The following is a 55,366-nucleotide window of genomic DNA, read 5'->3' as shown; positions in this document are numbered from 1 at the left end:
TCGTGAAGGTCGAGGACACCGGCAGCGTCGAGTTCTCGCTCGACCTGGCCAAGGGCTGATCGGGGACTCTGGTTTCCTTGGTGCGTGCGGGAGGTGACATGGGTGCGGAGGACGAGCTGCTCGTAGCGGTGCACGACGCCCACTCCGAGGCGCTCTACCGCTATGTCGTACGCCGCACCGGCGACGCCGAGGAGGCGCGCGACGTGGTGCAGGAGACGCTGCTGCGCGCGTGGCGCAACCCGGACGTGCTGCAGCGGCCCGACGAGGGCGTCCGCGCCTGGCTGTTCACCACCGCCCGCAACCTCGTCATCGACGACCTGCGCAGCGCGCGCCGGAAACGGGAGTACGCCGCCGAGTCGCCGCCCGAGCAGAGCCGGGCCGACCAGACCCAGGCGGTGCTCGACTCCTGGGTCGTCGCCGATGCGCTGCTCGCCCTCTCCCCCGATCACCGGGCGGTGGTGGTCGGGGCCTACTACGGCGGCCGCTCGGTCGCCGAGCTCGCCCACGAGCTCGACATCCCGCCCGGCACGGTCAAGTCTCGGCTGCACTACGGTCTGCGAGCGCTGCGTCTCGCCCTGCAAGAGAAGGGGGTCACCTCATGAACGACAACCTGGACGCCGCGGGGCACGAGACCTTCGCCGACTGGGACGCCTCCTACGTGCTCGGGGCGCTGAGCCCGAGCGACCGGAGGGCCTACGAGCGGCACCTGAGCGGCTGCAGCCTGTGCCGCGAGGCCGTCGCCGAGCTCGCCGGGATGCCCGGGCTCCTCGGTGCGCTCTCGCGCGGGGAGGCCGAGGAGCTGCTCGAGGAGCCTGCCGCCGAGGTCGCGACGCCGCCACTGGCCGAGCTGGCCGGGGTCGTACGCAGGTCGCGTCTGCGTCGCCGGGCGTTCGCGGTCGCGGCCGCCGTGGCCCTCCTCGCCGGCGGCACGGCCATCGACGGACTGCTGATCGGCCGCGACGGGAGTCAGGGTCCCGTCGCGGCACCCTCGGCCTCGGTGACGCCGTCGGGCTCCGCGGGCGCGAACGTCCGCACCCTCGACCTGCGGCCCGTGGGCAGCGTCGACATGTGGGCCCAGCTCGTCGTCACCCCGACCTCGTGGGGCACCAAGCTCAACTGGAGCTGTCACTACCCGCCCGAGCCCGGGAAGAGCCCGCCCGCGCCGTCCGACTATCGAGGAGAGCCGGTGACGTACGACCTGGTGCTGGTGCGCCGCGACGGCGCGCGCACCGTCGCCGGGTCCTGGACCTGGTCGGGCGGGGAGACGCTCGGCCTGGACGCCTCCTCCGCGGTGCCGATCGCCGACGTCGAGCGGATCGAGATCACCCTCGACGGCGACGACACGGCGGTCGCGGCGGCCTCGCTGACCTGACCCCTACAGCCCGAGCTCGGAGACCGTCTTCTCACGCATCTCCACCTTGCGGACCTTGCCGGTCACGGTCATCGGGAACTCCTCGACCACCAGGACGTAGCGCGGGATCTTGTAGTGGGCCAGCTTGCCGGTGGCGTACGCCTTCAGGGTCTCGGCCGTCATCCGCTCGGCGCCGGGGCGCAGCCGGACCCAGGCGCAGAGCTCCTCGCCGTACTTCTCGTCGGGGACTCCGATCACCTGGACGTCCTCGATGTCGGGGTGGGTGTAGAGGAACTCCTCGATCTCGCGGGGGTAGATGTTCTCGCCGCCGCGGATGACCATGTCCTTGATCCGGCCGACGATGCTGCAGTAGCCGTCGGGGTTCATCACGGCGAGGTCGCCGGTGTGCATCCAGCCGTCCTCGTCGATCGCCGCCCGCGTCTTCTCCTCGTCGGCCCAGTAGCCGAGCATCACCGAGTAGCCGCGGGTCTGGAACTCGCCGGCCTCGCCTCGGGGCAGCACCGCTTCCGAGACCGGGTCGACGACGCGCACCTCGACGTGCGGGTGCACCCGGCCGACGGTGGCCGTGCGGTGCTCGAGGTCGTCGTCCCGCCTGGTCTGGGTCGAGACCGGTGAGGTCTCGGTCATCCCGTAGGCGATCGAGACCTCGCTCATGTGCATCTCGTTGACGCACCGCTTCATCACTTCGACCGGGCACGGGCTGCCCGCCATGATCCCGGTGCGCAGCGTGCTCAGGTCGAACGTGGCGAAGTCGGGGTGGCTCTGCATCGCGATGAACATGGTCGGTACGCCGTAGACGGCCGTGCAGCGCTCCTCCTGGACGGCCTTCAGGGTGGCCGCCGGGTCGAAGGCCGGGCCCGGGATGACCATGGTGGCCCCATGGGTGATGCAGCCGAGGTTGCCCATCACCATCCCGAAGCAGTGGTAGAACGGCACCGGGATCGCCAGCCGGTCGTGCTCGCTGAAGCCGATCGTCTCGGTCGTGAAGTAGCCGTTGTTGAGGATGTTGCGGTGGCTCAGCGTCGCGCCCTTGGGATAGCCGGTGGTGCCCGAGGTGTACTGGATGTTGATCGGGTCCTCGGGGCTCAGCTCGTAGGTGACGTGGTCGGCCAGCCGCTCCCCGGCGCCCGACTCGAGCAGTGCGGTCCACTCCGGGTCGCCGATGAAGACGGTCTGCTCGAGGTCGGGACAGTCGCCGCGGACCGCGGCCACCATGCTCCGGTAGTCCGACGTCTTGAACGCAGGGGCGGCCACGAGCAGGCGCACGCCCGACTGGGTCAGGGCGTACGCCAGCTCGTGGGTGCGGTAGGCAGGGTTGATGTTGACCAGGATCGCGCCGATCTTCGCGGTCGTCACCTGGGTCAGCGTCCACTCCGCGCAGTTGGGCGCCCAGATCCCGACCCGGTCGCCCTTCCCGATCCCGGCCTTGCGCAGCCCGACCGCCAGCGTGTCGACGTCACGGCTCATCTCGGCGTACGTCCAGCTCCGTCTGCCGGACCCGAGGTCGACCAGCGCCTCCCGGTCGCCGAACGAGGCGACGGTGCGGTCGAAGCTGGCCCCGATCGTCTCCTCCAGCAGCGGGGTGGCGGTCTCTCCGGCAGCGTAGGAATCCGTCATGAGACCAGTGTGACCTGAGTCACGGGTGGGTTCAACGGGCCTGCTGAGGTGTCAGGCGCCGGTGATCAGCTCCGCGGCCCGCTCACCGATCATGATCGCCGGGGCGTTGGTGTGGCCGCGCACGATCCGGGGCATGACCGAGGCATCGGCGACACGGAGGCCCTCGACGCCGCGTACGCGCAGCCGCGGGTCGACGACGCTGGCCTCGTCGGTGCCCATCCGGCAGGTGCCGGTCGGGTGGTAGAGGGTGTGCGCGTGACGCGCCAGGAGCGCGTCGGCGACCTCGTCCACGGACGAACCCACCGGGACGTCGGGGCGCAGGAATCTGCCGAGGAACGGCTTCAGCGCGGGCTGCGAGGCGATCTCCAGCGCGACCCGGACACCCTCGACCATCGCGGCGCGGTCCCGGCCCTCGGGGTCGGAGAGGTAGCGGGGGTCGATGACGGCCTTGGCCGCCGGGTCCTGGGAGGCGAGCGTGACGCTGCCGCGGCTGGCCGGGTCGACGAGGATCGGACCGGCGACGACCGCCTCCCCCGCGAACGGCACCAGACCCTCGTCGAAGAACCCGACCGGGGCGAAGATCATCTCGATGTCGGGCGCCTCCAGGTCGGGGCGCGAGCGGATGAAGCCGTACGCCTCGCCGACGTTGGAGGTGAGCATCCCGCGCTTGCGCAGCAGGTAGTTGCCCAGGTTGCGGAGCGACTCCGCGGTCGCGAGCGAGCCCTGCTCGACCTCCCAGCCGATGCCGGCCACGAGGTGGTCGGTGAGGTTCTCCCCCACCTCCTGGGCATCACGGACGACGTCGATGCCGAGATCCTTGAGCTGTGCCGCCGGCCCGATCCCGGAGAGCATGAGCAGCTGCGGCGTGTTGATCGCGCCGCCGGAGAGGATCACCTCGCGCCGGGCGGTGATCCTCGTCTGGCTGCCGTCGACGACGGCTTCGACCCCGGTCGCGCGAGTGCCGTCGAAGGTCACGCGTGAGGCCAGGGCGCCGGTCACCACGTTCAGGTTGGCGCGCCTGGCGGCGGGCTTGAGGTAGGCCGCGGCGGTGCTCCACCGCATCCCCCGGCGCTGGGTGACCATCGTCTCGACGTACGCCTCGGGGTTGGGGCCGTTGGCCCGTCCGCGCCGGTAGCCGGCCTGCTCGGCGGCCTGGAGGAACGACTCGGTGTAGGGGCGGGGGCTGCGCTGCCGCTCGACACGGATCGGACCACCGGTGCCGTCGAGCGCGGTGGCGTCCTCGACGTCCTCGAGCTTCGCGTACGCCTTCTTCACCGCGTCCCAGCCCCACTCGGGTCCGGCGGCCGCGCCCCACTCCTCGTAGTCGGCCTGGAGGCCCTTGACCCACATCATCGCGTTCATCGAGGACGAGCCGCCGAGCATCCGGCCCCGCGGCCAGTAGATCCGCCGGCCGCCGAGCGCCGGCTGTGGCTCGGTGGAGTAGTCCCAGTCGTGCTCGGTCCGGAAGAGCTTCGAGAACGCCGCCGGGATGTGGATGTTCATGCTCTTGTCGCGCGGCCCGGCCTCGAGCAGCGTCACCTGGACGCTCGGGTCCTCGCTCAGTCGCGCCGCGATCACCGCCCCCGACGATCCGGCCCCCACCACCACGTAGTCGCTGGTCAGTTCCTGGCTCATACCGGATCTCCTTCGTCAGCGTTGACGGGCGTTCGAAGGCTACCGCTGCGAAGGCGGGGTTGGGGAGGGGTTGGGCGAGCGATCTCGTGCCGACGATCAGGCTGGTGTCAGTCGGCGAGGAAGGCACCCAGGGCGTAGGCCGGGTGGCGGTCGAGGTTGTGCCGGCCGCGGTCGTAGCGGCGGGTGGTGCGGGGGTCGGCATGGCCGGCGGCGTCCTGGACGTCCTCGAGAGGTACGCCGGCCTCGCGGGCCAGGGTGACGAAGGTGTGGCGCAGGCTGTGCGGGGAGAGCTTGTCGCCGTGCTCGATGCCGGCTGAGGCACCCAGCCTGCGGATCAGCCGGAAGGCCTCGGAGCGGTGCCACCGGTTGCCGGTGGCGGTGATGAAGACCGGGCCGTCGGCTCGGGCGTCGAGGTAGGCGTCGAGCGCCTGGGAGGTCGCCGGGTTGAGGACGACGTCGCGCCGGGCACCGCCCTTGCGGGTGATCGTCAGGATGCGGTGGCCGCGGGAGTGGCTGAGGTCGGTCACGTCGGCACCCAGGGCCTCCGAGATGCGCAGGCCGTCGTGGAGCAGCAGCGTCACCAGCGCGGCCGCGCGGGCGGAGTGCTCGCGCGCGGCGGCGAGGAAGGCGCGCGCCTCTCCCCTGTCCATGCCGAGGGTCTGGGAGTCGTTGCTCGTCCTGGGCCGCTTGATGTGCTCGGCCGGGGAGGCGGCCAGGACGTCCTCTGCGACGCCGTAGCGGTAGAACCCGGCGATCGCGGAGAGTCGACGGGCGATCGTCGCCGGGCTGCGCCGGGACTCCAGATGACGGGCGTAGCCGTCGACCATCGCCCGGTTGGCGGCGAGCGGGTCGATCTCCAGCGCGGCGCACCAGCCGAACCAGTCGGCGAGGTCTCGACCGTACGCCGCGCGGGTGTGCCCTGCGTACGAGAGGAGGAACCTTCTGGCGAGAGCCTGGGCACGTTTTTCGTGGGGTAGCTCCCGGAGATCCTCCAGGAACAGCTCTCTGACGGATTCCGTCACGGCCAGGTCTGTGGAGGGGGTCTGCGGACGGTTCTCGAGCGTGCTCACGGCACACATCATAATGCCGGTTATGTTGTGCGGCCCAACGGGATCTCATTCGGACAACGTTTAGTATTCGTTACGTCTTTCGTCACGATATGCTGACGTAATGACGGAAATGATGGTCGACGAGAAGCACTGCCGGTTCCCCGGCTGTCCCCTGCCCGCAGCGACGTCGGAGAGCGGCAGCGGACGGCCGCCGGAGTACTGCGACGACCCGACCCACAACCGGGCCGCGGCCTGGCGCGAGCGGAAGCGCCTGCAGCGACTCGTGGAGACGCGGGACCCCGAGGAGACCGCGCGACCGGTGCAGGCCGCCCAGCAGCGGGCCGCGGAGATCACCACCCAGCTGACCCAGCTCGCCGACCGGTTCCTCGACCAGCTCCCGAAGGCCCTCGACGAGCTACGTACGCTCGGCGACCTCACCGCCGCCGAGGCGCAGATCGCCACGGTGCAGAGCGAGGCGCAGGAGCAGATCGCCGCCGCGAGCGCTCGTGCCGTGCGCGCCGAGCAGGCGCAGCGTACGGCGGAGGCGGAGCGCGACGAGGCTGACGCCGCGGCGGCGGAGGCGCTGGAGGAGTCGGAGCGCTCGGCCGAGATCCTGCGGGAGGCGCTGGCGGCCACGACCGCGGCCGAGGAATCCCGTCAGGCCGCCCAGGCGGCGCGGGAGCGAGCCGAGTCCGACGCGGCGGCCGCGGCGAAGACCGCCTCCTCGACGATCGCCGCGCTGGAGAGGCGCGTGGAGGAGACCACCTCGGCGCGCGATGCCTTCGCGGAGAAGCTCGAGAGGCTGCAGGCCGAGCACGCCTCGGCCGTGCAGCGGAGGCGGAGCGAGACCGCACGTGCCGACCATGCCGAGAAGGCGATGGCCCGCTTGCAGGAGCAGCTGATCGCAGCCGAGAAAGCTGCCGAGAAGGCGGCGACGAGCGCGGAGGCGACGATCTCCGGCCTGCGTACGCAGCGCGACGCCGCTCGCGAGCAGATCGACGCCCTCCGGGACCAGGTGGCCGATCTGCGCGGGAGCGAGGCGGCAGCGAAGGCCGACCGCGACGCCACCCGCGCCGAGCTCGACCGCGAGCGCGCCCACGCGAGCGAGCGGCTCGAGGATCTGCGGGCCGCACACCAGGCCCAGGTGGCACAGCTCCTGGAGCAGATCGAGCGGCGTACGTCCTCACCCGATGTCCCCGACGAAGGTGCGTGACACGCGGGACCCCAGTTGGAGCTGAACCGAGGACATCCGCTACTGTTCTTCTCGCAAGCGGACGTAGCTCAGTTGGTAGAGCGCAACCTTGCCAAGGTTGAGGTCGCGAGTTCGAGCCTCGTCGTCCGCTCCACATCGAGGGCCGCCCGGTCGGGCGGCCCTCGGTCAATTTCCCGTGGCGAAACCAGCATCTCGCCGCGACTGCTCTAGGATTTCACTGTTCTGGGATTCTTGGGCACCGGGTGTGAGTCGACCCGGAGGCGAAGCCGACAACCGAAGGACTGTGCGTGGGGGGCGTTGAGTGAGCGGGAAGTTCATCGACGCCTATGCCGTGCTCGAGATCGGTCCGGACGCGGACGACGCGGCCGTCCGAGCTCGCCATCGTGAGCTCGCCAAGCAGTTCCATCCCGACCGTGGGGGTCGCGCCGCCGACGGCGAGCTGATGATGCGCATCAACCGAGCGCGCGACGTGCTGCTCGACCCGGTCGCCAGAGCCACCCTCGACGAGGAGCTCGCCCGGCGCCGCCGTAAGGCCGCCGCCTCGGCGGCCGCGGGGAAGGCGCCCTCGTCCACTTCTCCCACTCCGCCGCTCAGCCGCGACCGGCGATGGCGAGCCGAGTGGGGTGCCGCGACTCCGCGGCCCGCCCCGGCGCCCGGAGGCAGCTCGCCGGCCCCCGTTCCTCCACCCGCCCGGGTGCGCCCGTCGGCCAACCGGCTGCGGCAGGCCACGCGGCAGGCCCGAGCGGCCAACGCCGCGCTGTCCTCGCGCCAGCGGACCCCGGCGCCGAAGCCTCCTCGCACCATGACGGAGCCGCCTTCGTCACAGCCCGCCGAGCCGCAGTCCCCGAACCCTCAGCCGGTGGCTCCGCAGCCGGCTGCCCCGCAGCAGCAGACCGCGCCGTCCGCGGACAAGCCGGCCAACGCCTGGTCGCTCTACTCCGTGCCGCTCGACGCGGTCTCGGTCGCCTCGCTGCTCTCCAGCGTGCTGCTGTGCAGCCCGCTCGGCTTCATCCTGGGCATCATCGGCCTGGCCCGCACCGCCGACGACAAGCGTCGCGGCCGCTGGGCCGCGGTCGCCGGCATCGCCATCAGCAGCCTGACGATGCTGGTCGCCATCGGCTACGTGATGCAGGCGCTCTCCGCAGCTTCGCCCTGACCCGGTGGCCCGCCCAGCGGCCACTCGGCGATGGTCCGGCAGCCGTGGTTCGCGTACCACTGCAGGCTGACCCGGTCGGCGTGGCACCGCGCGGGGAGATACGGCGTTAGGGACGTACGTGTCGAGTCGAGGTCCACTCCCCCGGCGAGGTGGTCGACGGTCAGGTGCGGCACCGGGTCGAAGAGGCCGGCATAGGGCGGACACTGCGGGAACGCTGCGCTCAGCTCCGCGGTCAGCGCCGCGAAGGGCTCCGCGGGCTCGGGAGGCAGGTAGATGGTGCCACCGGCGAAGACATCTACCTCGTCCAGCCGGAAGTCGAACGTGGCCGACGCGGTCGCGATCTTCCCGACCCGCTCCAGATCCTCGGTCGTGAGCGTGCTCAGGAACGGTGCGAGCAGCGTGATGTGCGCGTGCACGAAAGCGGGGTCCGCCGAGAGGAACGAGTCGTCGTAGTGGCGCGTCCGCTCCAGGACGTACGCCTCCAGCTCGGGCACCGGGACGACGAGCACCGAGTGTCCGGCGGAGGATCTGCTCATGGCGGGATTCTCCCCGTGCCCCAGGTTCATGGCCACTCGACGCGGGCCGCCCGTCACTCGGCTAAGGTGCCCGAGTGTCTACGCCTGAGATCCCCGCCGATCTGCTCAAGCACGCCCTCGACGCCACGGGGTTCATGCCTCCCGAGGAGGGCATCGCGCTGTTCGAGTACGCCGTGGAGCGACTGCCGCACGGGCCGGCCGTCGAGATCGGAACCTACTGCGGGAAGTCGTCGGTCTATCTCGGCGCCGCGGCGAAGCTGACCGGGGGCACGGTGTTCACCGTCGACCACCACCACGGCAGCGAGGAGAACCAGGCCGGGTGGGAGCACCACGACACGACCCTGGTCGACGAGCGCACCGGGCGGCTGGACACGCTGCCGACCTTCCGGCGCACCATCGAGCGGGCCGGCCTCGAGGACGAGGTGGTCGCGGTGATCGGCGCCTCGACGACCGTGAGCCGGTGGTGGACGACTCCGGTCTCGCTGCTGTTCATCGACGGTGGCCACGGCGTCGAGCCCGCGCAGCTCGACTACCGCGGCTGGGCACCGAAGGTGATGCCCGGCGGGCTGCTCCTGGTCCACGACGTGTTCCCGGACCCGGCCGAGGGCGGCCGGCCGCCGTACGAGGAGATCTACCTCCCCGCGCTCGCCTCGAAGCAGTTCGAGGAGATCGGCGCCGTCGGATCGCTACGCGCGCTGCGACGCCTCTGACGTCTCGCACCCGCACTCCAGCGCCAGCTCCTCGAACGGAGCGGCGAGGGAGGTGCCGCGCATGATCCCGGAGCCGGCGGTGGAGCCGCCGTAGCGCTCCCCCAGCGCGTCCGCGGCCAGGATGACGGCGGCGGCGGTGAAGGTGGAGTGCTCCTCGGGCCAGAACGCGTTGGGGTTCGGGTTGGGGTAGTCGGGCGACTCGTAGACCCAGCCGGTCCAGTAGCCGCCGTCCTCGGCGCGCATGTGCTGCATGTCGGTCAGCAGCCGGAGCGCACGCCGGTGGTCGCCGATGTTGTCGAGCGCCATCACCAGCTCGCAGGTCTCCGCGCCGGTCACCCAGGGGTTGGTATCGACGCAGAGGGCGCCGAGGCCGGGACGTACGAAGTGGTCCCAGCGCGACTCGATCAGGTCGTGCCCGGCGGGACCGACGACGGCGCCGCCGAGGACCGGGTAGTACCAGTCCATCGAGTGGTGCGACTTGTCTTCGAACGAGTCACGGTGGTGGCGCAGCGCGTGCCCGAGCCGGCCGCCGACGATCTCCCACTCCGGCTGCGGGTCGTCCATCAGGTCGGCCAGGGCGACGCCGGCGCGCAGCGACTGGTAGATCGAGGACGAGCCGGTGAGCAGGGCGAACGGGTCGCGCGGGGTCCAGGCGATCCCGCCGAAGGGCAGCTGCAGCCCGACCACGAAGTCGAGTCCGGCGCGCACCGAGGGCCACAGCCGCTCCACGAACGTACGGTCGCGCCGGATCAGCCAGTGGTGCCAGAGACCGACCGCGAAGTAGGCCGACATGTTGGACTCGCCGATCGTCTCCACCGGCGAGCCGTCGACGATCTTCATCGGCCACGAGCCGTCGGCGTTCTGCAGCGTCGGGATCCACGAGTACGCAGCCTCGGCCTCCTCCACCAGGCCACCGACGAGCAGGCCCATGGCCGCCTCGACGTGGTTCCAGATGTCGGTGTGCTGACCCGGCACCCACGGGATCGCGCCCGACGCCTCCTGGGCGCGGGCGATCGACCCGGCCGTGGCGACGATCTGGGCAGGGGTCAGCACCCCGTCGACGTACGGGATCTCGACTCTCATCCGCGAGTCAGGCAGCCGCGGTGGGGTCGGTGGCGACGGGGCCCGGCTTGCGGAAGTAGAGCACCATGCTCTTGCCGATCACCGGGTCGAGGACCTTGCCGGCGAGCCGCAGCGCCCGCGGGTTCTTCATGATCTCCCAGACCAGGACCTGGTGGTAGGCCTTCACCAGCGGGTGCTTGTCGTTGTCGACGCCGACGGCCGACTTCAGCCACCAGTAGGGCGCGTGCAGGCCGTGGGCGTAGGACTTGCCCTCGAAGATCATCGCCTCACCAGGGGTGCCGTCGTTGGGCCGGCCGGCCTTGGTGACCTTGTCGATGAGCTCGTGGTCGGTGTAGATGCGGATGTGGCCGCCGGTGGTGTTGTGGTAGTCGGCCGAGAGCTTCCAGTTGACGACCTCGGGCAGCCATCGCGGCACCGAGATCGCGAGGGTGCCGCCGGGGCGGAGCACGCGGACGAGCTCCTTGATGGCGTCGACGTCGTGGTGGATGTGCTCGAGCACCTCGGCGGCCACGATCCGGTCGAACTCGCCGTCGGCGAACGGCAACGAGAGTGCGTCGCCCTCCTTGACCTCCGCGTTGGCGCCCGCGGGAACCTCCTCGCGCATCGCGAAGAACCACTCCGAGACCTTGGCGAGCTCCTCGGCGTCCTGGTCGAACGCGATCACGTCGGCGCCACGGCGGTACATCTCGAAGGCGTGCCGGCCACCGCCGGCACCCATGTCGAGCACGCGCTCTCCGGCCTGAAGGCCAAGGCGGTCGAAGTCAACGGTGAGCACGGCTCACTTCCTCTCGTCTGTGTGGAAATCGTCGATGGCCTGCTGGTAGCTCGCCGTCATCCGCTCGGCGACGGCGTGCCAGGAGAAGTGCTCCTCGACCCGGGCGCGCCCGGCGGCCGAGTAGCGGGCCCGGCGCTCGGGGTCGTCGAGCAGCGCCGCGATGGCCTGCTCGAGCTCCTCGGTCTCACCCGGGGTGACCTGCTTCGCGCAGAGGTCGTCGGGACCGACGACCTCGGGGATCGCGCCGGCGCGGGAGACGACGAGCGGGGTGCCGCACGCCATCAGCTCGGCGGTCGGCAGCGAGAACCCCTCGTAGAGCGAGGGCACGCACGCGATCTCGGCCGAGCCCATCAGCTCGACGAGCTCGGCGTCGGAGATGCCGTTGACGAAACGTACGTGGTCCTTGATCGCGAGCTTCTCGATGAGCTGCTCGGTCGGGCCGCCCTTCTTGGGCTTGGAGACCAGGACGAGCTCCAGGTCCCGCTCGGTGCGCAGCTTGGCGAAGGCCTCGAGCAGGAAGGCGATGCCCTTGAGCGGGGCGTCGGCGCTGGCCATGGCCAGGATCCGGCCGGGGACGCGAGGCCCGGCCGGTGGCACGAACTCCTCCGGTACGCCCAGATGCACGGTCTCCACCCGCTCGGAGGGGACCCCGAAGTCGGTGAGGATGTCGCGCTTGGAGTTGTCCGAGGGCGTGATCACGTGCCGCAGCTGGGCGGCGACCTTGGCCTGCATCTTCACGAACGAGTACCAGCGCCAGACGCCGAACTTCTTCTTCCAGCCCTGGGCGCTCTCCAGCTCGATGCGCCGGTCGAAGGAGATCGGGTGGTGGATCGTGGTCACCAGCGGCAGACCGACCTCCGGCTCGATGCGCAGCAGCGGCGTGGCCAGCGTCTGGTTGTCGTGGACGATGTCGAAGTCGTCCTTCCGCTCCTTCAGCACCTTGAGGACGCGCTTGGCGAAGGTCAGCGGCTCGGGGAAGGCGCCGGTGCGCATCCGGGCCCACTCCTCGACGTCGACCAGGTCGCGGAGCTCGGAGAGCTTCGGGTCGCCGAACGGGTTGGGCTCCTCGTAGAGGCCCAGGCTCGGCACCTTGGTGAGGGTGACGCCCTCTCCCAGGAGGTCGAGGTCGGGATAGGGCTGACCGGAGAAGACCTCGACCGTGTGCCCGAGCTTGGCGAGCTCCCGACTCAGATGGCGGATATAGACGCCTTGACCGCCGACGTGCGGCTTGCTGCGATACGACAGCAGAGCGATCCGCATCCGCCACCTCCCTCAAACCTAGGCAGAGCAAAACTAGAACGTGTTCTATACTAGCAGGTAGCCAGCGCGAGTCACTCTAATGCAGGCGCTTCAACAGACGGTGTCGGGCTTGGCGTCTAGGCTGGTGGTGTGGAGGGTTTCTGGACCCGGTTCCGTCTCGATCCGAGGCAGGCCGACAACGCACGCATGCGCGCCTCCGATGCTGATCGGGAGGTCGTGCGCACCGTTCTGTCCGACGCCTTCGCCGACGGCCGGCTGACCCGCGAGGAGCACGACGACAGGGTCGGCACCCTCCTGGAGGCGCGTACGCTCGGCGAGCTGCCCGGCCTCGTGGACGATCTCGTGGCCGTCGAGCCCGCTCCCGGTGAAGCCGGGGCGAACCTCCCCGAGGCGCTCAGCTTCCGCGAGCAGGGTGCGGCTGCGTACCGCAAGGAGCTCCAGGAGGCGCTGGCCACCTTCTTGATGGTCAGCCTCATCACCTGGGGCATCTGGCTGTTCACCGGCGGCCCCGGCGGGCATCCGTGGCCGATCTACCCGATGCTCTTCCTGGTCGTGAACCTGGTCGGCACCGGCGTACGCCGCGAGGCGATCGTCCAGCGCGAGGTGAACCGCCTGGAGAAGAAGGCCGCCAAGAAGGCGGCGAAGAAGGCGGCGAAGGCCGAGGTCGAGGCAGCACCCGAGACGACTGCCCCGATCCTCGACCCGCCGGCGGGCGAGACCGAGAAGGACCGGCCCGCCGATCCCTCCTAGGCGCCCAGCTGCGGGTCGCTCACGGAGGGACGTCCGTTCTCCAGGTGGCCGGCGAACCCGCGCACCCAGGTGGTGCCCGGGACGGTCAGCGTGAGGTCGTACCAGCCGCCGGTGGCTCGGGTGTCCACCTGGCTGGAGCGGACCCTGCCGGTGTACGCGCTGGTGATCTCGGCCTTCTTCGGCGCCGTCACGGTGAGCCGCTGCGTGCGGCCCTCGCGTCGCAGTCGCGCGGGGGCCGGGTCGGCGCCCGCGGTGCCGGCGTAGGAGCGGAAGAAGCCGTTGGGCCCGTGCAGGTGGATCTCGTAGTCGCCGCTGACCGGCCACCGCACGGTGACGGTGTCGCCGGCGCCGACGGTGTAGCTGTGCGGCGCGCCCTCGGGGGCGAGCAGCCGGGCCTGGAAGTGGGCGCCGACACTGCCGGTGTTGCGGATCTCGAGGGCGATCTCGCCGGCGGCGGCGGTCTCGACCACCTCGAGCTCGTAAGGTGCCGGGCGGGCCGGGCGGGTACCGCGCTCCTGGGTCGGCATCGTCCCGTTCGCCGGGGTCTCGGGTGAGTAGGACGGGTGCCGCTCCCGGTCGGCGGGCTCCCACGCGCTCGTGTCCGGCAGCGCCGGCGGCTCGGAGGTGCGGGAGAAGTCGAAGGCCGAGGTCAGGTCGCCGCAGACCGCACGACGCCAGGGGGTGATGTTGGGCTCGGCGACCCCGAACCGCTTCTCCATGAACCGCAGGATCGAGGTGTGGTCGAACGTCTCCGAGGCGACGTAGCCGCCGACGCTCCACGGCGAGACGACGAACATCGGCACCCGCGGGCCGAGGCCGTAGTGGCCGTCTCCGTGCGACCCGGTGTAGAGCTCGTGCTCGGTCGAGACGGTCGACTCCCCCGGCACCAGCGGGCTGTTGATGTGCGGCGGCACCAGGTGGTCGAAGAAGCCGTCGTTCTCGTCGTAGGTGATGAACAGCGCGGTCTTCGACCAGACCTCGGGGTTGGACGTGAGCGCGTCGAGGACCTGGGAGATGTACCAGGCGCCGTAGTTGGTGGGCCAGTTGGAGTGCTCGGAGAACGCCTCCGGCGCCGCGATCCAGCTGACGGCGGGCAGGTCGCCGGCCTCGACGTCGGCGCGCAGGAGCTCGAAGTAGTCCTGGCCGTCCTTGGCGCGGGTGCCGCGACGGGCCTTCTCGAAGAGCGGGTCACCGGGCTGCGCGTCCTGGAACCGGTTGAAGTAGAGCAGCGAGTTGTCGCCGTAGTTGCCGATGTAGGCGTCCTGGGTCCAGCCCCACCAGTTGCCGTTCTCGGCGTTGAGCCCGTCGCCCTCGTCCTGATAGACCTTCCAGCTCACCCCAGCGGCCTCGAGCCGCTCCGCGTAGGTCGTCCAGTCGTAGCCGGCCTCGTCGTTGTAGAGCACCGGCCCGCCGCCCTTGCCGTCGTTGCCGGTCCAGCCGCTGAGCATGTAGTAGCGGTTCGGGTCGGTGTTGCCGATGAAGGAGCAGTAGTAGGCGTCGCACACCGTGAACGCGTCGGCGAGCGCGAAGTGGAAGGCGGCGTCCTGCCGCTTCAGGTACGCCATCGTGGTCGTGCCCTTGGCGGGGACCCACTGGTCGTAGCGGCCGCGGTTGATCGCCTGCTGGCCGTCGGTCCAGCTGTGCGGGAGACCCTCGAGGAACGCGGCGCCCAGGTCGTCGACCTCGGGGTGGAACGGGAGCAGCTCGCCGTCCCCGTTCGGCTGGTGCCACACCGGCTTGCCCGAGGGCAGGATCGCCGGGTGCGGGTCCCCGAAGCCACGCACGCCGCGCAGCGTGCCGAGGTAGTGCTCGAAGCTGCGGTTCTCCTGCATCAGGACGACCACGTGCTCGATGTCGCGGATCGTGCCGGTCCTGCGGGCGGCGGGGATGGAGGCGGCTCGCGCGATGCTCTGGTCGAGCATGGTCAGGGCCGCGGCGCCGCCGGCGAGCCCGAGGAACCTACGACGGTCGATGTCAACCACAGGTGCTCCTTGAGGTGGGGGTGGGCGCCCACCATCGCGGCTCAGGTGTTCACCGCGGCAACAGCTGACTGGTCGCGAGGTGACCGGCGGGCGAAGACTTCGGCGCGGCGGGCACGGTCAGCCCGAACACGTCCGGTCGCAGGCGGCGGCGCAGCTGCGTGGTGACGTACGCGGCGACGAGGAACATCACCAGGTCGGCCGCGATCAGCGCGAACAGCCAGGAGGCGTCGGCCGGTCCGTCGATCCGCTGCTGGATGTGGAGGTGGGCGACCATCGCCGAGACGATGAACCCGACGCCGGCGTAGAGGCTGATCCGCAGGTCGGTCCTCTCCTCATCGGAGCCGGTCACCCAGCGGCGGCCGACACGCAGGATCGCGAGCGCGGTCAGTGCGGCGATCACCGGCAGGAACGGCATCGCGTAGCGGGCGTGGATCCAGCCGCCACCGGCGTGGAACGAGGCCAGGTTGACGATGATGATCACGCAGTAGATCCCCATCAGCGCCCGCACGGCCAGCTCCAGCCGGCGCTCCAGCGCGGTCGGCTCCGGACCGGGGATCACGACGCGGCGCATCATCCCGTCCGGCCGCGGCCGGGCCTTGGCGTTGACATCGAGCACCATCCCGGTGACCGTGACCGCGAGGGTCGCCACGGCCGCGACGATCCAGATCTTCGGGATGACGTCGTCGGCCCACAGCGAGCCGTAGAGGTGCAGGTAGAGCTCGGGGTTGACCAGCTGGAAGAGCGTGTCGCCGTGGGTCTGGCGGGAGAACTTCTCGAAGAGCGCCGCGGAGGCGGTCGCATCGCCGTAGAGCACGATGTTGCGGACGTAGAACCAGCCGATCACGACCACCGGCGCCAGACCGATCCGGATCGCCAGGACCACACCCCGGCGAAACGTACGCAGCGACGGGTCGCGCAGCCACAGCGCGGCCAGCACGCAGGCGCCCAGCGCGAGCACCGCCACCAGGCCGGTCGAGCGGAAGCTCGCCGCCGCGACGCCCGCGACCGTCGCCCAGATCAGCCGGTCCCGGGTGACGCCCTCGCGGACCATCCGGAAGCCGAGCAGCAGGGTCAAGGAGGCGGCCACCGTGCCCCAGCCGTCGTTGTAGATCGCGCCACCGTCGTAGGTCACCGCACCGCAGCTGAGCACCATCGCCGCGGCGAGCACCGGGACCACCCGGCGCCTGGGAACCAGCTCGCGTGCCAGCAGCCCGACCAGGATGATGCTCAGCGCGTAGCCGAGCGCGTTGAGCAGCCGCATCCCGAGCAGGGTGACCCCGACGTTGCCGACGGCGTCACCGAGCCAGACCAGCGGCAGGCTCATCACGTAGAACAGCGGCGGGTGGTTGGCGACCCAGATGTCGCGGCGCGGCTCGTCGAGCCCGAAGAGGGCCTCGGCGAACTGCGGGTAGCGGACCGGGTCGGCCGGGGTGTTCGTGTCGATCGTGGGCAGGACGCCCTGGGACAGGACGATGGCGTAGGCGGCGTGCTGCTTCTCGTCGGCCTTCAGCAACGGCGGCATCCCGATCGCGTACTGCGCGCTCATCGCGAAGCCGAGCACCCCCAGCAGGAGCAGGCAGACGGTCACCTGAGACAGCGAGCGCGGAGGCGTGGGCACCTCGACAAGCTAGTGCGCCGGGATGCCGCTCAGGTGACGTGCGGGCGATCAGTCGGTGACCATCGAGGAGCCGGAGGCGACCTGCTTCCGGGTCGTACGCCGCCGCACATCACGCCGGTGACGCCAGATCTGCACCACCCCGAGACCCCAGAACAGGTACTGCACCGACATCGCCCAGTGGAACGCCTCCGGCGTGTAGGACGTCGAGGCTCCCGGCGTACGCCAGTCGAGGATCCAGCCGACCAGCACGATCACGAGCAGCGCCGCGATGAAGCCGCCCTGGTTGATGATCCCGCTGGCGCTGGCCATCCGCGCGGGCGGGTTGCTGGTGCGGCCGACGTCGAAGCCGATCATCGAGGCCGGTCCGCCGAAGCCGACCACGGCCATCAGGAGCAGCAGCACCGGCAGCGGCGCCTCGCCCGGCCAGGCGAGCACGAGCGTCCACACCGAGGCCAGCGCGGCGATCATCGCCAGCGCCACCGTCGAGCGGTGCCACGGATGACGCCCGGCGAGGATGCCCATCACCGGACCCGCGGCCAGGGCGGCGATGACGGTGACCGAGAGGAGCGTCCCGGCGAGGGTGTCGGAGAGCCCTTCGGAGGTCACCAGGAACGGGAATCCCCACAGCAGCCCCATCAGGTGGGAGCTGAACGGGGTGGAGAAGTGGATCCAGAAGCCGAGGCGGGTGCCCGGCTGATACCAGGACGCCTTCAGGCTCCGGCCGAGCTCGCGCGGCTTGAGGGAGCTGCCCCGGCGGTGGCGGTCGTCGGGCCCGTCGTGGACGAAGAGGCGCAGGAGCACGAGCAGGACCGGGCCGATCAACGCGGCCGTGAGATAGGCGCGGGTCCAGCCGAGGTGACCGAGGGCCCAGGTCATCGGGACCGCGGCCGCGATCGCACCCAGCTGTCCGACGGTGCCGGTCAGCTGGCTGACCAGCGACACCCGTCGACCCGGGAACCACGACGGGACCAGCCGCAGCACGCAGATGAACGTCATCGCGTCGCCCATCCCGACGAACGTACGCGCCAGCAGGGCCAGCGAGTAGGAGTCCGCGAACGCGAACCCAGCCTGGGCGAGCGCGAGGATCAGCGCGCCCGCGGAGAGGACCGTACGCGAGCCGAACCGGTCGACCAGCAGTCCGACCGGCACCTGCATGAGGGCGTAGACGAGCAGCTGCAGCATGACGAAGGTCGCCAGCTGGCCGGCGCCGATCCCGAAGCGCTCGGTCGCCACCAGACCGGCGACCGCGAGGCTGCTGCGGTGGAAGACCGCCAGGCCATAGACCGCGAGGGCGATCCCCCAGACGGCCCATGCTCGTGCTGTCGGCTGGGGATCATGCTCACTCACATAGTGAGGCTACTTTGTCGGCAGCCCCGTCGAGGTGCCGGTCTCCTGCCGCGGACGCGCGATCTCGGTCACAGGGGCGGAGAGCGTCGGCACCGGATCGAACCTGTCCGGCCGCATCCGTCGGCGCAGCTCGGTGGCGACGTAGGCGGCCACCGCGAACATCACCAGGTCGGCAGCGACCAGGGCGACGAGGGCGAAGGTGCTGCTGACCGGCCCGTCGACGTACTGCTCGGTGTCGAGGTGGCACACCAGGCCGACGACCATGAAGGCCAGCGAGACACCCAGGCCGACCCGCAGGTCGCGCGCTTCGTCGAGCGCGGTGACGCCGGTTCGCGAGCCCGTCGGCACTCGCAGCGGCAGGAGCCGGCCCAGGCGCAGCGCGGCGATCCCGGCACCGGCGGCGAGGAACGGCAGGAACGGCACCGCGTAGCGTGCGTGGATCCAGCCGCCGCCGGCGATGAACCCAGCGACGTTGATCAGGATCAGCAGACAGTAGCCACCCAGGAGCGCCCAGATGGCCAGGTCCTGGCGGTGCTGCATCGTGCTCTGCGGGGCGAGCCGGATGCGCCGCAGGACTCCGGTGCGACGCGGGTTGGCCTTCGCGGCGGCATCGAGCACGAGGCCGACCACGGTCAGCGTGAGCACGATGACGGCCGCCTGGCTCCAGGTGTTGGCGATGTTGCCGTCGGTCCACAGGCTGCCGAGCAGATGGCCGTAGAACTCCGGGTTGACCAGCTGGAACAGGGTGGTGCCGTTGGGCTCGCGCCCGAACTTCTCGAAGAGCGAGCTCGACGCGGTCGGGTCACCGTAGATCCGGATGTTGCGCACGTAGAACCAGCCGAAGACGACCACGGGCGCCATCCCGATGGCCGCCGCGATCCCGACGGCACGCCAGAACGTGCCGCGCAGGAACGTACGCAGCGACGGCTCCCGCAGCCACATCGCCACCAGCACGCACGCGCCGAGGAAGAGGACCGCGACCAGGCCGGTCGACCGGAACCCGGCGGCCGCGACGCCGACCGCGGTCGCGGCGATCAGCCGCTCGCGCGTCACCCCCTGGCGGATCATCCGGAACCCGAGGTAGAGAGTCGTGAACGCCGCGGCCGAGGACCAGCCGTCGTTGTAGATCCCGCCGCCCACGAAGGTCATCGCGCCGCAGCCGATGCACATCGCCGAGGCGATCACCGGCACCACCGGCCGCCGTGGCACCAGCTCGCGCGCCAGCAGGCCGACCATGATCGTGGTCAGGGCGAAACCGAGCGCGTTGAGCAGGCGCATCCCGAGCAGCGTCAGACCCGGAGAGCCGACGGCGTCGCCGAGCCAGACCAGCGGCAGGCTCATCGCGTAGAAGAGCGGTGGGTGGTTGGCGACCCAGATGTCGCGATGGGCCTCATCGGCCCCGAAGAGGCTCTCGGCCAGCTGAGGGTAGCGGGCCGGGTCGTCGGGGATGTCGGTGTCGATCGTCGGCAGCGTGCCCTGCGACAGCGCCACCGCGTACGCCGCGTGGGCCCGCTCGTCGGCCTTGAACAGGGCCGGCATCGCGATCGCCACCTGGGCGCTCATGGCGAAGCCGAGCACACCCAGCAGCAGGACGCAGATCGTGGACTGGGACATGGAGACCCGAGGGACAGACACCCTGCGACGGTAACGGGTGAAACTGACGGAACACCCGGGCCACGGGTCACGGGCGATGAACAGAGCGGAACGCGCGGGTGACCGAACGTTGACGCACAACTCGGTCGCGTCAGGGCCCGGCCGGCCGATAGCGTCCAGCGGTGTCATGACTACTTCATCGCGCCACATCGCCATGGTCGCCTCGCCCGCGATCAGCCACGTCCTGCCGAGTCTCGAGCTGATCAAGGAGCTGGTCGCGCGCGGCCACCGGGTCACGTACGCCACCCACGAGTCGATGGCCGAGGCGATCAAGCCGACCGGCGCCGAGCTCGTGCCGATGCCGACGGTGCTGCCCGTCGAGGACCGGCTCTGGCCCGAGGACCCGGTCGCCGGGATGGGCATCTTCCTCGACGACGCCATCGGGGTGCTCCCGCATCTGGCCGAGTTCTACGGGGCCGAGCCGGCCGACCTCTACCTCTACGACATCGGCGGCTACGCCGCCCGGGCTCTCGCGGAGAAGCAGGAACGGCCGTTCGTGCAGCTCTCGCCGACGTTCGTCGCCTGGGACGGGTACGCCGACGAGGTCGGTGCCCAGGTGCGGCAGCTGCCGGGCTACGGCGACTACCTGGACCGGTTCGGGGCCTGGCTCACCGAGGCCGGGGCGAGCACGCGCGACCCGGAGACGTTCGCCGGGGCGCCGACGCGGGCGCTCGCGCTCATCCCGCGGGCGATGCAGCCCCACGCCGACAAGGTCGACGAGGAGGTCGTCACCTTCGTCGGACCGTGCTTCGCGCTCGACACCGACGAGACCTGGACCCGCCCTGCCGACGCCGATCACGTCCTGCTGGTCTCCCTGGGCTCGGCCTACACCGCGGACATCGAGTTCTTCCGGGCCTGCATCGAGGCATACGCCACGCTGCCCGGCTGGCACCTGGTGATGTCGCTCGGCACCCAGCTCGACCCGGCCGATCTCGGCGGCCTTCCCAGCAACGTCGAGGTCCGCTCCTGGCTGCCGCAGCGCGCCGTCCTCGCCGAGGCCGACGCGTTCGTCACCCATGCCGGGATGGGCGGCAGCAGCGAGGGTCTGATGGCCGGCGTCCCCATGGTCGCGGTCCCGCAGGCGGTCGACCAGTTCATGAACGCCGACCGTCTGGTCGACCTCGGCGTCGCCCGGCGGATCGACGCCGAGGACGTCACCGCTGCTGGGTTGCGTACGGCACTGCTCGAGCTGCTCGACGATCCTGACCGGGTCGCCCGCTCGGCTCAGCTGCGTGCCGATGCGCTCGCCGAGGGCGGCACTCGTCGGGCTGCTGATCTGATCGAGGACATGCTCGCGGGGTGACCCGCCACCGCTGGTCTAGCCGGTGGCTGATCCGCTGGTCGAGCCGGGTCTCGTCCGCTGGTCGAGCCGCGAGCGCCAGCGAGCGTGTCGAGACCAACACGGTCCCATCTGCGCTCGATGGGGCCGTGTTGGTCTCGACACGCCTCCGCCTAGCGGCTCCGGCGGCTCGACCAGCGTGCTACTACTTCGTCGCCAGCGCGCTCGCTTCGCTCGCGCGCAGCTCCTCGTTCGTCGGGGGGCGGCGTAAACCCAGGAGGCGCCTTCGGCGCAGAGGGGCTTACGCCGCCCCCCTCCTCACTTCGTCGCTTCCATCATCTGCCTGAGCTCCTTCTTGAGGTCGGAGATCTCGTCGCGGAGGCGGGCGGCGACCTCGAACTGGAGCTCGGCGGCGGCGCCCTTCATCTGGTCGGTGAGGTCGCCGATGAGCTGGGCGAGGTCGGAGGAGGGGAGGCCGACGAGGCCGCGTTCGCGGGCCTCGCGGGCGGCATCGCCGAGCATCGGGGTCGGGGACTTGGCGGTGGCCTTGCCGGCGCGGCCCTTGGCCTCGGTGCCGGCCCAGGTGTTGAGCAGCTCCTGGGTGCTCTCGTCCTCGCGGGCGAGCATGTCGGTGATGTCGGCGATCTTCTTGCGCAGCGGCTGCGGGTCGATGCCATTGGCCTCGTTGTAGGCCATCTGGATCGCGCGACGGCGGTTGGTCTCCTCGATCGCCGACTCCATCGACGGGGTGATCTTGTCGGCGTACATGTGCACCTGACCGGAGACGTTTCGGGCCGCGCGGCCGATGGTCTGGATCAGCGACTTGTCCGAGCGGAGGAAGCCTTCCTTGTCGGCGTCGAGGATCGAGACCAGCGACACCTCCGGGAGGTCGAGACCCTCACGGAGCAGGTTGATGCCGACCAGGACGTCGTACTCCCCCAGCCGCAGGTCGCGGAGGAGCTCGATCCGCTTGAGCGTGTCGACCTCGGAGTGGAGGTAACGCGTGCGGATCCCGGCATCGAGCAGGTAGTCGGTGAGGTCCTCGGACATCTTCTTGGTGAGCGTGGTGACCAGGACGCGCTCGTTCTTGGCGACGCGGTCGTTGATCTCGCCGATCAGGTCGTCGATCTGGCCCTTGGTCTGCTTGATGACCACCTCGGGGTCGATCAGGCCGGTCGGGCGGATGATCTGCTCGACCACGTCAGGGTCGCCGCCGTCGCGGGTGACCAGGTCCAGCTCGTAGTTGCCCGGTGTCGCGGAGAGGTAGATCGTCTGACCGATCCGCTCCAGGAACTCCTCCCACTTCAGCGGCCGGTTGTCCTGGGCGCTGGGCAGCCGGAAGCCGTGCTCGACCAGGTTGCGCTTGCGGGACATGTCGCCCTCGTACATCCCGCCGACCTGCGGGACCGCGACATGGGACTCGTCGACGACGAGGACGAAGTCCTCCGGGAAGTAGTCGAGCAGACAGTTGGGCGCCGAGCCCCGCTCACGGCCGTCGATGTGCATCGAGTAGTTCTCGATCCCGGAGCACGACCCGACCTGGCGCATCATCTCGATGTCGTAGGTGGTCCGCATCCGCAGCCGCTGCGCCTCGAGCATCTTGCCCTGCTTCTCGAAGGTGCTCAGCTGCTGGTCGAGCTCGGCCTCGATGCCGTTGATCGCGCGCTCCATGCGCTCGGGGCCGGCGACGTAGTGGGTCGCGGGGAAGACGTAGAGCTCCTGGTCCTCGGTGAGCACCTCGCCGGTGACGGCGTGCAGCGTCATCAGCCGCTCGATCTCGTCGCCGAAGAACTCGATCCGGACCGCGTGCTCCTCATAGACCGGGAAGATCTCCAGGGTGTCGCCGCGCACCCGGAAGGTGCCCCGGGTGAAGGAGAGGTCGTTGCGGGTGTACTGGATCTCCACCAGCCGGCGCAGGATCGAGTCGCGGTCGTGCTCCTCCCCCACCCGCAGCCGGATCATCCGGTCGACGTACTCCTGCGGGGTGCCGAGGCCGTAGATGCAGGAGACGGTCGAGACCACGATGACGTCGCGCCTGGTCAGCAGGGAGTTGGTGGCCGAGTGGCGAAGCCGCTCGACCTCCTCGTTGATCGAGGAGTCCTTCTCGATGTAGGTGTCGGTCTGGGGGACGTACGCCTCAGGCTGGTAGTAGTCGTAGTAGGAGACGAAGTATTCGACCGCGTTGTCCGGGAAGAGCTGGCGCAGCTCGTTGGCGAACTGGGCGGCGAGGGTCTTGTTGGGCTGCAGCACCAGCATCGGGCGCTGCAGCTGCTCGGCGGTCCACGCCACCGTCGCCGTCTTACCGGTGCCGGTCGCGCCGAGGAGGACGACGTCCTTGACGCCGTCCTGGATCCGCCGGGTGATCTCCGTGATCGCAGCGGGTTGGTCGCCCGCGGGCTGGTAGTCGGAGACCACCTTGAACGGGGCGACACGACGCTCGAGATCGGTGACAGGACGCATGACACCCAGGCTACGCGCGACCACCGACAGTTTCGGCTCCGATCGGTTCCGATCGTCCGGACGACGGGCGCCTGAGTGCCGGCGGACCCCAGACCAGCGGCAGCACCACCCCGGCGATCGCGCAGACGGCACCGACCCCCAGCACCACGTACGACAGCGGCCTGATCTCGGGGAGCAGGCGGTCGGCTCCCAGGTGGATCTGGGTGCGCACCGACACCGAGAAGGTCGCGGCCGCCATCCCCACCAGGAACGCCGAGACCAGCGCGGCCGCGATCTCCTCACGCCGGCGGATCTCACCCCACGGCAGCGCGTCGACGATGGCCAGGAGGCCGACCGAGAGGACGATCGCCACCAGCGGCATGATCGTCATCAGGTAGCGCTCGTGCGGGTTGCCGCCGCCGGAGCGGAACTGGGCGAGGTTGACGATGATCACGAACGCGTGCGCGATCAGCACGAGCAGGCCCACGGTCGCGACCGACGGCACCCGGGGCGCGCTGACGACCAGACCCCGCTCACGACCGTGGTCCCGCAGGCGCGCGACCACTCCGAGCACGAGCCCGAGCAGCGCGACGAGCGTGATGGTGTCGATCACCCAGTGCAGCCCGGTGCCGCGGAGCGGGAGCGGCACCCACAGGTGGTCGTACCAGCCGTGCCAGAAGCGCGGCGCGGTCATCACCTCGAACCAGGTGTCGACCTGCACCCGCTGGTAGCGCTCCAGGAGCGCCGAGCTCGCGGTCGCGTCGCCGTAGAGCACGATGTTGCGTACGTAGAACCAGCCGATCACCAGGCCCGGCGCCCCGGTGGCGATCGCGGTCAGCCAGGTCGCCCGGAGGAAGCCCTTCCGGCTGCGGTCGCGCAGCAGCAGCGTCACGCCGAGCGCGGCGCCGCACATGATCACCGTGATCACGCCGGGCGCCTTCGTCGCGGCGGCCAGGGTGCCGGCCACCGCCATCACGATCATCCGGTTCCGGGTCACCCCGAGCCGGAGGATGCGCAGCGTCGCGAGCACCGTCAGCGAGGAGGCGGCGACCGCGACGCTGTCGTTCATGATGAACCCGGCCGCGACCGCCAGCACTGCCGGCGAGGCGGTGATCGCCGTGGCGAGCATCGCGGCGGCCGGGCGCCGTGGGGTGACCTCGAAGGCGATCAGACCGACCAGGAACACCAGTGCCCCGTACGCCAGCGCACTCACCGCGCGCATCCCGGCGATCAGCACCTGCGGGTTCTCGAGCGCATCGGCGAGCGCGACCCACGGCACGCCGAGCAGGTAGTAGAGCGGCGGATGGTTGGCGGTCCAGATCAACCGGTGACGGTCGAGCTCCTCCCGGTTCGCGCCCCGGGTGATCTGCGGGAAGCGGTCCCGGTCCTGCGCCACCGGCGAGTCGATGGTGGGCAGGTCGCCGGCGTAAAGAGAGATGGCGTACGACGCGTTCGGCCCCTCGTCGCGCGCGTGGTAGGACAGCGCCTGGGTGGTGGCGAAGTAGAGGCTCATCGAAGCCGCGAAAGCGGCCAGCAGGGCGAGCACGGCGACCAGCCTGGCCGAGGGCCTGGCGGGCGCCTCCGTCGGCTCGGAGGCCAGGACCGCAGCGGCGCGACTCATCACAGACTCCCGTGGGTTGGGCATCATGAGCCACACCCTCGTGAGCTCGCGTCGGACCCTAGGGCACCTCGGTGGATCCGCGGCGCAGGTCGCGCCGGATCAGTAGGTGAACGCCTGGCGAACCTCGTCCTCCGTCAGCCCGTAGTCGGCCAGGCGGTAGTCGTGTTTCGGCCGGGCGCTCCCCGAACGCGACTCGGCGTCGATGCGGGCGACCTCGGCACGCGCCGCCTCGCTCCAGGGGATGTCGAAGTGGGCGTAGATGCCCTCGACGGTGCCGACCGGGTCCTTGACGAACGAGCGGTAGTCGACGTCGAGGAACTGCGCCTGGTCGTATCGCCCGCGCGCCTCGCCGAAGGAGCGCCACGAGCGGGAGAGCATCTCCAGCTGGGTCTCCCCGATGACCTCGCCGACGAACGTGGTCGACATCCCGGCCGTCGCCTCGGCGGAGAGCGAGCAGCCGGAGGCGACCGAGACGACCGGCTCCCGGTGGGTCACCACGACGAGCGCGTCCGGGTAGACCTCCATCAGCGCGTCGAGCGCGACCAGGTGGGAGGGGTTCTTCAGCACCCAGCGCTTGTCGGGATCGTTGAGCCCGATGAGCTGCAGCGAACGGCGATGGACCTCGTACGCATCGCGCCAGTCCTGCTTCGCCAGCCAGGCCGAGTAGCGCGGCACGTGGGCCAGCGACTCGAACGAGATCGACTTGCCGCTCTGCCGCAGCACCCGCCAGCACTCCTCGACGCTGGTCGCGTCCATGTAGTGGATCCCCATGAACTCCGGGTTGCTGACATGGTGCTGCCGGTAGGCGTTCTGCAGCGCGTTGAAGACCGGGTCGTCCTCCCAGGTCTCGCGCGGCGGGCGCGGCTGGGGGAACTCGGTCAGCCAGGTCTCCAGACCCTGGTGCGCCGGGTCGGCGGCCAGGAGCCGGTGCAGGGCGGTGGTGCCGGTGCGGACCAGGCCGGTGACGAAGATCGGCCGCTCGATGCGTACGTCCTGGTGCTGGGGGAACTCCGCGAGCCGGGCCTGCGTCATCAGCCGGCCGACGAGGGCCGACTTCACCTGGGCACGGTGGAAGTAGTTGCCGACCGGGGTCAGCCCGGCCTCGGGCGAGGACAGGTCCTCGACGAGGAGCCGCAGGCCCTCCTCGTGATCCGTCCCCCCGAAGTCGGTCAGCCCCGTGGTGCGGACGGCGGCGGCGCAGATGTCCTCGTACGTCCCGACGTCCGCGCGCTCGCGGGGCGCGGTCTCCGTCGGAGGCGTCTCAGTCATGGAACTCCCCGCAGTCCACGTTGAGCACGGTCCCGGTGACCGCGGAGGCCAGGTCGCTGGCCAGGAACAGCGCCGCCCGGGCGACCTCCTCGGGGGTCGCGAGCCGCTTCAGGTCGGTCGGGGCGGCCTTCTCGTCATAGACCTCCTGATGGGTCCGTCCCGACTCCGAGGCGATCCAGTCGAAGTAGGACTTGTTGACGTCCTCGTAGATGTAGGACGGCGCGACGGAGTTCACCCGGATGCCACGCGGGCCGAGCTCGGTGGCCAGCGAGGAGGACAGGTGCGCGAGGGCGCCCTTGGAGAGCTTGTAGCCGGCGAACTCCGGCTGGCTCTGGTAGAGCACGGCGGAGTTGATCATCACGATCGCGCCGCCGGGCTTGTCGGGGGTGGCCGCGAGTGCGTCGGCGAAGAGGGCCGAGAGCCGCAGCGGGGCGTACACGTTGGACTCCTGGGCCAGCCGGAGCGCGTCGAGCGGGATCTGGGTCAGCGGGTCCATCGGCGGGATGCCGAAGGCGTTGTTGAGGAGTACGTCGACGCGCCCGAACTCCTCGAGCGCTGCCTCGACGAGGTGCCGCCGGGCGTCCTCGTCGGTGATGTCGGTCGGCACCACGAGCGCACGTCGTCCGTGCTCCTCGATGACGCCGGCCATCTTCTGCAGCCGCTTCTCGGTGCGGCTGGCGAGCACCAGGTCGGCGCCCATCAGCGCGGCCTGCTCGCCCAGCGAGCGTCCGAGGCCGGGGCCGACCCCCGAGAGTACGACGACCTTGCCATCCAGGAGTCCAGTCATGGGGCCTAGACTAGAACGTGTTTCAGTTTTTTGTAAGGGGTCAGTCGGGAAGGGCGAATCTGGCGACCTCGTCGACCCACTCGGCGTACGCCCCGACCTCCTGAGGCACCTCCTGGCTCCGGACGAGGTCGGCGAAGGCACGGTTCACCCGGGACCAGTCCCCGCACGAGCCGCACGTGGCTCGCCCGCAGCCGGCGGTGTGCTCGCGCGCGACCTTCTCCAGGACCTTCCGGAACGTGGCGCCGTCATCCCCGGCCGCCAGCTCCTCGACCACGGCACCGAGCACCTGGGCCGCCTGCGCCGGCGCGCCGACCAGGATGGCGACCAGGATCCCGAGGGCCCGCAGCGCCGACGGCTCGGCGGTCGTGCTCGCGACCGGAGCCGTGCGCGCCAGCCGGTAGATCGTGAGCAGCTTCTTGGCGCCACCGGGCGTCGCGCAGAACCTCGCCAGCTCGCTGGTGAAGAGCGCCTCCCCCGGCGACAGCTCGAAGCTCTCCACCACGACCTGGCGCCCGGACTGGTCGCCGGTGCCCGCGGCCAGCGCCGAGGGCCATGACGGCACCGCCTGACGCATCAGGGACCGCATGAACCGCACCGCGGGGTCACCCGCGAACGCGCGCAGCGCGAAGGGCACGTCGAAGACCCGGGAGAGGTACGCCGCGGGCTCCGCCACCCGGCCCTCGAGCGATCGCCGCAGCGTCTGCGCGTCCACGGCCGCGACCACCGCGACGCCGTCGCGGCCGCCCAGCTCGTCGATCGCCTGCAGCACCCCGGCGGTGGTGGCCGGGTCGCACCTGTCCAGGTCGTCGACGTAGACGACCGTCCGGGTCGGCTGCGGACCAGGCGGGGGCCCCGGTGGCGCCGCCCGCAGCGCGGCCTCGTAGGCCGCCACCTCCCGGTCCATCGCGGCGAGCGCCATGGTGGCACCCATCGACGGGGCCCGGCGCTTGCCGCGCTGCCCGTCGTCCTCGGGCACCCCGGCCAGGGCCGCCTGCAGCTCGGCCTTCCGCCGTTGCGCGGCCTGGTGCTTGGCCACCAGCGGCGGCGGCTGGCTCCTCCCCGTGCCCCGGACGCTGTCGAGCACGGCGCCGGCGACGTCCCCGGAGGCGTACTGTCGCGCGTCGATGCGTACGTGCCTGGTGGGGGCGGCGTAGGCGGCGTCGTGCTCGGCGAGCCACTCGATGCGCTCCTGGACCTTGCCCATGAACGTCGACCGGCCACTGCCGGGCAACCCCTGGACGGCCACCGAGATCGGCAGCTGGGTGTGCGCCGAGGCGAGCAGCCGGGCCAGGCGGTCGACGTCGACCCGGTGGCCCAGGACGTCCTCGTGGTCGCCGGGCTCGGCCCACTCGGGTTCGGCCACAACGGGTTCGGCCACAACGGGTTCTGTCATGACGGGCTCCGTCACGACGGGGCCGCTGACGATCGGGCCGGTGACGATCGGCACCTCGGCGGTGTCTCCCGCATCCGACGACTCGTCCTGTGCCGGGACCGGGTCCGGAGCGACGGCGATCTCAGTGACCGCTGCGACCTCTGCGACCTTGGCGGCCTCGTCCTCCGGATCGGGCATGTCCGCGAGCGGCGTGACCGGCAGCCCGAGCTCCTCCTCGACCGCCTGGAGCGCCTTGCCGAAGTCGGCGGCGCTCCAGTGCCGGCCGGCGCGACGCTTGAACATCGCCTTGCGCAGCGCCTCCTCGAAGGAGGCCGGGATGTCGTCCCGGTCGATGGGCGCGGGGTCCTGCGTCCGGATCCGCTCCGGCAGCGCCTCCGGCGCCCCCTCGAACGGCGTACGCCCCGCCAGCAGCGTGTAGCAGGTCGCGGCCAGGCTCCAGATGTCCGCCCAGCCGCTCGGCTCGGGTGGGTCCGAGAGCATCTCCGGGGCCATCCACGGCAGCGAGGTCGAGTCGGCACCCCCGAGGCGCCCGGCCGAGGAGAGTGCCCCGAAACCGACCAGCTGCGGCTCGCCGGCCGCGGTCAGCAGGATGTTGGCGGGCTTCACGTCGCCGTGCAGGATCCCGTGCCGGGCCGCGATGTCGAGCGCGCCCGCGACCTTGATGGTGATGCTCAGCGCCTCGGCGACCGGGAGCCGCTCACGCTTCCAGCGGGTCTGCAGGTCGCCGCCGACACCATGGTCCATCACCACGAAGCTGCGGTCGTCGTCGGAGACGCCGACCGCGTGCAGGGGCAGGACATGAGGGTGCGCGGCGAGGTCGGCGATCTCCTTGGTCTCCTTGGCCAAGGCGTCCTGCGTCTCGCCGCCGAGGCGGTCGTTCCAAACCTTGACGACGACGTCGACCTTCTCCTGCGGCCACTCGTAGAGGAAGACCTCGGAGGATCCGCCGGCGCCGATCGGACGACGATGCCGGAAGCCCGGGATCGTCGGTGGCTCGTGGTGGGGACTGGCCATGGGCGGCAATCATAGGGGCCCTACGCCTTCGCGTCGCGCCCGCTCCTCAGCTGAGCATTCTCCGCGCAACCGCCCGCTGACGTGCGGCGATCCGTTCCGCATACCCCCCAGGGCTCAGCGTCTCGGCATGCGGAAGCAGCTGACCGACGTCCGCCGTGCGCACCTTGTGCACGACCGGTCCGTCGGCGGCGGTGAGGTCGCGCTCGAGCCGCTGCCAGCGCAGCATCAGCGAGCCGGTGCGGTGCCCGGTGGTCTCGAGCCAGTTGGCGATCGGCTCGCCGTCCAGTGGTGGGTGCTCGGAGATCACGAACCGCATCACGCCGTCGGGATCGGTGCGCGCCTGGGCCTTGGTGAGGCTGGTCTGGTGGGTCTCGTAGTCGGTCGAGGCGTACCAGTCCGAGCCGACCTGGATGCCCTGGTAGCTGCAGTCGTCGCAGCGCGGCACCTCCACCACGAGCGCCTCGTCCTCGGCCAGCTCGTAGTGGCCGATCGAGGAGAACTGCGACTCCAGCCCGCCCGGCGTCCGAGCCGGGACGGTGAGGGTGTTGACCGGCTCCTTGTACTGGAAGAACTGAGGGAAGGCGAACCAGGTCTGGATCGAGCCGGTCAGCGATCGGGCCGCGACCTCGTACTTCTTGCGAAGCAGCTCCTGGGTGAGCGGGCGGCGCGGCTTGCCGAGGGTGTCGGGGCGCTCGATGGTGATCGTGCCGCGCTCCTCGGTGCCCCAGTCGTTGAAGACCTCGCGCACGATCAGGGTCTTCGCGCCCGGCTCCGCCGTGTAGGTGAACTCGAAGGACCCGTCGAAGTCGAGCTGGAGCTTGCGGTCGTCGAAGGCCATCAGGCTGGTCGCGGCGGAGTCCGCGGTGTAGGCGCCGCCCATCACCTGGAAGGAGAGGTCGGCGCTGGTCCCGCGACGGCCGCGGACGACGTACTCGACGCCCTCTCGCAGGTAGGCGTTGAAGTAGATCGCGTCGGGGTTGTCCAGACCCTGCTTGGAGAACTGGTGGGTCGGGTTCACGAAGAGCGGCTGCTCGAGGTCATAGTCGAACGCGGTCTGCATCGCCATCCGGATCCGGCCGGAGAGGTACTCATAGCCCTCGAGCCGGTCGGCCTCGGTGCGGATGAAGGGCGCGTTCGCGATCAGCTCCTCCGCCTCCGCGATCGCCCGCTGGAGCGGCTCGGTGAGGCCGTACGCACCACTCATCCGTTGGCCTTGGCGATGATGTTCTCCGCGTACCACTCCAGGTGCTTGATCTTCTTCTCCAGCGGCTCGGTGTCCGCCCCCTTCACGTAGGGGTCGCGGAAGCCCACGATGCAGTCGGTGACGCCCTTGTCCTCGAGCCGCTTGACCCCGTCGAGGTCGTACGCGTCGTAGCTGATCACGTGCACCTCGAAGTCGTCCCTGGTGTCGCCCTCCTCGCGCCGGATCTCGGCCAGGCGGACCAGGAGGCGGTCGAGCTCCTCGCCGTCGCCGCCGGCGTGCATCCAGCCGTCGCCCTTGATGACCGCGCGGCGCAGCGCGGCGTCGGCGTGACCGCCGACGAGCAGCGGGATCTTCTCGGTCGGCGCCGGACGCTGCTGGAGCGGCGTGAACGTGTAGAACTCCCCGTCGTAGCCGAAGAAACTGTTCACATCATTGGCGCTCGGGTCGGTCAGGCCGCGCAGGATGTCCATGCACTCGTCCATCCGCTTGCCGCGGCGCTTCCAGTCGACGCCGAGGGCGGCGAAGTCCTCCGGCCACGGGGACAGGCCGACACCGAGCCCGAGCCGGTTGCCGGAGAGGAAGGCGAGGCTCGAGGCCTGCTTGGCGGCCAGCACCGGCGGGCGCACCGGCAGCTTCACCACGAACGGCGTCAGCCGCAGCGTCTCGGTCACCGCGAAGAGGTGGGCGCACAGGATGAACGCCTCGATGAACTCCTTGCCCTGCAGGAACTCCCGGTCTCCGGTGTCGGTGTAGGGATAGGTGGAGTCGGACTCCTCGGGATAGATCAGGCTGTCGGCGACGGTCATGCTGGTGTAGCCCGCCGCCTCCGCCGCCTGAGCCAGCGGTGCGTAGTAGTCGGCCTGCGTCATTGCCTCGGCATAGGTGAAGCGCATGGGCCAACACTAGAACGTGTTCTAAGTTTCTGCCAGAGTGTTCGTCATGTCGTCTTCTCTCGAACGTCCCTCAGGCCTCGACTCGCCGCTGACGGCGAGGGTCATCAAGTACGGCGCCCGCGCCAACACGGCGCTGTTCAAGCTGACCAACGGCCGCGTCGGCGGCCGATGGCGGGTGATGGCCGGCTGGCGCAAGCCGGCTCCCGTGCTCCTGCTCGAGCACATCGGCCGCAAGTCGGGCCGCACCTTCACCACGCCCCTGCTGTTCATGCGGTCCGGCTCCGACCTGGTCGTGGTCGGCTCGCAGGGCGGGCTGCCGAAGGACCCGCAATGGGTCGCCAACCTGCGCGCCCACCCCGACGTGGCGGTCCGCGTCCCCCGGCAGGGACGCCGGCTCGTCCGGGCACGCATCGCCGACTCCGAGGAGCGGGCCGAGCTGTGGCCACGGCTGCTGGAGACGTACGCCGACTTCGAGACCTACCAGACCTGGACCGACCGGGAGATCCCGGTCATCGTCCTCTCGCCCCGCTGAAGGAGACCTTCCATGACTGCGCACATCACCGGCGTCCAAGAGCTCATCGACCGCGCCGAGATCACCGACGCGCTGACCCGGTACACCCTGGCCGTCGACGACGGCGACTGGGACGCGCTCGACACCGTCTTCGCCCCCGACGCCACGATCGACTACTCCGAGTCGGGCGGCACCGTCGGCGAGGTCACCGACGTCAAGAAGTGGCTCGCTGAGATGCTGCCCGCGTTCTCCCAGAAGCGCCTGCACACCATCGGCCAGGTCGCGATCACCTTCACCGACGAGGGCGCGGACGTGGTGGCGTACTTCGACAACCCGATGCTCATCGCCGACGGATCCGGCGGCGAGCGGGTCGTCGAGGTGGGCGGCCGCTACCGCCACTCATTCGTGCGTACGCCGGAGGGCTGGCGCTCCCGCCACCTCCACGAGGAGGTCTTCTGGACCCGCGGCTTCTGAGGCGTCAGGCCGCCCGGCCGCGGACCACCCAGTCCGCGAGCCCGGCGAGCGGCACCAGCAGCTCCCGGCCACGCTCGCTCAGTCCGTACTCCACGCCCGGCGGCACCGTCGGGAAGACCGTACGCGTCACGATCCCCTCCTCCTCGAGCGTGCGCAGCGTCCGCGTCAGCATGCGCTGGCTGACTCCCTCGACCCGGCGCCGCAGCTCGTTGTAGCGGTGCGGACGCTCGGCCAGCATCATCACGACCAGCAGCGTCCACTTGTCACCCAGCATCTGCACGGCCTGCGTCACCGGACACGTCTCGTACTCCCCCGCCGGAACCTTCTCCGGAAGCCCCTGCCCGAGCGCCTCGCTGACGATGTGCCGGGGCACATCGGTGTTCCCATCTGACATTGAAGTGCCTTCTTCCGCGATCGCCGCCGGGCGGCGAGGGTTGCTGACATCAGCAACCTATCCATGAGGGAGAAGCAGATGAGCACGATCGCGGTCCTGGGCGTCGGCCCCGGCCTGGGGATGTCGGTGGCGCGGCGGTTCGCCGAGGAGGGGTACGCCGTCGGCCTGGTCTCGCGCAGCGCCGACCGCCACCCCGGTTACCTGGAGACGCTGGCGGCCGGCGGCGCGCGGGCTGTCGCGGTCGCAGCGGACCTGCGGGAGCCCGGCGGCGTCGCCCGTGTCCTCGACGAGATCACCGCGGAGCTCGGCCCGGTCGACGTCGTCTACCACGGCCCCGGCGCCCACGACCTGAGCGCACCTTCCGTGGGGATCCTCGAGACGGGCCCCGACGACATCCGCCGCGCGATGGCCGAGATCGTCGAGCCGGCCGCCGAGGTCGCCTCCCTGGTCCTGCCCGCGATGCGCTCGCGCGGCAGCGGCTCCCTGATCTACGTCTCCGGCCTCAGCGCCCTCGTCCCGCTCCCCTTCCTCGGCCCCTACGCCCCCGCCTCCGGCGCCCTGCGCACCTACGCCCGCACCCTCGCCGCTGCGGTCACCGAGGACGGCGTCCATGTCGGCTCCCTCGTCGTCGGCGGCCTGATCGAGCGCGGCGACATCCACCAGCTGCTCACCGCTCCTGACACCGCGGCCCCTTTCGCCACCCTCGACCCCGATGAGGTCGCGGACGCGGTCTGGCGTCTGGCTTCCGGGATCGAGATCGAGGTCGTCTTCGACGTACTCACCCCGGACCCCTCGTAACCTCTCTGCCGTGGGCACGTGAGGACCACCGGGAACCTGGGTGGCGGCCGGGATCGGTCGGCCGGGCGGTGAAAGAAATCTTTCTTTCAGCGCCCGGGAGCGTGCCCGCGTGGGAAAGAGCGCGAACGACCTTTCAACCGTGTGCACGAGCGAGGAAGACATGCTCCTTGCCCGGGCGGTCGGGAGCATCGCGTACGGCGGTCACGGTGAAGCCGTGGAGGAGGAGGTCGCGCTCGATCTCGGCACGACTGCGGAAGCGGAGGGTGGAGGACGAGGTCAGGATCTCGTCGCCGAGCGTGGTCGACCCCTCGAAGGTGACGAGCGGGAGGTCGACGCCGGTGACCGTACGGGAGACGACGGCGGTGCGACCGTCCGGGAGGTCGACGGCCGTTGGCGCGATGTCCCAACCCTTCCAGGCCCGGGCCTCCGGACGCCGGGTCTCGAAGACGAACCACCCCGCGGGGCGCAGCGCGGTGTGCACCGCGGTCAGGGTGTCGGACCAGTCCTCGTCGGAGACGAAGACCTGGGCGACGTTGCCGGTCATGACGACCATGTCGGCGTCACCGGAGAAGCCGGCGAGGCCGACGAGTGCGGTCGCGTCGCCGTCGATCCAGGTGACCCGGTCGGCGTACGGCTTGGTGCGAGCGACGTCGAGAGAAGCCGCGGCCGGGTCGACGCCGATGACGGAGACCCCTTCGCCGGCCAGCCGAACGGCGAGCGAGCCTGTGCCACAGCCGAGATCGATGACGTGACGGGCCCCGACCTCACGGGCGATCGCGACGTAGGCGTCCAGGTCGGAGCGGTCGTCGTCGAAGACGTCGTAAAGAACTGCCTGACGAGGGTCCGCGAACGCGGCATCTGGTTCTCGCATCGGCGCCGAACCTAGCCAGGCCGCACCTCCACGCGCACCTGGGTTTCGGTCACCTCTCCAGCAGGTGGTCGATGATCGCCGGCGTGATGGTCCCGGGCTGCTGTGCGTTGGCCAGGTGGGCGGAGTCACGGACGACCAGCACACCGCCGTCCACGACCGCGTCGGCGATCTGCTCCAGATGGGGCGGCGGGGTCGCCGGGTCGTTCGCGCCGGCGATGGCCAGGGTCGGCGCGGTGATCGCCGGGAGGTCGTCGCGCAGGTCCATGGCCGCGATGACCTCGCAGCACCCGGCATAGCCCTCGGCCGGGGTGCCGGCGACCATGGCCTCGCAGGTTGCCTTGACGTCAGGGTTGGCCTCGAGGAACCCGGGCGTGAACCAGCGGGCGACGACCGCCTCGGCGACGGCCTGGGTCCCGTGCGCCCGCACGGTGGCCGCCCGGTCGCTCCACGCGGTGGACGGCGTCAGGTGCGCGCCGGTGCACAGCACGACCAGACGGTCGACCCGCTCCGGGTTGCGTGCGGCGAGCCGCATCCCGGTCATGCCGCCGAGCGAGAGGCCCACGACGTGGGCCCGCTCGACACTGAGACGGTCCAGGAGGGCGACGACGTCGTCGGCGAGGTCGTCGATCGAGTACGGGCCGGGAGGCACCGGCGAGCGACCGTGCCCCCGGGTGTCGTAGCGCACGACGCGGAAGTGTCGCTCGAGCTCGGCCAGGTTCTCGTCCCACATCGCATGGGTGGCACCGAGCGAGTTGGACAGGACGACGACCGGGCCGTCGGTCCGGCCCGAGACGACGTGGTGCACGTCGACCGCGTTCACGACGTCACCCGCTCGGGGCGGACCAGGGCTCGGCTGACTGCGCGGTTGACGTCCATGCCGGAAAATCTAGGATCGCCGGAGCGATCTTGTGAAGTATCGATCAAGCGTCGATTGATACGTCCGGCATATCAAGCGTCAGCCGAGGCCGGGACGCGCGTGCAGCCCGCCACCGGACTCGTAGAGGAGACCCTTCTCCTTGATGAGCTGACCCGCGGCCGCCAGGATCGGGCTGTCGCCGACGGCGGAGCCGGCCATCGACGCGATCGCCTCGAACATCTTGATCGCGGCGTCGTCCACCGCCGGCCAGTTCCACTCCGAGGGAGCGGGACCGATCGGCTCCACGGCGTGCCAGCGCGCGGCACGGGCCTCCGCCATGGTGGTCAGGGTGCTCCAGCCGAGGCCGCCGAGGCCGACGACGCCACCGAAGTTGAGCCCGATGAGCCCCCAGCCGTTGCACTGGTACTCGAAGGCCGACGGACCGAACTCCGACTCGTCCAGCTCGACCCGGGTGATCACCGGCTCGGGGCCGGTGTTGGGGGCGTAGAGCTTGAACGCGGGCCGCGCGGCGAGCAGCGAGGCCGACGCCGTGGTGGTGACCTCGCTCAACGGCTGGCCAGGTGCCGAGTAGGCGTCGAAGACTCTGAAGCCGAGGTCGAGCGCATAGCCGACGACGAAGCGCCGATCGTCCTGGGCGGCGTAGAAGTTGCGATTGAACACGTTGGGGGAAACCTCGCTTGAGCCCTACCGGTCAGCCGACGACGTTCTTCGGGTGACTCGGCGGGATGTGATTCGGGCAGCGCGACACTATCGCGCCAGGCACGTCGACCTGGCAACCGGTTGGTGATCTGTGTCTCTCGCGAGTCCCTCAGGAGTAGGTGCCGCGGACGGTGTCGGTGGTCGGCAGCGACTGGCAGCCCAGCCGGATCCCGTCGTCGAGGTCCTCCTGCTCGAGCACGTCGTTGCGGACCATCTTCACCTCACCCTCGAGCAGCCGGAACGCGCACGCCGAGCACTCGCCCTCGCGGCAGGAGTAGGGCGCCTTGACGCCCTTCGCCTCGAGGAAGTCGAGCATCGGGGTGCCCGCGTCCCAGTCGTCGTACGTCGTGGTGACACCGTCGAGCTCGATCTCGAGCTTGACGGGCTGCTTGGGGCCGTCGTCGACGACCTCGACCTCCGTCTCCTCGACCGGGGCGACCTCGCCGAACGGGTTGCCGCCCAGGGACGCGAACTTCTCCTGGTGCCGCCGCGCCCGCGGGAACTCCAGCTCCTTGAGCGCCGCGACCGTCGCCTTCATGAACGGAGCCGGCCCACAGACGAAGGCGTCGTACGTCAGACGGTCGGCCGCGAACGCCTTGAGCTGCTCACCGGTCGGCAGGCCCTGGACCGACTCGAGCCAGTGGACCACCTGGAGCCGGTCCGGGTGCTCGGCGGCCAGCCGCGCCCACTCCTCGGCGAAGATCACCGAGCGCTCGTCGCGGTTGGCGTAGAAGACCACGATCCGCCCTGTGCCCTCCCTCAGGGCGGATCGGGCGATCGAGATGATCGGGGTGACGCCCGATCCGCCGGCGAAGAGCAGGAAGTCGGCGTCGATGTCGGCAGGGGTGAAGATCCCGCTCGGCGGCAGCACGCGGAGCGTGTCCCCGGGGCGCACGTTATCGCAGATCCAGTTGGACGCGTAGCCGTCCACGGTGCGCTTGACGGTCACGGTGAGCGGGTCACCCGGTGCGCTGGAGAGCGAGTAGCAGCGCGCCGCCAGGCCGTCGCGGTCGCTCGGCACGGCCACGGTGAGGAACTGCCCCGGCTTCGGCTGGAAGGCGTGCCTCACGTCCTCGGGGAGCTCGAAGACGATCGAGTGCGCGTCGGCGGTCTCCTTGACGATGTCGCTGACGGGCAGCAGGAAAGAGTCAGTAGCCATCCTCGGCTCCGATCTGGATCCGGCCGTCGGCGACGGCTGCTTCGATGGACGCCGCCAGACGGGGGCAGCGGGCGTGGACGAGCCGCTCGCCGTCGGCGGCGGCCTTGCGGCGTACGAGATCCGGACACTGGGCCTGCGCCTCGGCCGTCCACTGGACGGAGGTCTGGTGCTCGCTGTTCTTCTTCACCCCGACGCGGGCGAGGCAGTCGAGGCACTCCACCTCGACCAGGCGGGCCTGGGTGTAGAGCCGCTGGTCCTCGACGGTCTCCTGCGACGTGGGGACGAACGAGGCCATCAACTCACCCCAGCGTCACTCGACTCAGGGTTCTCCGCCTTCTCGGCCTCGATCCGGCGCAGGTTCTCGGCGACCTCCTCGTGCCAGAACTCGTTGGCCTTGGTGGTGTCGACCTCGAACTCGAACCGGGCACGCATCTCGGGCTCGATGTCGGCCACGTCGACGTAGAACTGCTCGTACCAGCGGCGCAGCTGGTAGACCGGGCCGTCCTCCTCGCACAGCAGCGGGTTCTGCACCGGCGCCTTGTTCTCCCAGATCGCCACGTCCTGGAGGAATCCGTCGCCGAACATGTCGGCGTACTTCTTGCCGATGAAGTCGGCGGTCTTGTCGTCGAGCCCCTCGGGCTTCTTGACGGTGATCCCGTACTGCAGCAGGAACGAGTCGGGGCCGGTCGGGATGTGGCAGTTGATCAGGATCACCTCGGTCACGAAGCCCTTGTAGTCGACCTCGAGCCAGTTGATCATGTACGCCGGGCCGTAGTAGGTCGCCTCGGACTTCAGGAACATGTCGGCGTCACCGTAGCCGCCAGCCACGTCCGGACGCCCCTTGGACGCCATGTACTGCGTCGCCGTGTGGTCCTCGAAGACGTTGCGGAAGTCGGTCGGGAAGGCGAAGTGCACGTAGTAGAAGTGCGCCATGTCGACCACGTTGTCGATCAGCTCGCGGCAGTGGCTGCCCTTGATCGGGACCGTGTTCCAGATCCAGTCGGTGTAGACCTCACGGTTGCTGACGTCGGGCAGCTCCGGCGGCAGGATGTCGTAGTCGGCCTTCGAGCCCTCGGGGTCGTGCCAGATCAGCAGCGAGTCGTTGCGGATGACGGTCTCGTACGCCTTGGTGCGGGCGCGCAGCGGCACCCGGCGGGCATAGGGGATCTGCTTGCAGCGGCCGTCGGCTCCCCAGCGCCAGTCGTGGAACGGACAGCCGACCTCGTCGCCCTTCACGGCGCCCTGGGTCAGGTCACCGCCCATGTGGCGGCAGTAGCCGTCGAGCACGCCCAGCTCGCCCTTGGTGTTCTCCCAGACGACCAGCTTGCCGCCGAAAGCCTCGACCGCGTGGGGCTTGCCGTCCTTGAAGGCGCTGGCCAGACCCAGACAGTGCCAACCGCGCGCGAAGCGCTCCGGCTGCGAGCCGTGGTCGAGCATGCGGGTCTGGGTGGTGTGGTCGGCCATTTTTGTACCTTCCGCTGTGGACTTTCCAAGCTGAGCCTATTCAAAAACAAGAACCTGTTCTAGTTTTATCACATGCATGTGGCCTTGACACCCGCCCAGGAGCAACTTCGCTCAGAGCTCACCTCGTATTTCGCCCAGCTGGTCACGCCGGAGCGCCGGGCTGCGCTCGCGCGGGCCTCGGGCGAGTTCGGGGACGAGGCCGACAAGGAGGTCTATCTCTCGACCATCCGGCAGATCGGCGCCGACGGCTGGCTCGGGATCGGCTGGCCGAAGGAGTACGGCGGCCAGGACCGCTCCATGGTGGAGCAGCTGATCTTCACCGACGCCGCCGCCGTGGCGGGGGTGCCCATCCCCTATCTCACGCTGAACACGGTCGGCCCCACCATCATGCGGTTCGGGACCGAGGAGCAGAAGGCGTACTTCCTGCCGAAGATCCTCGCCGGGGAGCTGCACTTCTCGATCGGCTACTCCGAGCCGGGGTCCGGGACCGACCTCGCCTCGCTGCAGACCAAGGCGGTGCTCGACGAGGGGTCGGGCGAGTGGGTCATCAACGGCCAGAAGATGTGGACGTCCCTGATCCAGTATGCGGACTGGATCTGGCTCGCCTGTCGAACAGAGCCGGAGGCGTCGCGCCACAAGGGGCTGTCGATGATCCTGGTGCCGACGTCGTCCGAGGGGTTCTCCTACACGCCGGTCCAGACCGTGGCCGGCGTCGGCACCTCGGCGACCTACTACTCCGACGTCCGGGTGCCCGCCTCGAACCTCGTCTCCACGCGCGGCGGGGGCTGGGCACTGATGACCAACCAGCTCAACCACGAGCGCGTCGCGCTGACCTCGGCCGCGCCGCTGGTGCACTCGCTCGGCCTGGTCAAGGAGTGGGCGCTCGCCACCACCGTTCCGGGCGGCGGCCGGGTGATCGACGCCGAATGGGTCCAGCTCGCCCTCGGCCGGGCCCATGCGCGCATCGAGGCGCTCTCGCTGGTCAACTGGAAGCTCGCCTCCGACGCCGACCACGGGGTCGCGCTCTCGCCGGCCGAGGCGTCGGCCACCAAGGTCTACGGCTCGGAGCTGGCGACCGAGGTCTACCGGACGCTCATGGAGATCGTCGGACCGCACGCAGGGATCACCGCCGACTCCCCCGGCGCCGTGCTCGCCGGCCGTCTGGAGCGGTTCCACCGCTCGTCGCTGGTCATGACCTTCGGCGGCGGCACCAACGAGATCCAGCGAGACATCATCGGCTACGTGGGCCTCGGCCTCCCCGCCGCCAAGCGTTGACCACCCGAGACCGAGGACACCTCATGGACTTCTCCTTCACCACCGAATCCGACGACGCCGCCGAGCTCGCGGCGAAGATCATCGGCGACGCCACCACGCTCGAGCGGCTGCGTACGGTCGAGGCGGCCGCCGGCGACCGCGGCCGCTTCGACGCATCCCTCTGGTCCGCCCTCGGCGAGGCCGGGCTGCTCGGGCTCCATCTGCCCGAGGATCATGACGGCGCGGGGCTCGGGCTCGTCGAGCTGTGCCGGGTGCTGGTCGAGGCCGGGCGGCGGGTCGCGCCGGTGCCGCTCGCCGTGCACGGGCCGTGCGGCCTGCTTCTCGCGGAGACCGCCGAGGACGCTCTGAGCGGCGTCGCCGACGGGTCCCGAGTCCTGGCGGCCGCGGTCGCCGAGGAGCACTCCCACCTGCCCGACTCCCCCACCGTCGTCGCCACGGGCGACACGCTCACCGGCGTGAAGACGCTGGTCAGAGCCGGGATGATCGCCGACGCGTTCCTGGTCACCGCATCGTCCCCGGACAGCACCACCGGGGTCTTCCTGGTCGAGGCCACGGCCGACGGCGTCGAGCGCCACGCCCAGCACACCAGTGACGGCGACGTCACCGCGCTGGTCTCCTTCGCGTCCGCCCCGGCTCGCCGGGTCGGAGACTCGGCCGCCACAGCCCGGCTCGGCGAGCTGCTGACCGTCGCCGCCGCGGCCGAGCTGTTGGGCGTCACCGAAGGGGCCCTCGAGCTCACCTCCTCCTACGCCAAGACGCGAGAGCAGTTCGGCCGCGCCATCGGCACCTTCCAGGCGGTCTCGCAGCGACTGGCCGACGGGTTCATCGACGTGCTCGCCCAGCGGCTCACCCTCTGGCAGGCCGTCTGGCGGGTCTCCTCCGGGCTGCCGGCCGCCGACCAGGTCGCCGTCGCCAAGCTCTGGGCTGCCGACGCCGCCCACCGTCTCGCCCACACCACCGTCCACGTCCACGGCGGTGTCGGCATCGACCTCGACGGCGAGGCGCATCGCTACTTCACCACCGCCAAGCGCTTCGAGTTCGTCTTCGGCGGAGCCACGGAGCAGGCGCTCAGGATCGGGCGTACGTTCGCGGCATCCTGACCCCAGGGTGATCGTGAAGGGGCCCCGGCAGCCGCCGGGGCCCCTTTCCTCTCGGCGGTCTTGTGTGCTCTATCGCGGCAAACGACGAAGGTGTGCGATAGCGCTTCGGCTTATTGACAGCACAGCGGTAAATGGCGTGCAGGCTCTGCAGGAAGATGTCATCATCGCTCACACTTGAGAGCACTGCTCTCGCCCTACCGCCAAGGAGCTCCGCAGTGACCGTCCCCCACCTCTCCCCCGCCTCTGACGACCGCCGGACCCGAATGGGTGCTGTCGCGTTCGCGATCGCCGGCATCCTCTTCGTCGTCTACGAGTCGGCCGCACCGCGCGCCGACGAGACCACGCTCGACGGCGCGGCATCCTGGGCCTCGGCCGGTTGGAGCATCGCCCACATCAGCGCCATCGTCGGCCTCATCCTCATCCCGCTCGGGTACGGCGCGATCCGCGGCTTCCTCGAGGGCACCCAGCAGGAGCGGACCGCCTTCGCCGCGGCCACCATCGGCTACATCGGCTCGGGGCTGACGATCTCCTACTATGGCGCCGAGGTCTACGGCCTCAAGGCCATCGGTGAGCGCGCCGTGGCCGACGGCGACGCCAGCCTGACCGATGTCGGCAACGACTTCCGCCTCGACCCGACCGCCATGACGGTCTTCGCGATCGGGCTGCTGCTCGTCGCGGTCGCCGCGGTCCTGGCGGCGATCGCGGTCTGGCGCTCGGGCTCCCTCCCCCGCTGGAGCGCCGTCCCGCTCGCGGCGCTCCTGGTCACGATGCTCCCCCAGTTCTTCCTGCCGCAGGCGGCGCGGATCGTCTGGGGCGTCCTCGTCGGGGTCGCGGCGCTGTGGCTCGCCACCGCGCTCTGGCGGGCCTCGCGGTCCTAGCATCGGGGCGCAGCGACGAGTCCCGCAGGCCGGCCGACAGCGTCAACCTCCGACACACTCGTCGCTGTCGCCGCCGGAGTAGCAGGGCGGTGCGCCGTAGCCGTCGGGGTCGCGTTCGGGTGCGGGCATGTCGACCGCCCCGGGGATGTAGCAGAGCACGAGGATCGCGGCTCCGCCCAGGAGCAGCAGTGCGTGCCAGACCGTCCCGAGCATCCGACGGCCGCGGTTGAGGAGGTGGGCCACCCCACCACCCGTCACCGCGAGAGCCGTGATCGTGCCCCAGACCCGGTAGGCCGTCACGTTCGAGGGCCGCACCTGCGGCCGCTCACCGAAGAAGACCAGGTAGACGTCCAGCCAGTTGGACATCAGGTTCCCGATCGCGACCAGGGCGATGCCCGACGCCGCCACGGTGGCGAGGGCGGCCCAGGGCACGCGCCCCAGGCGCCGCGGGGTGCGGATCGGGCGGTCGAAGGCGAGCATGCCGCGAGTCTTGCGGACCTGGAGCGCGACGTGATGAGCCTGCGTACTCAACTCCTTGACCTTCGGGTCACCTGAAGCCCCAGGCTCGAGGCATGACCGCGACTCCTGCTGCTGATCCGACGATGGATGCCATCACCGCTGCCGTGACCCTCGGCCACGAGGGCGAGGCCGACCGAGCACGAGAGGAGCTCCTTGCGATCTGGGCCCACCTCGGGGTGCTCGGAGATCCGTTCCACCGCTGCACGCTCGCCCACTACCTCGCCGACCTCCACGCCGAGCCGGCCGGGGCGCTGATCTGGGACGTACGTGCCCTCGACGCCGCCGACGCGCTCACCGACCAGCGGGCGCAGGAGCACGACAGCAGCCTCCAGGTCGCCGGGTTCTATCCGAGCCTGCACCTCAACATCGCCGACGACCTCCGCCGGCTGGGTGCCTTCGAGGCGGCCGCCGAGCACATCGGCAAGGCCGAGGAACGGGTCACGGCGCTGCCACCCGGGGCGTACGGGGACATGATCCGCACCGCCATCAGCGGAGTCGGGGCTGCGATCACCGCGCGGGACACCACGCCGCGGGCGACCTCGCCGAGCGTCGGCCGAGCCGGGTGAGGACTCAGGCGGCCCTGGCGATGGTGCCGAGGATCGCCGACGCGGCAGCCTCGGGCGCCTTGGTGGGGATCCAGTGGCTGACGCCGGCGAGCTCGATGAGCTCGTACGGGCCGGTGACGGAGTCCTCGTTGCCCTCCAGCGCGGTGCGCCCGATCGCGACGTCGTGGTCGCTCCAGAGCATGGTGGTCGGGACCGAGACCCGGCCGACGCGCGGAGCCAGGAAGAGCGCGCGGTACCAACCGAGCCCACCGGGGAGCGCGCCGTGGTCGATGATCTCCTTCCGGAAGCGCTCGACGTCGTCGTCGTTCCAGCCGCTCCCCCGCATCATCCGCTCCATCCGGCCGTTGCGCCCGGAGACGAGCTCGGGCAGGAACGGGATGTTGAAGAGCGCGATGTAGGCCGACCTGCGCCGCTGCGGACCCTTCATCGAGCGCGCGAACGGCACCGGGTGCGGGACCGACATCGCGGTCCAGCTCCGGACCGGGTCGGGCCGTTTGGCCGCCACTCCCCAGCCGACCGCGCTCCCCCAGTCGTGACCGGCCAGGTGCACCGGGCGGCCGATCTCGTCGATCAGCGCCACCACGTCCTCGACGAGCTCGCCGGCGCCGTAGCCCAGGCGCGTACGCGGGCGGGCACCCGGCGAGTAGCCGCGCTGGTCCGGGGCGATGGTGCGGAAGCCCGCCTCGTGCAGGATCGGCGAGACCTCCCGCCAGCAGGTCGCCCGCTCCGGGAAACCGTGCAGGAGCACGACGGGGTCGCCGTCGGCCGGGCCGGCGTCGATCACGTCGAAGGTGAGTCCGTCACGTACGTAGCTCGAGATCGTCACGCGTGCATCCTGTCAGTTCCGCGCCGCCTCGGCGGCGGGGTCCGGGTGTGCGGTAGCGGCGCCGGCAACCATCGTGTGCGATAGTGCGCTGACGTAGGGGGCACCGCAACGTAGGCATGCGAAAGGCGCCGGCTCGGTGATCCGAGCCGGCGCCTTCGTGGTGCTGCTTCCTATCCCTCCGCGATCGCGTCCAGGCGCTTGACGGTGGCCTCGAACTCGGCGATGAGATCGGCCATGACGGCGGCCACGGGGCGTACCTCGTTCATCCGGCCGACGATCTGCCCGACCGGCATCGCCACGACGTCGGGGTCCCCGGCAGCGTTGATGCGGTTGTGGGCGTCGGAGACGAGCAGGTTCTGCAGCGGCATCGGCAGCGGTGCCGGCGAGCCCTCGGCCTCCCAGGCGTCGGTCCACCTCGACTTCAGCAGGCGGGCCGGCTTGCCGGTGTAGATCCTCATGCGGCGGGTGTCGGCGGAGGTGGCCCGGGTGAACGCGGTCTCCCAGCCGGCGTGGGTGTTGAGGTTGCGGTACTCGCTCGTGCCGAGCCAGATGGAGCCCGTCCACACGCCCTGCGCGCCGAGCGCCAGCGACGCCGCGATCTGGCGACCCGACCCGATCCCACCGGCACCCAGCACCGGCACATCCGGGCCGACCGCGTCGACGATGTCGGGCTGGAGCACCATCGAGGCGATCTCGCCGGTGTGCCCGCCCGCCTCGTAGCCCTGGGCGACGATGATGTCGACGCCGTTGGAGACATGTGAGACCGCGTGCTTGGGAGCGCCCGCGAGCGCGGCCACCTTCACGCCGTGCTCGTGCGCCTTCTCGATGACGTCGTTGGGCGGGGTGCCCAGCGCGTTGGCGATCAGCACCGGCCGGTGCTGCAGCGCCACGTCGACGTGCGAGCGCGCGGTCGAGTGCAGCCAGCCGAGCACGCCCTCGCGCCCCTCCCCCTCCGGCAGCGGCGGCACGCCGAGCGAGAGCAGCGTCTTGTCGACCCACTCGGTGTGCTCGGCCGGGATGTAGGCGGACAGGTCGGTCGAGGTGCCCTCGGTCGGCACCTTCATCGGCATCACCACGTCGACGCCGTACGGCTTGCCGTCGGTGTTCTCGTCCATCCAGGTGAGGGTGCGGTCGAGCTCCTCGGCGTCGTTGAAGCGCACGCAGCCCAGCACACCCAGCCCGCCGGCCTTGGAGACCTCCGCGGCCACGTGCTCCGAGGGGGTGAAGGCGAAGATCGGGTAGTCGATCCCGAATGCCTCGCACAGTGCCGTACGGATCATGCTGTCGCTCCTTCGGAGTCCTGCTCGGTCGCTCTGGTGGCCAGGGCGATCTCCTTGGCCTTGGGGTACTGGGCCTTGCCGGTGGCGTTGCGGGGCACCTCGTCGACGAGGGTCAGGGCGCGCGGCAGCTTGTAGCCGGACAGGTGCGCCCGCAGGAACGTACGCAGCCCCTCGAGCTCGATCGTCGCGCCCGGCCGCGGCTGGACGACGGCGGCGACGGCCTGGCCGTAGCGCTCGTCCGGGATCCCGACGACGAGCGTGTCGTAGACGTCGGGGTGAGCCTTGATCGCGGCCTCGACCTCTTCGGGGTAGACCTTCTCACCCCCGGTGTTGATGCAGTTGGAGCCCCTGCCGAGGAGGGTGAGCCGGTTGTCGGTCTCGACCCGCGCGTAGTCGCCCGGGATGGCGTAGCGCTCACCGTCGATCTCGACGAAGGTCTTCGCCGACTTCTCGGGGTCCTTGTAGTAGCCGACCGGCACGTGGCCCTTGCGGGCGGTGCGGCCGATCTTGCCGACGTCGGTGGCGAGGTCGAGGGGGTGGCCGTCGTCGCCGATCACGGCGGTGTGGGCGCCGGCGGTGACCACCGGACCGTCGGTCGAGAGCGCGGAGGCGTCCTGCAGCCCGGTGCCCTGGAAGCCGGTCTCGGTCGAGCCCACCGAGTCGGTGAAGACAGCGTTCGGGAACGCCTTCATCCAGCGTTCCTTGACCGACTTGGAGAAGATCGCGGCGCTGGAGGCGATGGCGAACAGCGACTGGCCGTCGAACCCACCCGCCTCGTACGCGTCGATGAGCGGCACCGCCATGGCGTCGCCGGTCATGAACATCATCTGGACCTTCTCGCGGTCGACGATCTCCCAGGTGCGCACCGGGTCGAACTTGGGCTCCAGGATCGTGACCTGGCCGGCGAAGAGGTGCATCAGCAGGCTCGCCTGCGCGCCGCCGTGCATCAGCGGGCTGAGCGGGAGGGTGATGAGCCCGTCGCCGGCGGCCTGCTTGGACTGGTCGTACTCCTCCAGGGGCACGCCCGTCATGAAGTCGATGCCGCCGCCGAGCACGCGCCAGAAGTCCTCGTGGCGCCACATCACGCCCTTGGGGAAGCCGGTTGTGCCGCCGGTGTAGATCACGTGGATGTCGTCGGGGCTGCGCTCGCCGAAGTCGCGCGCGTCGGACTGCCCGGCCTGGGCCTCCTCGAGCGTGACGCCGCCGAACGGGGTGAGATCGGAGTCGTCGTCGGGCTCGAGCGGGTTGGGGACCGCGACGAACGTCGTCAGGCTCTCCACCTTCGGGGCGACCTCGGCGACCAGGGGTGCGTAGACGCGGTCGTGCACCAGGGCTTTGAGGTCGGCGTTGCCGAAGAGGTATTCCAGCTCGCCGGCGACGTAGCGGAAGTTCACGTTGATCGCGACAGCCCGGATCTTCAGGATCGCGAGCAGGGCGACGACGTGCTCGACGGAGTTCTTGGAGTAGAGCCCGACGTGATCGCCCTTCCCGATCCCTTGGCCGGCCAGGTAGTGGGCCAGCTTGTTGGACTCACGCTCGAGCTCTGCGTAGGTCACTGTGCGGTCGCCGACTTGGACGGACACCTTCTCAGGCGCGGCGTCGACGGCGTGTTCGAAGAGGTCAGCAAGGTTCAGCGCCATGACTGCGAGACTAGAACACGTTTCAGTTTTCCGCTAGGGTCTGGTGTTATGCCGATCACAGAAACTTCTGCTCAGCCGGACGCGATCGTCGAGCAGGACGGCCACAAGCTCATCGTCACGATGAACCGTCCCGAGCGCCGCAACGCCCTCTCCTCCGAGATGCTGCGGATCATGGAGGACGCCTGGGACCGGGTGAACTCCGACCCTGAGATCCGGGTCTGCATCCTGACCGGCGCCGGCGGCTACTTCTGTGCCGGGATGGACCTGAAGAAGGCCGACGAGAAGCCGCCCTCGGAGTCGTTCCAGGAGGGATTCGACCCGACGGTGATCAAGGGCCTGCTGAAGGGCTTCCGGCTCACCAAGCCGCTGATCGCGGCCGTCGAGGGTCCCGCCATCGCCGGCGGCACCGAGATCCTGCAGGGCACCGACATCCGGGTGGCCGGCGAGTCGGCGAAGTTCGGCGTCGCCGAGGCCCGCTGGTCGCTCTACCCGATGGGCGGCTCCGCCGTCCGCCTCCCCCGCCAGATCCCCTACACCGTCGCCGCCGAGCTGCTGCTGACCGGACGTACGCTGCTCGCCCCCGAGGCCAAGGAGCTCGGCCTCATCGGCCACGTCGTCCCCGACGGCACCGCGCTCGCGAAGGCCCACGAGCTCGCCGACATGATCGCCGCCAACGGGCCGCTCGCGGTGCAGGCGATCCTGCGTACGATGCGCGAGTCCGAGGGCAAGCACGAGGAGGAGGCCTGGGCCGACGACGCCAAGGTCGGCGCCGCCGTCTTCGCCTCCGAGGACGCCAAGGAGGGCCCCAAGGCCTTCCTGGAGAAGCGCAAGCCCGAGTTCAAGGGCCGCTGACCCACGCGGCCCCCGGCAGCATCCGGGGAAGCAGCCCACGGCGCAGGACCAGCAGCAGGTGTACGCCGAGCGCGACGAAGAACGCGACGTGGGCTGCCACGTGCAGCGCGACCAGGTCGTCGGAGAACGCCACCAGCGCGAGCCCGGTGAGCGGCACGACGAACACCAGGCCCAGCAGCGCCCGCTCGGTGACGTGGGCGACCCGTCGGTCGGTCGCGGTGAGACGCGGGTCCCACGGCGGGAGCGAGGTCGCGCCTCGCCACAGGAGCCGAAGGCCGCCGAGCACCAGGATGATCAGGCCGAGCAGGATGTGCAGCTCGGGCAGACTGATGCCGTCGACGGCGATCCGGCCGTCCCACAGGTCGGCCCAGGCAGTGAGGAGCCCATCGTCCTCGCCGGCCTCGCAGGCCTCCTCGAGGCGATCCAGGTGCTCCTCCTCCGCCTCGGAGGTGTCGCCGCCGCTGCGGTCCTCCCCCGGCGGGTCGCAGTCGGCATCGGTCGACATCGCGTAGCCGACCACGAACTGCAGCACGAACGCCGCGACGGTCAGCCAGTGCAGGGTCTTGGCGACGACCCCGTAGCCCGCTGCCGTCGCGCCTGCCATCAGGAGCCAGCGTAGCGTGCCCGCAGGGCCTTCTTGTCGGGCTTGCCCAGAGCGGTCATCGGGATCGCGTCGATCTCGATGACCGACTTGGGCGCCTGGACGGAGCCCTTGCGCTCCTTGACCAGCGCCTGGATCTCGGCGACGACAGCGTCGTCGAGGGTCTCGCCGGGACGTACGACGATGACGGCTGTCACCGCCTCACCGAACTTCTCGTGCGGGGTGCCGATGACGGCGACCTGGGCGACGGCGGGGTGGGTCGCGATGACGTCCTCGACCTCGCGGGGGAAGACGTTGAAGCCGCCGGTGACGATCATGTCCTTGGTGCGGTCGACGATGTACCAGAAGCCGTCCTCGTCCTGCCGGGCGACGTCGCCGGTGTGCATCCAGCCGTCCAGGAACGTCTCGGCAGTGACCTCGGGCAGCTGCCAGTAGCCGCCGGAGAGCAGCGGTCCGGCGACGCAGATCTCGCCGGGCTCGCCCGGTGCGACGCGCTTCCCGTCGGCGCCGATCAGGGCGGTCCGGACCAGGGCCGAGGGACGGCCGCAGGAGGTGAGGCGGTGGGTGAGCGGCTTGCCGTCGTCGTCGACATGGTCGCCCTTGGCGAAGTAGGTGATCGCCATCGGCGCCTCGGACTGGCCGTAGTACTGGGCGAAGATCGGACCGAAGCGCTCGATCGCCTCGGCCAGGCGCACGGGGTTGATCGCGGAGGCACCGTAGTAGACCGTCTCGAGCGAGGACAGGTCGCGGGTGCGGGAGTCGGGGTGGTCCAGGAGCGCGTAGAGCATCGTCGGGACCACCATGAGCGAGGAGATCCGCTCGCGCTCGATGGTCGCGAGCACCTCGGCCGGGTCGAACCTCGGCAGCACGAAGAGCGTGCCGCCCTTGATCACGACCGGCACGAAGAACGCCGCGCCGGCGTGGGAGAGCGGCGTGCACATCAGGAAGCGGGGCGACTCGGGCCACTCCCACTCCGAGAGCTGCACCTGGGTCATCGTCGCGAACGACCCGGCCAGCCCGATCACACCCTTGGGCTTCCCGGTCGTCCCGCCGGTGTAGGTGATCGAGGTGACGTGGTCGGGCGGGAGCAGCCGCGCGGTCAGCGGCTCGACGTCGTAGGTCGCCGCGGCGGCGACCAGGTCGATCCCGACCTCGGCCAGCTGCGGCGGCACCGGCCCGATGGTGAGCACCTGCTTGAGCCCGGGACACAGCTCGAGCAGCTCGACGGCCCGGTCGGCGAAGTAGGGGTCGATGACGATGCCGGTGATCCCGGCGTCGTTGATCACGTACGCCTGGTCCTCCGCGCTCCCCAGCGGGTGCAGCGAGGTGCGCTGGAAGCCCTGGGTCTGGCCGGCGCCGAGGATGAAGAGCACCTCGGGCCGGTTGAGCGCGAGCAGCGCGGTCGCCGAGCCGGTGCCCGCGCCGAGCGCCTCGAAGGCCTGGACGTACTGGCTGATCCGCGCCGACACCTCGGCCCCGGTCAGACTCACCTCTCCGAGATGGATGATCGGACGGTTCTTGTGGCGCTCCAGCGCCGAGACCATCAGATGACCGTTGTGGGGACCGATTCGGCTGGTATCCATGTCCCGCACCATACCGCGAAACTAGAACGTGTTCTAGGGCTTGGGTCGGGTCGGTTTGCCCGCCGCCTCAGGCGTCGCCGACGTGCTCCCGGTCGGCGTCGGCGATCGACTCGCGTGCCCAGCGGGGCAGGATGAAGATGCCCTCGGCCTCGACGCACACCACCGGCTCGGAGCCGTCGGCCGGCCGGGTCAGCAGCCGGCCGCGTACGAACGCCTTCACGCCCTCGGTCGACGCGATCCGCGCCTCACCGCGCAGCGGACCGAGCGGAGTGCCCTGCTTGTAGACGATCGTCAGGGTGCCGGTCATCCCGGGACGGCCGCCGGCCGAGGCGGCCTCGCCGAGCAGCTGGTCCAGGATCAGCGCGGAGACACCACCGTGGACCAGCCCCGGCGGGCCCTCGTACGCCGGGCCGAGCTCGAAGTCGGCCCACACGTCCTCGCCGTCGCGCTGGACCGCCAGCGGTGGGGCGAAGGCGTTCCCTTTGCCGACCACCGGGTTGCCGTAGTTGCGGAAGCCGCCGTCGGGGCCGAACCGGACCCCGTGCGGGCCGGGCAGCGCATCGGCGAGCAGGTCCTCGGTCACCGCCTCCACCCGGCTGCGTACGTCCTCGAGGACCGCGTCGGGGACCTGGGTGCGCACGAGGGCGTCGACGAGCTTGCGCACCGAGTCGGTCAGCGGGACCAGGGTGGCCTCCCGCTCCTTGATCTCGGCCTTGGTCATGTCGTCGTGGACGTATCCGGGAGGTGCCTGCGGATGCTGGGAACGTCCGTAGTGCATCGACATCTGGATCCTCGCCTTCGGGATGGGCTCAGCAGGGTGGGGGCAGCAGGAGGGGGTGAGCCTCACCGTAGACGTGCTCGGCGTCGAGGTGGCAATGGGTCCCCGGATAGATGGTCGACATGCACAGGTTGCAGTGGGTGCAGCTCGACACCGTCGAGGGGTCGGACCGAAGGCGGTTCACCAGGTCCGGCTCGCGAAGCAGCGCGCGAGCCATCGCGACGTACTCGAAGCCCTCGTCCATCGCGGTCCGCATTCCGGCCAGATCGGTGACCCCGCCGAGGAGCACGAGCGGCATCGTGAGCGCGCGGCGGAACTCACGGGCGCTGTCGAGGAAGTAGAGCGGCTTGTAGGGGTACTCCTTGAAGAAGCCCTTCCCCACCATCCGCATGCCCATCCTGATCACCGGGTGCAGTGGCATGTTGGCCGCCATCTCGCGGTAGGGGGCGTCGCCGCGGAAGAGGTACATCGGGTTCATGAACGAGGAGCCGCCGGTGAGCTCGAGGGCGTCGAGGTGACCGTCGGACTCCAGCAGACGCGCGAACTCCACCGACTCCGGCAGGTCGAACCCGCCGCGATAGCCGTCGCGCATGTTCATCTTGGCGAGCACCGCGACCTGGCCGCCGACCGCCTCCCGCACTGCCTCGAGGATCCGGCGCGGGAACGAGGCCCGGTTGGCCAGCGAACCGCCGAACTCGTCGGTGCGCGGGTTGAGGCGTGGGCTGAGGAACGAGCTGGGCAGGTAGTTGTGGCCCAGGTGCACCTCGATCGCGTCGAACCCGGTCTCGACCGCCATCCGCGCCGCGGCGCCGTGCTGCTCGACGACCCGGGTGAGGTCCGCCGCCGTGGCGGCGCGGTTGAACGCCATCCCGAGCGCGTTGAAGGACCGTGTGGGCGCCAGCGACGGCACCCCGTTGGACTTCGCGTTCGCCACCGGACCGGCGTGGCCGATCTGGGCCGAGACCTTGGCGCCGGCCTGGTGGATCTCCTCGGTCAGCCTGCTCAGGCCAGGCAGTGCCTCGGGCCGCCAGTAGATGCAGTCGGCATGCGTACGTCCCTCCGGGGCCACGGCGAGATAGGCCACCGTGGTCATCCCGACGCCGCCCTCGGCGACGGCGAGGTGGTAGTCGATCAGCCGGTCCGAGACCAACGCTCCCGGCGAGGCGCCCTCGAAGGTCGCCGCCTTGATCACCCGGTTGCGCAAGGTCACCGGACCCAGCCGCGCCGGCGCCAGCGGGTCGGTCGTGGAGTCGGTCGAGGAGTCGGTCACGCGCGCACCTTCCTGAACTCACGCATCCGGCGCAGGTAGCCCCGCAGCCGTCTGCCGGGCACCGGCCGTGGCCAGTCGTCGGCCCGGAACCAGGCGTCGGTGCCGCCGTCGACCACGACGACGCTGCCGACCATGAAGTCCGCGGCCGGGCTCAGCATGTGGATCACCCAGTCGGCGAGGAGCCCGGGGTCACCGTAGCCACCGGCCGGGACGGGGAACGACCTGATCGCCTTCGCCTCCGAGGGCGTCGCCAGCTGCTTCTCCAGCAGCGGCGTCAGCACCGCACCCGGTGCGATCGCGTTGAGCCGGATCCCGGCCCCCACCCACGCGGGCTCGACCGCGCGCCGCCGCACCCAGCGGGTCACGGCGACCTTCGAGCCGCCGTAGGCCATCGCCGGCGCCCCCTTCCCGAAGATCCGGTACGCCTTCAGCGCCCGCTCCACGTCGCCCTCGAGCAGCGCGGTGACCGCCCGGCCCGGGACCAGCGGCATCGTCGTGGTCGAGTTGCTGGAGAACACCACGACCTTCGCGTCCCCCGACGCCGCCAGTGCCTCGCGCCAGCCCTCCAGGAGCTCGACGACGCCGAAGTAGTTGACCTGGCTGATCAGGGCGGGACGTTCACGGCCCGGCGCCGGGCCGAGCCCGGCCGCGAGGACCGCGCCGTCGAGCCGCCCGTCGGTCGCCGCCAGCACCTTCTCGACCGCGTCGCGCCGGCCCGGCGGCGTCGAGAGGTCCGCGACCACGTCGGCGTCGTGGAGGTCGACCGTGATGACGCGGTGGTCCGCGGCGCGCAGGCGCGCCACCACCTCAGCCCCCATCCCGGAGGCCGAGCCGGTGACGACGTAGGTGCCCACTCAGCATCGCCCGCCTTCGGCCGCGGAGCGGCTTCGCCTCATCCCAGTACCTCGGCGATGCGGCGGACGTCGGCGGCCGAGCCGAGGCTCAGCAGCAGCGTGGTCACACCGGTCTCCTCCCACTGGGCCACCTTGTCGCGTACCTCGTCCTCGGTGCCGATGATGTGCAGGTCGTCGACGAGGTCGTCGGGAATGAGTGCGGTCGCCTTCTCCTTTTCCCCGGTCAGGTAGAGCGCCTGCACCTGGCCGGCGAGCTCGGCATAGCCCATCCGCTCGAAGACCTGGTTGTGGAAGTTCTGCTCCTTGGCGCCCATCCCGCCCATGTAGAGGGCCGCGAAGGGCTTCATCGCCTCGAGCGCGGCCTGCTTCTCCTGCGCGTCGGCGACGATCTGGAGGTGGCAGGTCGCGGCGATCTCGAAGTCGTCGGCACTGCGCCGGGCACCGGGTCGCGCGAACCCCTCGGCCAGCCAGTCGGCGTACATCGGGGCGGACCTGGGCGTGTAGAAGATCGGGATCCAGCCGTCGGCGATCTCCGCGGTCTGGGCGACGTTCTTGGGGCCCTCCGCGCCGAGCCAGATCGGGATGTCGGAGCGCAGCGGGTGCACGATCGGCTTGAGCGGCTTGCCGAGCCCGACCGAACCCTCGCCCGTGAAGGGCAGCGGGTAGTGCGGCCCGTCGTTGGTCACCGGGGCCTCCCGGGCCAGCACCTTGCGGATGATCGAGACGACCTCGCGGGTGCGGGCCAGCGGCTTGCCGAACGGCTGGCCGTACCAGCCCTCGACCACCTGCGGGCCGCTCACGCCGAGGCCGAGGACGAACCGGCCGCCGGAGAGGTGGTCGAGCGTCAGCGCGTGCATCGCGATCGAGGTCGGCGTGCGTCCGGACATCTGCACGATCGAGGTGCCCAGACGGACCCGGGAGGTCTCCCGGCCCCACCAGGCCAGCGGCGTGAACGCGTCGCTCCCCCACGCCTCGGCGGTGAAGATCGCGTCGAACCCGGCCTCCTCGGCAGCGGCGACGAGCTCGCCGACACCGCTCGGTGGCTGTGCTCCCCAGTAGCCCAGCTGTAGCCCCAGCTTCACTCTCATCGACTCCTTCGTCCGCGGCTCCGCCGCCGATCGGCACGGCGTACGGGTTGTGGCCAATACTAGAACGTGTTTCACTTTCTACCATGAGTCGCACCTTGCAGGCACCCGTGACGGTCGCCTTCGACTACACCAGATCCACCGGCCCGGTGATCGGCCGCTTCCTCACCGGGCTGCGTGACGCCACCATCGTCGGCGGCCGCCTCGGTGACGGTCGAGTCGCCGTCCCACCACCCGAGTACGACCCGGTCGGCCATCAGGCCGTGACCGAGTTCGTGGAGCTCCCGGACACCGGCACGGTCACCTCGTGGACCTGGGTCAGCGAGCCCGTCGCCGGCCAGCCGCTCGCAAAGCCCTTCGCCTTCGCGCTGATCACGATCGACGGCGCCGACACGCCGTGGCTGCACGCGGTCGACGTCGCCTCCCCCGACGACATCGAGACCGGGATGCGGGTGCGAGCGCACTGGGCCCAGGAGCGCACCGGGTCGGTCACCGACCTGGTCTTCGTGGCCGCGGATGGCGAGGAGCCCGCGACCGGCACGCCCGCCACCGGCGGCGAGGCGGTCAGCCGGATCGTCACGCCGGTCAGCCTCGACTACCACTACGCGGCCTCCCCCGAGGAGTCCTCGTTCTTCCGCGGCCTGGCCGAGGGCCGGATCCTGGGCCAGCGCTGCCCGAAGTGCCGCAAGGTCTACGTCCCGCCGCGCGGCGCCTGCCCGACGGACGGGGTGCCGACCGCAGAGGAGGTCGAGCTCTCCCACGTCGGCACGGTGACCACCTTCTGCGTCGTCAACGTCCCGTTCCTCGGACAGAAGATCAAGCCGCCCTACGTCTCCGCGTACGTCCTCCTCGACGGCGCCGACATCGCGCTGCAGCACCTGATCCTCGACATCCCGGCCGAGGAGGTCCGGATGGGCATGCGGGTCAAGGCGGTCTGGAAACCGCGCGACGAGTGGGGCACCAGCATCGAGAACATCAGCCACTTCGCGCCGGCCGACGAGCCGGACGCGGACTTCGACAGCTACAAGCACCACCTCTGATCGGGAGCGATATGAGAGACGTTGCCGTCGTCGGGTTCGCCCAGCGACAGATGAAGGACTTCGACGGGTCGCCGAGCATGGCCGAGCTGCTCGTGCCGATCCTGGCCGAGTGCTACGAGCAGACCGGATGGGCCAAGAAGGACATCGGGTTCTGGTGCTCCGGCTCCTCGGACTACCTGGCCGGCCGGTCGTTCTCGTTCGTGAGCGCGATCGACGCGATCGGGGTGCTGCCGCCGGTCAACGAGTCGCACGTCGAGATGGACGCCGCCTGGGCCCTGTACGAGGCCTGGCTGAAGATCCAGACCGGCGAGGTCGAC

The 55,366-nt window shown here is 70.5% G+C and carries 53 protein-coding genes and 1 tRNA gene (2 of these 54 only partly in view); 19 read left to right on the top strand and 35 right to left on the bottom strand.

Translation table 11 applies throughout. The features are described from left to right. The 3 genes in view from ACZ6WN_RS14970 to ACZ6WN_RS14960 are tightly spaced (at most 21 nt apart) and all read left to right on the top strand, a layout consistent with a single transcriptional unit that may run on beyond the window. Positions 1-59, top strand: the final stretch of a protein-coding gene (locus tag ACZ6WN_RS14970; RefSeq protein ID WP_465865560.1) for a YceI family protein. Its footprint begins 613 nt before the window's first position; 59 of the gene's 672 nt are visible here — the last part of the coding sequence; the start codon falls outside the window, past its left edge; it ends in the stop codon at positions 57-59. Between the two features lie 21 nt (positions 60-80). Further along, positions 81-602, top strand: coding sequence for a sigma-70 family RNA polymerase sigma factor (locus ACZ6WN_RS14965; protein WP_465865853.1), 522 nt, complete (start codon positions 81-83; stop codon positions 600-602). Beyond that, positions 599-1,372 (top strand): anti-sigma factor family protein, encoded by a 774-nt coding sequence (locus ACZ6WN_RS14960; protein WP_465865558.1) that lies wholly within the window; start codon positions 599-601, stop codon positions 1,370-1,372. The genes ACZ6WN_RS14965 and ACZ6WN_RS14960 overlap by 4 nt, the downstream gene beginning before the upstream one ends. 3 nt (positions 1,373-1,375) lie before the next feature. Here ACZ6WN_RS14960 and ACZ6WN_RS14955 read toward each other — a convergent pair whose 3' ends face one another. The 3 genes from ACZ6WN_RS14955 to ACZ6WN_RS14945 all read right to left on the bottom strand — a co-directional run bounded on the left by ACZ6WN_RS14955 (position 1,376) and on the right by ACZ6WN_RS14945 (position 5,694). After that, positions 1,376-2,989, bottom strand: a complete 1,614-nt coding sequence (locus ACZ6WN_RS14955) for an AMP-binding protein (protein ID WP_465865557.1) — start codon at positions 2,987-2,989, stop codon at positions 1,376-1,378. A gap of 51 nt (positions 2,990-3,040) precedes the next feature. Beyond that, positions 3,041-4,624 (bottom strand): GMC family oxidoreductase, encoded by a 1,584-nt coding sequence (locus ACZ6WN_RS14950; RefSeq protein ID WP_465865555.1) that lies wholly within the window; start codon positions 4,622-4,624, stop codon positions 3,041-3,043. Between the two features lie 107 nt (positions 4,625-4,731). Then, entirely contained in the window at positions 4,732-5,694 is a 963-nt protein-coding gene (locus tag ACZ6WN_RS14945; protein WP_465865554.1) for a tyrosine-type recombinase/integrase, read from the bottom strand. 100 nt (positions 5,695-5,794) lie between these two features. Between ACZ6WN_RS14945 and ACZ6WN_RS14940 the strand changes: the two genes are divergently transcribed. From ACZ6WN_RS14940 to ACZ6WN_RS14930, 3 genes are all read left to right on the top strand, one after another. Continuing rightward, positions 5,795-6,886: a hypothetical protein gene (locus tag ACZ6WN_RS14940; RefSeq protein WP_465865552.1), complete on the top strand. Its 1,092-nt coding sequence runs from the start codon at positions 5,795-5,797 to the stop codon at positions 6,884-6,886. Positions 6,887-6,943: 57 nt separating this feature from the next. Then, positions 6,944-7,019: transfer RNA gene (locus ACZ6WN_RS14935), tRNA-Gly, on the top strand. 168 nt (positions 7,020-7,187) lie between these two features. Continuing rightward, positions 7,188-8,042, top strand: coding sequence for a DnaJ domain-containing protein (locus tag ACZ6WN_RS14930; protein ID WP_465865550.1), 855 nt, complete (start codon positions 7,188-7,190; stop codon positions 8,040-8,042). On the opposite strand, the gene ACZ6WN_RS14925 is transcribed toward ACZ6WN_RS14930, so the two are convergent. Beyond that, positions 8,006-8,578 (bottom strand): 2'-5' RNA ligase family protein, encoded by a 573-nt coding sequence (locus ACZ6WN_RS14925; RefSeq protein ID WP_465865549.1) that lies wholly within the window; start codon positions 8,576-8,578, stop codon positions 8,006-8,008. The genes ACZ6WN_RS14930 and ACZ6WN_RS14925 overlap by 37 nt on opposite strands. Before the next feature lie 74 nt (positions 8,579-8,652). Here ACZ6WN_RS14925 and ACZ6WN_RS14920 point away from each other — a divergent pair, with 74 nt between their 5' ends. Next, entirely contained in the window at positions 8,653-9,288 is a 636-nt protein-coding gene (locus tag ACZ6WN_RS14920) for a class I SAM-dependent methyltransferase (protein WP_465865548.1), read from the top strand. On the opposite strand, the gene ACZ6WN_RS14915 is transcribed toward ACZ6WN_RS14920, so the two are convergent. Genes ACZ6WN_RS14915 through ACZ6WN_RS14905 form a run of 3 tightly spaced genes read right to left on the bottom strand, consistent with a single transcriptional unit; the run spans position 9,265 to position 12,406 of the window. After that, on the bottom strand, positions 9,265-10,371 hold the full coding sequence (locus ACZ6WN_RS14915; RefSeq protein WP_465865547.1) for a prenyltransferase: 1,107 nt from the start codon (positions 10,369-10,371) through the stop codon (positions 9,265-9,267). The genes ACZ6WN_RS14920 and ACZ6WN_RS14915 overlap by 24 nt on opposite strands. A gap of 7 nt (positions 10,372-10,378) precedes the next feature. Beyond that, a complete protein-coding gene (locus ACZ6WN_RS14910) occupies positions 10,379-11,146 on the bottom strand; it encodes a class I SAM-dependent methyltransferase (RefSeq protein WP_465865545.1) in 768 nt (255 codons plus the stop codon). Positions 11,147-11,149: 3 nt separating this feature from the next. Next, entirely contained in the window at positions 11,150-12,406 is a 1,257-nt protein-coding gene (locus ACZ6WN_RS14905; RefSeq protein WP_465865544.1) for a glycosyltransferase family 4 protein, read from the bottom strand. 129 nt (positions 12,407-12,535) lie between these two features. Here ACZ6WN_RS14905 and ACZ6WN_RS14900 point away from each other — a divergent pair, with 129 nt between their 5' ends. Then, the gene (locus ACZ6WN_RS14900; protein ID WP_465865542.1) at positions 12,536-13,156 is read left to right on the top strand and encodes a DUF1707 domain-containing protein; all 621 of its coding nucleotides are present in this window, start codon (positions 12,536-12,538) and stop codon (positions 13,154-13,156) included. On the opposite strand, the gene ACZ6WN_RS14895 is transcribed toward ACZ6WN_RS14900, so the two are convergent. The 4 genes from ACZ6WN_RS14895 to ACZ6WN_RS14880 are packed head-to-tail and all read right to left on the bottom strand — an operon-like array spanning position 13,153 to position 19,738. After that, positions 13,153-15,138, bottom strand: coding sequence for a phosphocholine-specific phospholipase C (locus ACZ6WN_RS14895; protein WP_465865541.1), 1,986 nt, complete (start codon positions 15,136-15,138; stop codon positions 13,153-13,155). The two genes, ACZ6WN_RS14900 and ACZ6WN_RS14895, sit on opposite strands and share 4 nt — an antisense overlap. A 49-nt stretch (positions 15,139-15,187) precedes the next feature. Next, complete coding sequence (locus ACZ6WN_RS14890) at positions 15,188-16,756, bottom strand: ArnT family glycosyltransferase (protein WP_465865540.1); 1,569 nt, start codon at positions 16,754-16,756, stop codon at positions 15,188-15,190. A 48-nt stretch (positions 16,757-16,804) separates the two neighbouring features. Next, complete coding sequence (locus ACZ6WN_RS14885; RefSeq protein WP_465865539.1) at positions 16,805-18,103, bottom strand: MFS transporter; 1,299 nt, start codon at positions 18,101-18,103, stop codon at positions 16,805-16,807. A gap of 9 nt (positions 18,104-18,112) precedes the next feature. After that, on the bottom strand, positions 18,113-19,738 hold the full coding sequence (locus ACZ6WN_RS14880) for an ArnT family glycosyltransferase (RefSeq protein ID WP_465865537.1): 1,626 nt from the start codon (positions 19,736-19,738) through the stop codon (positions 18,113-18,115). Between the two features lie 145 nt (positions 19,739-19,883). Between ACZ6WN_RS14880 and ACZ6WN_RS14875 the strand changes: the two genes are divergently transcribed. Beyond that, positions 19,884-21,059: a macrolide family glycosyltransferase gene (locus ACZ6WN_RS14875; protein WP_465865536.1), complete on the top strand. Its 1,176-nt coding sequence runs from the start codon at positions 19,884-19,886 to the stop codon at positions 21,057-21,059. Positions 21,060-21,353: 294 nt separating this feature from the next. Here the strand turns inward: ACZ6WN_RS14875 and uvrB are convergent, their stop codons facing one another. From uvrB to ACZ6WN_RS14840, 7 genes are all read right to left on the bottom strand, one after another. Continuing rightward, a complete protein-coding gene (gene uvrB, locus ACZ6WN_RS14870) occupies positions 21,354-23,495 on the bottom strand; it encodes an excinuclease ABC subunit UvrB (protein WP_465865535.1) in 2,142 nt (713 codons plus the stop codon). A 10-nt stretch (positions 23,496-23,505) separates the two neighbouring features. Continuing rightward, positions 23,506-25,095, bottom strand: coding sequence for an ArnT family glycosyltransferase (locus ACZ6WN_RS14865; RefSeq protein WP_465865534.1), 1,590 nt, complete (start codon positions 25,093-25,095; stop codon positions 23,506-23,508). A 99-nt stretch (positions 25,096-25,194) separates the two neighbouring features. Next, a complete protein-coding gene (locus ACZ6WN_RS14860) occupies positions 25,195-26,364 on the bottom strand; it encodes a sulfotransferase family protein (RefSeq protein WP_465865532.1) in 1,170 nt (389 codons plus the stop codon). Beyond that, entirely contained in the window at positions 26,357-27,151 is a 795-nt protein-coding gene (locus tag ACZ6WN_RS14855; protein ID WP_465865530.1) for an SDR family oxidoreductase, read from the bottom strand. The genes ACZ6WN_RS14860 and ACZ6WN_RS14855 overlap by 8 nt, the downstream gene beginning before the upstream one ends. A 40-nt stretch (positions 27,152-27,191) precedes the next feature. Further along, the gene (locus ACZ6WN_RS14850; protein WP_465865529.1) at positions 27,192-29,558 is read right to left on the bottom strand and encodes a protein kinase domain-containing protein; all 2,367 of its coding nucleotides are present in this window, start codon (positions 29,556-29,558) and stop codon (positions 27,192-27,194) included. Positions 29,559-29,604: 46 nt separating this feature from the next. After that, complete coding sequence (locus tag ACZ6WN_RS14845) at positions 29,605-30,762, bottom strand: hypothetical protein (protein ID WP_465865528.1); 1,158 nt, start codon at positions 30,760-30,762, stop codon at positions 29,605-29,607. Continuing rightward, entirely contained in the window at positions 30,759-31,655 is an 897-nt protein-coding gene (locus ACZ6WN_RS14840; protein ID WP_465865527.1) for a TIGR03619 family F420-dependent LLM class oxidoreductase, read from the bottom strand. The genes ACZ6WN_RS14845 and ACZ6WN_RS14840 overlap by 4 nt, the downstream gene beginning before the upstream one ends. A 46-nt stretch (positions 31,656-31,701) precedes the next feature. Between ACZ6WN_RS14840 and ACZ6WN_RS14835 the strand changes: the two genes are divergently transcribed. Then, positions 31,702-32,187 carry a nitroreductase/quinone reductase family protein gene (locus ACZ6WN_RS14835; protein WP_465865525.1) on the top strand — a complete coding sequence of 162 codons (486 nt, stop codon included), beginning with the start codon at positions 31,702-31,704 and terminating at the stop codon, positions 32,185-32,187. A gap of 12 nt (positions 32,188-32,199) precedes the next feature. After that, the gene (locus ACZ6WN_RS14830; protein WP_465865524.1) at positions 32,200-32,640 is read left to right on the top strand and encodes a nuclear transport factor 2 family protein; all 441 of its coding nucleotides are present in this window, start codon (positions 32,200-32,202) and stop codon (positions 32,638-32,640) included. A 4-nt stretch (positions 32,641-32,644) separates the two neighbouring features. Here ACZ6WN_RS14830 and ACZ6WN_RS14825 read toward each other — a convergent pair whose 3' ends face one another. Further along, positions 32,645-33,034 carry a winged helix-turn-helix transcriptional regulator gene (locus tag ACZ6WN_RS14825; RefSeq protein ID WP_465865523.1) on the bottom strand — a complete coding sequence of 130 codons (390 nt, stop codon included), beginning with the start codon at positions 33,032-33,034 and terminating at the stop codon, positions 32,645-32,647. Positions 33,035-33,112: 78 nt separating this feature from the next. Here ACZ6WN_RS14825 and ACZ6WN_RS14820 point away from each other — a divergent pair, with 78 nt between their 5' ends. Further along, on the top strand, positions 33,113-33,832 hold the full coding sequence (locus tag ACZ6WN_RS14820; protein WP_465865521.1) for an SDR family NAD(P)-dependent oxidoreductase: 720 nt from the start codon (positions 33,113-33,115) through the stop codon (positions 33,830-33,832). Between the two features lie 133 nt (positions 33,833-33,965). Here the strand turns inward: ACZ6WN_RS14820 and ACZ6WN_RS14815 are convergent, their stop codons facing one another. The 6 genes from ACZ6WN_RS14815 to ACZ6WN_RS14790 all read right to left on the bottom strand — a co-directional run bounded on the left by ACZ6WN_RS14815 (position 33,966) and on the right by ACZ6WN_RS14790 (position 38,902). Further along, the gene (locus tag ACZ6WN_RS14815) at positions 33,966-34,703 is read right to left on the bottom strand and encodes a class I SAM-dependent DNA methyltransferase (protein WP_465865520.1); all 738 of its coding nucleotides are present in this window, start codon (positions 34,701-34,703) and stop codon (positions 33,966-33,968) included. A 49-nt stretch (positions 34,704-34,752) separates the two neighbouring features. After that, positions 34,753-35,523 (bottom strand): 3-oxoadipate enol-lactonase, encoded by a 771-nt coding sequence (gene pcaD / locus ACZ6WN_RS14810; RefSeq protein ID WP_465865519.1) that lies wholly within the window; start codon positions 35,521-35,523, stop codon positions 34,753-34,755. A 135-nt stretch (positions 35,524-35,658) separates the two neighbouring features. Beyond that, positions 35,659-36,240, bottom strand: a complete 582-nt coding sequence (locus ACZ6WN_RS14805; RefSeq protein WP_465865517.1) for a hypothetical protein — start codon at positions 36,238-36,240, stop codon at positions 35,659-35,661. A gap of 148 nt (positions 36,241-36,388) precedes the next feature. Beyond that, complete coding sequence (locus tag ACZ6WN_RS14800) at positions 36,389-37,438, bottom strand: 2Fe-2S iron-sulfur cluster-binding protein (RefSeq protein ID WP_465865515.1); 1,050 nt, start codon at positions 37,436-37,438, stop codon at positions 36,389-36,391. Beyond that, a complete protein-coding gene (locus tag ACZ6WN_RS14795; protein WP_465865514.1) occupies positions 37,428-37,733 on the bottom strand; it encodes a hypothetical protein in 306 nt (101 codons plus the stop codon). The genes ACZ6WN_RS14800 and ACZ6WN_RS14795 overlap by 11 nt, the downstream gene beginning before the upstream one ends. Then, positions 37,733-38,902: a Rieske 2Fe-2S domain-containing protein gene (locus tag ACZ6WN_RS14790; protein ID WP_465865512.1), complete on the bottom strand. Its 1,170-nt coding sequence runs from the start codon at positions 38,900-38,902 to the stop codon at positions 37,733-37,735. Before ACZ6WN_RS14790 ends, ACZ6WN_RS14795 begins: the two co-directional genes overlap by 1 nt. Before the next feature lie 72 nt (positions 38,903-38,974). Here ACZ6WN_RS14790 and ACZ6WN_RS14785 point away from each other — a divergent pair, with 72 nt between their 5' ends. From ACZ6WN_RS14785 to ACZ6WN_RS14775, 3 genes are all read left to right on the top strand, one after another. After that, a complete protein-coding gene (locus ACZ6WN_RS14785; RefSeq protein ID WP_465865511.1) occupies positions 38,975-40,177 on the top strand; it encodes an acyl-CoA dehydrogenase family protein in 1,203 nt (400 codons plus the stop codon). A gap of 23 nt (positions 40,178-40,200) precedes the next feature. Next, entirely contained in the window at positions 40,201-41,277 is a 1,077-nt protein-coding gene (locus tag ACZ6WN_RS14780; protein ID WP_465865509.1) for an acyl-CoA dehydrogenase family protein, read from the top strand. Between the two features lie 215 nt (positions 41,278-41,492). After that, positions 41,493-42,155 (top strand): hypothetical protein, encoded by a 663-nt coding sequence (locus tag ACZ6WN_RS14775; RefSeq protein ID WP_465865508.1) that lies wholly within the window; start codon positions 41,493-41,495, stop codon positions 42,153-42,155. A gap of 42 nt (positions 42,156-42,197) precedes the next feature. Here the strand turns inward: ACZ6WN_RS14775 and ACZ6WN_RS14770 are convergent, their stop codons facing one another. After that, entirely contained in the window at positions 42,198-42,686 is a 489-nt protein-coding gene (locus tag ACZ6WN_RS14770) for a hypothetical protein (protein WP_465865507.1), read from the bottom strand. A 41-nt stretch (positions 42,687-42,727) separates the two neighbouring features. Between ACZ6WN_RS14770 and ACZ6WN_RS14765 the strand changes: the two genes are divergently transcribed. Beyond that, positions 42,728-43,240, top strand: coding sequence for a hypothetical protein (locus ACZ6WN_RS14765; RefSeq protein ID WP_465865506.1), 513 nt, complete (start codon positions 42,728-42,730; stop codon positions 43,238-43,240). 4 nt (positions 43,241-43,244) lie between these two features. On the opposite strand, the gene ACZ6WN_RS14760 is transcribed toward ACZ6WN_RS14765, so the two are convergent. The 3 genes from ACZ6WN_RS14760 to ACZ6WN_RS14750 form a co-directional block, all read right to left on the bottom strand. Then, the gene (locus tag ACZ6WN_RS14760) at positions 43,245-44,066 is read right to left on the bottom strand and encodes an alpha/beta fold hydrolase (RefSeq protein ID WP_465865505.1); all 822 of its coding nucleotides are present in this window, start codon (positions 44,064-44,066) and stop codon (positions 43,245-43,247) included. Positions 44,067-44,236: 170 nt separating this feature from the next. Next, complete coding sequence (locus ACZ6WN_RS14755; RefSeq protein ID WP_465865503.1) at positions 44,237-45,346, bottom strand: NAD(P)H-dependent flavin oxidoreductase; 1,110 nt, start codon at positions 45,344-45,346, stop codon at positions 44,237-44,239. Further along, complete coding sequence (locus ACZ6WN_RS14750; protein ID WP_465865501.1) at positions 45,343-46,986, bottom strand: acyl-CoA synthetase; 1,644 nt, start codon at positions 46,984-46,986, stop codon at positions 45,343-45,345. Before ACZ6WN_RS14750 ends, ACZ6WN_RS14755 begins: the two co-directional genes overlap by 4 nt. 48 nt (positions 46,987-47,034) lie before the next feature. Between ACZ6WN_RS14750 and ACZ6WN_RS14745 the strand changes: the two genes are divergently transcribed. Next, entirely contained in the window at positions 47,035-47,838 is an 804-nt protein-coding gene (locus ACZ6WN_RS14745; protein WP_465865500.1) for a crotonase/enoyl-CoA hydratase family protein, read from the top strand. Here the strand turns inward: ACZ6WN_RS14745 and ACZ6WN_RS14740 are convergent. The 6 genes from ACZ6WN_RS14740 to ACZ6WN_RS14715 form a co-directional block, all read right to left on the bottom strand. Then, positions 47,825-48,442 (bottom strand): cytochrome b/b6 domain-containing protein, encoded by a 618-nt coding sequence (locus ACZ6WN_RS14740; protein WP_465865499.1) that lies wholly within the window; start codon positions 48,440-48,442, stop codon positions 47,825-47,827. The two genes, ACZ6WN_RS14745 and ACZ6WN_RS14740, sit on opposite strands and share 14 nt — an antisense overlap. Continuing rightward, positions 48,442-50,022: a fatty-acid--CoA ligase FadD8 gene (gene fadD8, locus ACZ6WN_RS14735; protein WP_465865497.1), complete on the bottom strand. Its 1,581-nt coding sequence runs from the start codon at positions 50,020-50,022 to the stop codon at positions 48,442-48,444. Before fadD8 ends, ACZ6WN_RS14740 begins: the two co-directional genes overlap by 1 nt. A 67-nt stretch (positions 50,023-50,089) precedes the next feature. Next, positions 50,090-50,800 carry a PaaI family thioesterase gene (locus ACZ6WN_RS14730; protein WP_465865496.1) on the bottom strand — a complete coding sequence of 237 codons (711 nt, stop codon included), beginning with the start codon at positions 50,798-50,800 and terminating at the stop codon, positions 50,090-50,092. A gap of 31 nt (positions 50,801-50,831) precedes the next feature. After that, positions 50,832-52,070 carry an NADH:flavin oxidoreductase gene (locus ACZ6WN_RS14725; RefSeq protein ID WP_465865494.1) on the bottom strand — a complete coding sequence of 413 codons (1,239 nt, stop codon included), beginning with the start codon at positions 52,068-52,070 and terminating at the stop codon, positions 50,832-50,834. Further along, a complete protein-coding gene (locus tag ACZ6WN_RS14720) occupies positions 52,067-52,924 on the bottom strand; it encodes an SDR family oxidoreductase (protein ID WP_465865493.1) in 858 nt (285 codons plus the stop codon). The genes ACZ6WN_RS14725 and ACZ6WN_RS14720 overlap by 4 nt, the downstream gene beginning before the upstream one ends. A gap of 38 nt (positions 52,925-52,962) precedes the next feature. Beyond that, positions 52,963-54,012 (bottom strand): LLM class F420-dependent oxidoreductase, encoded by a 1,050-nt coding sequence (locus ACZ6WN_RS14715; protein WP_465865492.1) that lies wholly within the window; start codon positions 54,010-54,012, stop codon positions 52,963-52,965. Between the two features lie 83 nt (positions 54,013-54,095). On the opposite strand from ACZ6WN_RS14715, the gene ACZ6WN_RS14710 reads away from it, so the two are divergent. Next, positions 54,096-55,049: a Zn-ribbon domain-containing OB-fold protein gene (locus tag ACZ6WN_RS14710; protein WP_465865490.1), complete on the top strand. Its 954-nt coding sequence runs from the start codon at positions 54,096-54,098 to the stop codon at positions 55,047-55,049. An 11-nt stretch (positions 55,050-55,060) separates the two neighbouring features. After that, positions 55,061-55,366 carry the 5' portion of a thiolase domain-containing protein gene (locus ACZ6WN_RS14705; RefSeq protein ID WP_465865489.1) on the top strand. 750 nt of this gene lie beyond the right edge of the window, so 306 of the gene's 1,056 nt are visible here — the first part of the coding sequence; the start codon lies at positions 55,061-55,063; its stop codon lies off the right edge, out of view.

The sequence above is a fragment of the Nocardioides sp. NPDC054178 genome (assembly GCF_055585005.1).
The sequence above is the reverse complement of the archived record's forward strand: the minus strand, read 5'-3'. Positions and strand labels throughout refer to the sequence as shown.

What these genes read in the sequence shown, in the direction of transcription:
- ACZ6WN_RS14960 (WP_465865558.1), top strand. Translation starts at nt 599, where the DNA reads ATGAACGACAACCTGGACGCCGCGGGGCACGAGACCTTCGCCGACTGG.
- ACZ6WN_RS14955 (WP_465865557.1), bottom strand. Translation starts at nt 2,989, where the DNA reads ATGACGGATTCCTACGCTGCCGGAGAGACCGCCACCCCGCTGCTGGAG.
- ACZ6WN_RS14950 (WP_465865555.1), bottom strand. Translation starts at nt 4,624, where the DNA reads ATGAGCCAGGAACTGACCAGCGACTACGTGGTGGTGGGGGCCGGATCG.
- ACZ6WN_RS14940 (WP_465865552.1), top strand. Translation starts at nt 5,795, where the DNA reads ATGACGGAAATGATGGTCGACGAGAAGCACTGCCGGTTCCCCGGCTGT.
- ACZ6WN_RS14925 (WP_465865549.1), bottom strand. Translation starts at nt 8,578, where the DNA reads ATGAGCAGATCCTCCGCCGGACACTCGGTGCTCGTCGTCCCGGTGCCC.
- ACZ6WN_RS14915 (WP_465865547.1), bottom strand. Translation starts at nt 10,371, where the DNA reads ATGAGAGTCGAGATCCCGTACGTCGACGGGGTGCTGACCCCTGCCCAG.
- ACZ6WN_RS14905 (WP_465865544.1), bottom strand. Translation starts at nt 12,406, where the DNA reads ATGCGGATCGCTCTGCTGTCGTATCGCAGCAAGCCGCACGTCGGCGGT.
- ACZ6WN_RS14875 (WP_465865536.1), top strand. Translation starts at nt 19,884, where the DNA reads ATGACTACTTCATCGCGCCACATCGCCATGGTCGCCTCGCCCGCGATC.
- uvrB (WP_465865535.1), bottom strand. Translation starts at nt 23,495, where the DNA reads ATGCGTCCTGTCACCGATCTCGAGCGTCGTGTCGCCCCGTTCAAGGTG.
- ACZ6WN_RS14865 (WP_465865534.1), bottom strand. Translation starts at nt 25,095, where the DNA reads ATGAGTCGCGCCGCTGCGGTCCTGGCCTCCGAGCCGACGGAGGCGCCC.
- ACZ6WN_RS14860 (WP_465865532.1), bottom strand. Translation starts at nt 26,364, where the DNA reads ATGACTGAGACGCCTCCGACGGAGACCGCGCCCCGCGAGCGCGCGGAC.
- ACZ6WN_RS14855 (WP_465865530.1), bottom strand. Translation starts at nt 27,151, where the DNA reads ATGACTGGACTCCTGGATGGCAAGGTCGTCGTACTCTCGGGGGTCGGC.
- ACZ6WN_RS14850 (WP_465865529.1), bottom strand. Translation starts at nt 29,558, where the DNA reads ATGGCCAGTCCCCACCACGAGCCACCGACGATCCCGGGCTTCCGGCAT.
- ACZ6WN_RS14845 (WP_465865528.1), bottom strand. Translation starts at nt 30,762, where the DNA reads ATGAGTGGTGCGTACGGCCTCACCGAGCCGCTCCAGCGGGCGATCGCG.
- ACZ6WN_RS14840 (WP_465865527.1), bottom strand. Translation starts at nt 31,655, where the DNA reads ATGCGCTTCACCTATGCCGAGGCAATGACGCAGGCCGACTACTACGCA.
- ACZ6WN_RS14835 (WP_465865525.1), top strand. Translation starts at nt 31,702, where the DNA reads ATGTCGTCTTCTCTCGAACGTCCCTCAGGCCTCGACTCGCCGCTGACG.
- ACZ6WN_RS14830 (WP_465865524.1), top strand. Translation starts at nt 32,200, where the DNA reads ATGACTGCGCACATCACCGGCGTCCAAGAGCTCATCGACCGCGCCGAG.
- ACZ6WN_RS14825 (WP_465865523.1), bottom strand. Translation starts at nt 33,034, where the DNA reads ATGTCAGATGGGAACACCGATGTGCCCCGGCACATCGTCAGCGAGGCG.
- ACZ6WN_RS14820 (WP_465865521.1), top strand. Translation starts at nt 33,113, where the DNA reads ATGAGCACGATCGCGGTCCTGGGCGTCGGCCCCGGCCTGGGGATGTCG.
- ACZ6WN_RS14815 (WP_465865520.1), bottom strand. Translation starts at nt 34,703, where the DNA reads ATGCGAGAACCAGATGCCGCGTTCGCGGACCCTCGTCAGGCAGTTCTT.
- ACZ6WN_RS14800 (WP_465865515.1), bottom strand. Translation starts at nt 37,438, where the DNA reads ATGGCTACTGACTCTTTCCTGCTGCCCGTCAGCGACATCGTCAAGGAG.
- ACZ6WN_RS14795 (WP_465865514.1), bottom strand. Translation starts at nt 37,733, where the DNA reads ATGGCCTCGTTCGTCCCCACGTCGCAGGAGACCGTCGAGGACCAGCGG.
- ACZ6WN_RS14790 (WP_465865512.1), bottom strand. Translation starts at nt 38,902, where the DNA reads ATGGCCGACCACACCACCCAGACCCGCATGCTCGACCACGGCTCGCAG.
- ACZ6WN_RS14785 (WP_465865511.1), top strand. Translation starts at nt 38,975, where the DNA reads ATGCATGTGGCCTTGACACCCGCCCAGGAGCAACTTCGCTCAGAGCTC.
- ACZ6WN_RS14780 (WP_465865509.1), top strand. Translation starts at nt 40,201, where the DNA reads ATGGACTTCTCCTTCACCACCGAATCCGACGACGCCGCCGAGCTCGCG.
- ACZ6WN_RS14765 (WP_465865506.1), top strand. Translation starts at nt 42,728, where the DNA reads ATGACCGCGACTCCTGCTGCTGATCCGACGATGGATGCCATCACCGCT.
- ACZ6WN_RS14755 (WP_465865503.1), bottom strand. Translation starts at nt 45,346, where the DNA reads ATGATCCGTACGGCACTGTGCGAGGCATTCGGGATCGACTACCCGATC.
- ACZ6WN_RS14750 (WP_465865501.1), bottom strand. Translation starts at nt 46,986, where the DNA reads ATGGCGCTGAACCTTGCTGACCTCTTCGAACACGCCGTCGACGCCGCG.
- ACZ6WN_RS14745 (WP_465865500.1), top strand. Translation starts at nt 47,035, where the DNA reads ATGCCGATCACAGAAACTTCTGCTCAGCCGGACGCGATCGTCGAGCAG.
- ACZ6WN_RS14740 (WP_465865499.1), bottom strand. Translation starts at nt 48,442, where the DNA reads ATGGCAGGCGCGACGGCAGCGGGCTACGGGGTCGTCGCCAAGACCCTG.
- fadD8 (WP_465865497.1), bottom strand. Translation starts at nt 50,022, where the DNA reads ATGGATACCAGCCGAATCGGTCCCCACAACGGTCATCTGATGGTCTCG.
- ACZ6WN_RS14730 (WP_465865496.1), bottom strand. Translation starts at nt 50,800, where the DNA reads ATGCACTACGGACGTTCCCAGCATCCGCAGGCACCTCCCGGATACGTC.
- ACZ6WN_RS14715 (WP_465865492.1), bottom strand. Translation starts at nt 54,012, where the DNA reads ATGAGAGTGAAGCTGGGGCTACAGCTGGGCTACTGGGGAGCACAGCCA.
- ACZ6WN_RS14710 (WP_465865490.1), top strand. Translation starts at nt 54,096, where the DNA reads ATGAGTCGCACCTTGCAGGCACCCGTGACGGTCGCCTTCGACTACACC.